The 57671-nt window shown below is 67.9% G+C and carries 49 protein-coding genes, 1 tRNA gene and 11 pseudogenes (2 of these 61 cut by a window edge); 54 read left to right on the top strand and 7 right to left on the bottom strand.

The features are described 5' to 3' along the window. Positions 1–940, top strand: the 3' portion of a protein-coding gene (galK, locus tag H3H54_RS14055; RefSeq protein WP_262424344.1) for a galactokinase. Its footprint begins 302 nt before the window's first position; only the last 940 of its 1242 coding nucleotides appear in the window; its start codon lies beyond the left edge, outside the window; it ends in the stop codon at positions 938–940. Between the two features lie 189 nt (positions 941–1129). Here galK and H3H54_RS14050 read toward each other — a convergent pair. After that, positions 1130–2166: pseudogene (locus H3H54_RS14050) on the bottom strand (adenosine deaminase). Then, the gene (locus tag H3H54_RS14045) at positions 2163–3260 is read right to left on the bottom strand and encodes a pyridoxal phosphate-dependent aminotransferase (protein WP_262424343.1); all 1098 of its coding nucleotides are present in this window, start codon (positions 3258–3260) and stop codon (positions 2163–2165) included. The pseudogene H3H54_RS14050 and the gene H3H54_RS14045 overlap by 4 nt, the downstream one beginning before the upstream one ends. Positions 3261–3648: 388 nt before the next feature. Between H3H54_RS14045 and H3H54_RS14040 the strand changes: the two genes are divergently transcribed. The 14 genes and pseudogenes from H3H54_RS14040 (at position 3649) to tuf (ending at position 22961) form a co-directional block, all read left to right on the top strand. Then, a tRNA-Trp gene (locus H3H54_RS14040) sits at positions 3649–3721 on the top strand. A gap of 63 nt (positions 3722–3784) precedes the next feature. After that, the gene (gene secE, locus H3H54_RS14035) at positions 3785–4051 is read left to right on the top strand and encodes a preprotein translocase subunit SecE (protein ID WP_262424342.1); all 267 of its coding nucleotides are present in this window, start codon (positions 3785–3787) and stop codon (positions 4049–4051) included. A gap of 76 nt (positions 4052–4127) precedes the next feature. Next, the gene (gene nusG / locus H3H54_RS14030) at positions 4128–5015 is read left to right on the top strand and encodes a transcription termination/antitermination protein NusG (RefSeq protein ID WP_262424341.1); all 888 of its coding nucleotides are present in this window, start codon (positions 4128–4130) and stop codon (positions 5013–5015) included. 183 nt (positions 5016–5198) lie between these two features. Next, positions 5199–5630: a 50S ribosomal protein L11 gene (gene rplK / locus H3H54_RS14025; protein WP_262424340.1), complete on the top strand. Its 432-nt coding sequence runs from the start codon at positions 5199–5201 to the stop codon at positions 5628–5630. A 5-nt stretch (positions 5631–5635) separates the two neighbouring features. Then, positions 5636–6355 (top strand): 50S ribosomal protein L1, encoded by a 720-nt coding sequence (gene rplA / locus H3H54_RS14020; RefSeq protein ID WP_262424339.1) that lies wholly within the window; start codon positions 5636–5638, stop codon positions 6353–6355. Between the two features lie 665 nt (positions 6356–7020). Next, positions 7021–7539: a 50S ribosomal protein L10 gene (gene rplJ, locus H3H54_RS14015; RefSeq protein ID WP_262424338.1), complete on the top strand. Its 519-nt coding sequence runs from the start codon at positions 7021–7023 to the stop codon at positions 7537–7539. A gap of 146 nt (positions 7540–7685) precedes the next feature. Continuing rightward, entirely contained in the window at positions 7686–8075 is a 390-nt protein-coding gene (gene rplL, locus H3H54_RS14010; RefSeq protein WP_262424337.1) for a 50S ribosomal protein L7/L12, read from the top strand. Positions 8076–8730: 655 nt separating this feature from the next. Continuing rightward, positions 8731–12219: a DNA-directed RNA polymerase subunit beta gene (gene rpoB, locus H3H54_RS14005; protein WP_262424336.1), complete on the top strand. Its 3489-nt coding sequence runs from the start codon at positions 8731–8733 to the stop codon at positions 12217–12219. A 113-nt stretch (positions 12220–12332) separates the two neighbouring features. After that, positions 12333–16217 (top strand): annotated as a pseudogene (locus H3H54_RS14000) (DNA-directed RNA polymerase subunit beta'). Between the two features lie 458 nt (positions 16218–16675). After that, positions 16676–17899 carry a resuscitation-promoting factor gene (locus H3H54_RS19075; protein ID WP_316249041.1) on the top strand — a complete coding sequence of 408 codons (1224 nt, stop codon included), beginning with the start codon at positions 16676–16678 and terminating at the stop codon, positions 17897–17899. Between the two features lie 659 nt (positions 17900–18558). Next, on the top strand, positions 18559–18933 hold the full coding sequence (rpsL, locus tag H3H54_RS13985) for a 30S ribosomal protein S12 (RefSeq protein WP_262424335.1): 375 nt from the start codon (positions 18559–18561) through the stop codon (positions 18931–18933). Then, a complete protein-coding gene (rpsG, locus tag H3H54_RS13980; RefSeq protein ID WP_262424334.1) occupies positions 18933–19403 on the top strand; it encodes a 30S ribosomal protein S7 in 471 nt (156 codons plus the stop codon). Before rpsL ends, rpsG begins: the two co-directional genes overlap by 1 nt. Before the next feature lie 91 nt (positions 19404–19494). After that, positions 19495–21641, top strand: a pseudogene (gene fusA, locus H3H54_RS13975) (elongation factor G). A 132-nt stretch (positions 21642–21773) separates the two neighbouring features. After that, positions 21774–22961, top strand: coding sequence for an elongation factor Tu (gene tuf / locus H3H54_RS13970; protein WP_262424333.1), 1188 nt, complete (start codon positions 21774–21776; stop codon positions 22959–22961). An 848-nt stretch (positions 22962–23809) separates the two neighbouring features. Here tuf and H3H54_RS19070 read toward each other — a convergent pair. After that, positions 23810–24034, bottom strand: a pseudogene (locus H3H54_RS19070) (general stress protein); the annotation flags it as partial. A gap of 188 nt (positions 24035–24222) precedes the next feature. Between H3H54_RS19070 and ngcE the strand changes: the two are divergent. The 15 genes from ngcE (at position 24223) to rpsQ (ending at position 33772) form a co-directional block, all read left to right on the top strand. Next, a complete protein-coding gene (gene ngcE, locus H3H54_RS13965; RefSeq protein WP_262424332.1) occupies positions 24223–25377 on the top strand; it encodes an N-acetylglucosamine/diacetylchitobiose ABC transporter substrate-binding protein in 1155 nt (384 codons plus the stop codon). After that, complete coding sequence (locus tag H3H54_RS13960) at positions 25323–25688, top strand: hypothetical protein (protein WP_262424331.1); 366 nt, start codon at positions 25323–25325, stop codon at positions 25686–25688. Before ngcE ends, H3H54_RS13960 begins: the two co-directional genes overlap by 55 nt. After that, positions 25685–26656 carry a carbohydrate ABC transporter permease gene (locus H3H54_RS13955; protein ID WP_262424330.1) on the top strand — a complete coding sequence of 324 codons (972 nt, stop codon included), beginning with the start codon at positions 25685–25687 and terminating at the stop codon, positions 26654–26656. Before H3H54_RS13960 ends, H3H54_RS13955 begins: the two co-directional genes overlap by 4 nt. Continuing rightward, the gene (locus tag H3H54_RS13950; protein ID WP_395962836.1) at positions 26653–27564 is read left to right on the top strand and encodes a carbohydrate ABC transporter permease; all 912 of its coding nucleotides are present in this window, start codon (positions 26653–26655) and stop codon (positions 27562–27564) included. The genes H3H54_RS13955 and H3H54_RS13950 overlap by 4 nt, the downstream gene beginning before the upstream one ends. A 521-nt stretch (positions 27565–28085) precedes the next feature. Next, the gene (gene rpsJ, locus H3H54_RS13945; RefSeq protein ID WP_087484116.1) at positions 28086–28394 is read left to right on the top strand and encodes a 30S ribosomal protein S10; all 309 of its coding nucleotides are present in this window, start codon (positions 28086–28088) and stop codon (positions 28392–28394) included. An 11-nt stretch (positions 28395–28405) separates the two neighbouring features. Continuing rightward, positions 28406–29086: a 50S ribosomal protein L3 gene (rplC, locus tag H3H54_RS13940; protein ID WP_262424329.1), complete on the top strand. Its 681-nt coding sequence runs from the start codon at positions 28406–28408 to the stop codon at positions 29084–29086. Positions 29087–29091: 5 nt separating this feature from the next. After that, on the top strand, positions 29092–30030 hold the full coding sequence (gene rplD / locus H3H54_RS13935) for a 50S ribosomal protein L4 (protein ID WP_262424328.1): 939 nt from the start codon (positions 29092–29094) through the stop codon (positions 30028–30030). Next, positions 30027–30329 (top strand): 50S ribosomal protein L23, encoded by a 303-nt coding sequence (rplW, locus tag H3H54_RS13930; RefSeq protein ID WP_316249039.1) that lies wholly within the window; start codon positions 30027–30029, stop codon positions 30327–30329. Before rplD ends, rplW begins: the two co-directional genes overlap by 4 nt. A gap of 46 nt (positions 30330–30375) precedes the next feature. After that, positions 30376–31212 (top strand): 50S ribosomal protein L2, encoded by an 837-nt coding sequence (rplB, locus tag H3H54_RS13925; RefSeq protein ID WP_262424327.1) that lies wholly within the window; start codon positions 30376–30378, stop codon positions 31210–31212. 18 nt (positions 31213–31230) lie between these two features. Continuing rightward, entirely contained in the window at positions 31231–31512 is a 282-nt protein-coding gene (gene rpsS, locus H3H54_RS13920; protein WP_015776373.1) for a 30S ribosomal protein S19, read from the top strand. A 52-nt stretch (positions 31513–31564) separates the two neighbouring features. Next, entirely contained in the window at positions 31565–31918 is a 354-nt protein-coding gene (gene rplV / locus H3H54_RS13915) for a 50S ribosomal protein L22 (RefSeq protein WP_262424326.1), read from the top strand. Positions 31919–31930: 12 nt separating this feature from the next. Continuing rightward, positions 31931–32767: a 30S ribosomal protein S3 gene (gene rpsC / locus H3H54_RS13910; protein WP_262424325.1), complete on the top strand. Its 837-nt coding sequence runs from the start codon at positions 31931–31933 to the stop codon at positions 32765–32767. Between the two features lie 5 nt (positions 32768–32772). After that, on the top strand, positions 32773–33192 hold the full coding sequence (gene rplP / locus H3H54_RS13905; RefSeq protein WP_262424324.1) for a 50S ribosomal protein L16: 420 nt from the start codon (positions 32773–32775) through the stop codon (positions 33190–33192). Further along, positions 33192–33425: a 50S ribosomal protein L29 gene (gene rpmC / locus H3H54_RS13900; protein WP_262424323.1), complete on the top strand. Its 234-nt coding sequence runs from the start codon at positions 33192–33194 to the stop codon at positions 33423–33425. Before rplP ends, rpmC begins: the two co-directional genes overlap by 1 nt. Positions 33426–33445: 20 nt before the next feature. Beyond that, positions 33446–33772 (top strand): 30S ribosomal protein S17, encoded by a 327-nt coding sequence (rpsQ, locus tag H3H54_RS13895; protein ID WP_262424322.1) that lies wholly within the window; start codon positions 33446–33448, stop codon positions 33770–33772. Between the two features lie 681 nt (positions 33773–34453). Here the strand turns inward: rpsQ and H3H54_RS13890 are convergent. Continuing rightward, positions 34454–34864: a hypothetical protein gene (locus H3H54_RS13890; RefSeq protein ID WP_262424321.1), complete on the bottom strand. Its 411-nt coding sequence runs from the start codon at positions 34862–34864 to the stop codon at positions 34454–34456. Between the two features lie 408 nt (positions 34865–35272). Between H3H54_RS13890 and rplN the strand changes: the two genes are divergently transcribed. The 22 genes and pseudogenes from rplN (at position 35273) to H3H54_RS13780 (ending at position 49412) form a co-directional block, all read left to right on the top strand. Next, positions 35273–35641, top strand: coding sequence for a 50S ribosomal protein L14 (gene rplN / locus H3H54_RS13885; protein ID WP_262424320.1), 369 nt, complete (start codon positions 35273–35275; stop codon positions 35639–35641). Position 35642: 1 nt separating this feature from the next. Further along, on the top strand, positions 35643–36029 hold the full coding sequence (rplX, locus tag H3H54_RS13880; protein ID WP_262424319.1) for a 50S ribosomal protein L24: 387 nt from the start codon (positions 35643–35645) through the stop codon (positions 36027–36029). 1 nt (position 36030) lies between these two features. Beyond that, complete coding sequence (rplE, locus tag H3H54_RS13875) at positions 36031–36600, top strand: 50S ribosomal protein L5 (RefSeq protein WP_262424318.1); 570 nt, start codon at positions 36031–36033, stop codon at positions 36598–36600. A gap of 1 nt (position 36601) precedes the next feature. After that, positions 36602–36787 (top strand): type Z 30S ribosomal protein S14, encoded by a 186-nt coding sequence (locus H3H54_RS13870; RefSeq protein WP_010550318.1) that lies wholly within the window; start codon positions 36602–36604, stop codon positions 36785–36787. 72 nt (positions 36788–36859) lie between these two features. Further along, positions 36860–37258, top strand: coding sequence for a 30S ribosomal protein S8 (gene rpsH, locus H3H54_RS13865; protein ID WP_262424317.1), 399 nt, complete (start codon positions 36860–36862; stop codon positions 37256–37258). A gap of 19 nt (positions 37259–37277) precedes the next feature. Beyond that, positions 37278–37819 (top strand): annotated as a pseudogene (gene rplF / locus H3H54_RS13860) (50S ribosomal protein L6). 2 nt (positions 37820–37821) lie between these two features. Next, a complete protein-coding gene (gene rplR, locus H3H54_RS13855) occupies positions 37822–38208 on the top strand; it encodes a 50S ribosomal protein L18 (RefSeq protein WP_262424316.1) in 387 nt (128 codons plus the stop codon). A 37-nt stretch (positions 38209–38245) separates the two neighbouring features. Next, positions 38246–38935, top strand: coding sequence for a 30S ribosomal protein S5 (gene rpsE / locus H3H54_RS13850; RefSeq protein ID WP_262424315.1), 690 nt, complete (start codon positions 38246–38248; stop codon positions 38933–38935). Further along, positions 38932–39114, top strand: coding sequence for a 50S ribosomal protein L30 (gene rpmD / locus H3H54_RS13845; protein ID WP_316249220.1), 183 nt, complete (start codon positions 38932–38934; stop codon positions 39112–39114). The genes rpsE and rpmD overlap by 4 nt, the downstream gene beginning before the upstream one ends. 1 nt (position 39115) lies before the next feature. Further along, positions 39116–39574, top strand: a complete 459-nt coding sequence (gene rplO / locus H3H54_RS13840) for a 50S ribosomal protein L15 (RefSeq protein ID WP_262424313.1) — start codon at positions 39116–39118, stop codon at positions 39572–39574. A gap of 153 nt (positions 39575–39727) precedes the next feature. Beyond that, a pseudogene (gene secY, locus H3H54_RS13835) lies at positions 39728–41031 on the top strand (preprotein translocase subunit SecY). Next, positions 41028–41627 carry an adenylate kinase gene (locus tag H3H54_RS13830; RefSeq protein WP_262424312.1) on the top strand — a complete coding sequence of 200 codons (600 nt, stop codon included), beginning with the start codon at positions 41028–41030 and terminating at the stop codon, positions 41625–41627. The pseudogene secY and the gene H3H54_RS13830 overlap by 4 nt, the downstream one beginning before the upstream one ends. Next, positions 41624–42471: pseudogene (gene map, locus H3H54_RS13825) on the top strand (type I methionyl aminopeptidase). The gene H3H54_RS13830 and the pseudogene map overlap by 4 nt, the downstream one beginning before the upstream one ends. A gap of 317 nt (positions 42472–42788) precedes the next feature. Further along, positions 42789–43010: a translation initiation factor IF-1 gene (infA, locus tag H3H54_RS13820; protein ID WP_015776354.1), complete on the top strand. Its 222-nt coding sequence runs from the start codon at positions 42789–42791 to the stop codon at positions 43008–43010. Positions 43011–43032: 22 nt separating this feature from the next. Beyond that, positions 43033–43146, top strand: coding sequence for a 50S ribosomal protein L36 (rpmJ, locus tag H3H54_RS13815; RefSeq protein ID WP_010532506.1), 114 nt, complete (start codon positions 43033–43035; stop codon positions 43144–43146). Between the two features lie 214 nt (positions 43147–43360). Continuing rightward, complete coding sequence (gene rpsM, locus H3H54_RS13810; RefSeq protein WP_262424311.1) at positions 43361–43735, top strand: 30S ribosomal protein S13; 375 nt, start codon at positions 43361–43363, stop codon at positions 43733–43735. Positions 43736–43839: 104 nt separating this feature from the next. Then, complete coding sequence (rpsK, locus tag H3H54_RS13805; RefSeq protein ID WP_262424310.1) at positions 43840–44244, top strand: 30S ribosomal protein S11; 405 nt, start codon at positions 43840–43842, stop codon at positions 44242–44244. A gap of 156 nt (positions 44245–44400) precedes the next feature. Further along, positions 44401–45396 carry a DNA-directed RNA polymerase subunit alpha gene (locus H3H54_RS13800; RefSeq protein WP_262424309.1) on the top strand — a complete coding sequence of 332 codons (996 nt, stop codon included), beginning with the start codon at positions 44401–44403 and terminating at the stop codon, positions 45394–45396. Positions 45397–45423: 27 nt separating this feature from the next. Beyond that, a pseudogene (rplQ, locus tag H3H54_RS13795) lies at positions 45424–45915 on the top strand (50S ribosomal protein L17). A gap of 416 nt (positions 45916–46331) precedes the next feature. After that, positions 46332–47516, top strand: a complete 1185-nt coding sequence (locus H3H54_RS13790; RefSeq protein WP_262424308.1) for an N-acetylmuramoyl-L-alanine amidase — start codon at positions 46332–46334, stop codon at positions 47514–47516. Then, positions 47468–48265 (top strand): S-layer homology domain-containing protein, encoded by a 798-nt coding sequence (locus tag H3H54_RS13785; protein ID WP_262424307.1) that lies wholly within the window; start codon positions 47468–47470, stop codon positions 48263–48265. Before H3H54_RS13790 ends, H3H54_RS13785 begins: the two co-directional genes overlap by 49 nt. A 100-nt stretch (positions 48266–48365) precedes the next feature. Next, positions 48366–49412 carry a polysaccharide pyruvyl transferase family protein gene (locus H3H54_RS13780; protein WP_262424306.1) on the top strand — a complete coding sequence of 349 codons (1047 nt, stop codon included), beginning with the start codon at positions 48366–48368 and terminating at the stop codon, positions 49410–49412. A gap of 168 nt (positions 49413–49580) precedes the next feature. On the opposite strand, the pseudogene purL reads toward H3H54_RS13780, so the two are convergent. From purL to H3H54_RS13765, 3 genes and pseudogenes are all read right to left on the bottom strand, one after another. Next, positions 49581–51916 (bottom strand): annotated as a pseudogene (gene purL / locus H3H54_RS13775) (phosphoribosylformylglycinamidine synthase subunit PurL). A 140-nt stretch (positions 51917–52056) separates the two neighbouring features. Then, positions 52057–54228 (bottom strand): annotated as a pseudogene (locus tag H3H54_RS13770) (acyl-CoA dehydrogenase). Further along, positions 54225–54872, bottom strand: coding sequence for a TetR/AcrR family transcriptional regulator (locus H3H54_RS13765; RefSeq protein WP_262424305.1), 648 nt, complete (start codon positions 54870–54872; stop codon positions 54225–54227). The pseudogene H3H54_RS13770 and the gene H3H54_RS13765 overlap by 4 nt, the downstream one beginning before the upstream one ends. Positions 54873–55039: 167 nt before the next feature. Between H3H54_RS13765 and H3H54_RS13760 the strand changes: the two are divergent. Next, a pseudogene (locus tag H3H54_RS13760) lies at positions 55040–56361 on the top strand (acetyl-CoA C-acetyltransferase). 56 nt (positions 56362–56417) lie between these two features. Continuing rightward, positions 56418–57671, top strand: the 5' portion of a protein-coding gene (locus H3H54_RS13755; protein ID WP_262424304.1) for a 3-oxoacyl-ACP reductase. The gene runs 87 nt beyond the window's last position; 1254 of the gene's 1341 nt are visible here — the first part of the coding sequence; its start codon is at positions 56418–56420; its stop codon lies beyond the right edge, outside the window.

Here is a 57671-nt window from a genome sequence, read left to right as displayed (position 1 = left end):
CACGCTCACGCCGGAGGCCGTCACCGGCTGGCCCGCCTATGTGGCGGGGGTGCTGTGGGCGCTGCGCTCCCGCATCTCCGGCGCCTCCACCCGCGGTATGGACATCATGATCGACGGCCAGGTGCCTCTGGGTGCCGGGCTCTCGAGCTCCGCGGCGCTCGAATGCGCCTCTGCGGAGGCGATCGAGGCGCTGCTGACGCTGAGCACCGAGCCGCTGGACCGCGTGCGTGCCGCGATCACCGCTGAGACCGACTTCGCCGGTGCCTCCACGGGCGGGCTGGACCAGTCCGCCTCGGTGCTCTCCCGCGAGGGCCATGCGCTGTTCCTGGACTGCCGGGACTTCTCCACCCGGCCGGTGCCGTGGGACCTCGCCTCCCAGGGCCTGGCGCTGCTGATCACGGACACCCGCGCCGAGCATTCCCATGTCGACGGGGAGTACACCGCGCGGCGCGCGGACAGCGAGCGCGCGGCCGAGGCGCTCGGCGTGCCGACGCTGCGGGACGCGGAGGCCGCGGACCCGGCCGCTCTCCAGACGCTGCTGTCGCGGATCGGGGACGAGGTGGTGCGTCGCCGTGCCCACCACGTGATCACCGAGATCCAGCGGGTCAAGGACTTCGACGCCCTGCTCGCCGCAGGCAGCGTCCGTGAGCACGTCGCCGAGCTGGGGGCCCTGCTGAACGCCTCGCACGATTCTCTGCGCGAGGACTACGAGGTCACGGTCCCGCACCTTGATGTGGCGGTCGACGCAGCCCGTGCGGCCGGCGCCCACGGTGCGCGGATGACCGGCGGCGGCTTCGGAGGGTCGACCATCGCCCTGGTCGAGGCCGACCAGGCCGAGCAGGTCGCCTCCGCGATCTCGACCGCCTTCGCCGAGCAGGGCTTCGAGGCACCGGTGTTCTTCCTCGCCCTGCCCTCGGAAGGCGCCGGACAGGACCGCTGAGGCGCGGACGAGGATCGTCGGGGAAGCGACGGACGAACGGCACCGTCCCCCGACGTCGTCGGCGGTCCCGCCGCCTGACGATCAGCTTTCGGTAGCCGGTGATCGGGAGCACCAGGGGCAGGGCCTCGAGGCTTCCCGGCTCCCCGGCGCTGGTCAGGTGGAACTGGTCGAAGGCGTGATCACTGGAGCCTAGAGCGCGGCCGGGGCGGAGGCGAGCCAGTCCCGCACACCGCCCAGCAGTCGCTCCTCACCTGCTCGGGCGCGGCCGAGATCCTGATGGAGGCGGCGGCGAGCTCCGCGAGCTCGGCGTCGTCGAAGCCGATCGCCCTCGCGGTCTCGTACTGGTCCAGGAGGCGGGAGCCGAACAGCAGCGGGTCGTCGGCGCCGAGGGCGATCTCCGCGCCCGCCTCGACCAGCCGCCGCAGCGGCACATCGACGGCGTTCTCCACCACCCCCAACGAGGCGTTGGAGGCCGGGCAGACCTCGAGGCCGATCCCGGCCTCGACGATCCGGTCCAGCAGCTCGGGATCCTCCGCTGCACGCACCCCGTGGCCCAGCCGGTGCGGATGCAGATGCTCCACCACGTCCCGGACATGGGAGGGGCCCAGCAGCTCGCCGCCGTGCGGCACCGACAGCAGCCCCGCCTCGCGCGCGATCCGGAAGGCCGGGCCGTACTCCGCGGTGATCCCTCGGCGTTCGTCGTTCGACAGCCCGAAACCGATCACCGGACCGGCATTGCGGGCCGCGAGCCGCGCGAGGGTGCGGGCATCCAGAGGATGGCGGGTGCGGGAGGCGGCGATGACGATCCCGATGCTCACACCCGTCTCCTGCTCCGAGCGCGCCGCCTGATCCAGCAGGATCTCGATCGCCGGGGTCAGGCCGCCCACGAAGGGCGCGTAGCTGGTGGGGTCCACCTGCAGCTCGAGCCGCCCCGAGCCCTCCGCGGCATCGTCCAGCGCCGCTTCGTGCAGGAGGCGGCGCATCGCCGTCTCGGAGTCGACGACGGCCCGCGCCGCGTCGTACTGGCGCTGGAAGCGGAACCAGCCACGACGGGTGGGCTCCACCTGCAGCGCGACGTCGTCGGTGAGGGAGCGGGGCAGGCGGATGCCTCGCTCCACCGCCAGGTCCAGGAGCGTCTGCTGGCGCATCGACCCCGTGAAGTGGAGGTGCAGGTGCGCCTTGGGCAGTGCCGCAAGATCGCGGACCGTGCCCTCCGCCCCGCTCATTCGGCCAGGAGCGCGGCCACCCGGTCGATGCCCTCGGTGATGTCGTCATCGGCAAGGGCATACGAGAAGCGCAGATGGCCGGGGGCGCCGAAGGCCTCACCGGGCACGGCGGCGACCTCCGCCTCCTCGAGGATCACCGTGGCCAGCTCGGTCGACGTGGTGACCTTCCGGCCCCGGATCTCCCGCCCGAGCGCCCCGGAGACATCCGGGAACACGTAGAACGCACCGGTGGGGGTGGGGACCGTGAACCCGGGCACCGCCGAGAGCTTCTCGACGATCAGGCGACGCCGCCGGTCGAAAGCCTCGCGCATCTTCTCGACGGGCTCGGTGGGACCGGACAGCGCGGCCAGTGCGGCGCGCTGCGCGATGTTGTTGACGTGGGACGTCAGATGCGACTGCAGGTTGCTGGCCGCCTTGATCACGTCGGCGGGGCCGACCATCCAGCCGACCCGCCAGCCGGTCATCGCGAAGGACTTCGCGACGCCGCCCAACAGGACTGTGGTCTCGGCCAGCTCCGGAACGGCCTTGAGCACCGAGGTGAACGGCATCCCGTCATAAGTGAGCGACTGGTAGATCTCGTCGGTCACCACCCAGAGGCCGTGATCGAGCGCCCAGCGGCCGATCTCGGTGATCTGCTCGGGGGTGAGCACCGCACCGGTGGGGTTCGAGGGCGAGCACAGCACCAGCACGCGGGTGCGCTCCGTGCGTGCGGCCTCGAGCTGGTCCACCGTGGGGATGTACCCCTGGTCGACGCCCGCGAGCACCGGCACCTCGACGGCGCCGGCCTGCCGGATCGCCTCCGGGTAGGTGGTCCAGTAGGGGGCCGGCAGCAGCACCTCGTCACCCGGATCCAGCAGCGTGGCGAAGGTCTGGAAGACGGCCTGCTTGCCGCCGTTGGTGACGAGCACCTGGGCCGGCTCGATGTCCAGGCCGGTGGTGCCGGTGAAGGCCTCGGCCAGCGCGGCGCGCAGCTCGGGCAGGCCACCGGTGGCGGAGTAGCGGTGCGTGCTCGGATCCTGCGCGGCCTCGATCGCGGCATCCACGATGTGCTGCGGCGTGGGGAAATCGGGCTCACCGGCGCCGAACCCGATCACCGGACGGCCAGCGGCTTTGAGAGCCTTGGCGGTCGCATCGACGGCGAGCGTCGCGGAGGGCTGGATCGCGCCGACCCTCTTCGAGATGCGGTCGCGCTGGGGGTGGGAGAGCTGGTCGCGGGGGTGCTGGAATCGTCGGTGGTCACAGACCTATCGTGGCAGAGCCGGGGAGAGCCGCCAGGACTCGCCCCTATGTGGACCCCGACGGGAGCACCTGCGCGCAGGCGCCGCTGAGCTTTCGCCCCCTTTGCAGCGTTCGCCATATGATGTGATCTGGTGCCAGCCGATTCGCACGAGGCCCCTGCGGCTTGTATGCTGATCGCTGGTCAGAACCGACGGGCTCCTCCGGGAGCTCGAGGATCTACCTCACGAGGCCTGGTCCTCGTGAAGGGCAGTGGCGCAATTGGTAGCGCAGCGGTCTCCAAAACCGCAGGTTGCAGGTTCGAGCCCTGTCTGCCCTGCCGGTCCGGTCGGGGTCATCCGGCCGGACGCGGATGACCTCGACGAGATCGGACAGCCCAGACGTGAACTCCAGCCAGAACGCCCCGTCGACGCCCACCGGTGCCGACGCCCAGGGCTCAGGGTCCAAGAACCCGTTCCTGGTCATCGGTCTGTTCATCCGCCAGGTCATCGCGGAGCTCCGGAAGGTGGTCACCCCGACCCGTCGGGAGCTGGTGCTGTACTCGATCACGGTCCTGCTGTTCGTCGTCTTCATGATCCTGCTGATCTTCGGCTTCGACTCCGTGTTCAGCTGGCTGTCCAGGATCGCCTTCACGGCCCCCGACGCGTGAGCCGCAGGCCGGCCCGCACCGCGCACCGCACCGTGACCGATCAGTCCCACGCCGCCAGGAAGGCAGATTCCCGCCGATGAGCGATCAGACCTCCACCCCCGAAGAGTCGTACGAGAACCTCGACGACTCCCTCTCCTTCTCCGCCTCCGCGGGGTCCGACGCCGCGCCCCAGGCCGCCGCCGAGACCACCGAGGTCGAGGAGCTCGCCGGTGCGACCACCGATGAGGCCGACGCAGACGCCGCGGTCGAGGACGCCGACGCGCCGGAGCCGGTCGAGGGTGACGAGGAGCCGGTCGACGCGGACGCTTCCGACGCTGACGCTGACGAGGAGCCCGCCTCCGAGGAGCCTGAGGAGGAGGACCCGCTCGTGCAGCTCAAGATGCACCTGCGCTCCTCGCTCGGCGAGTGGTACGTCATCCATTCCTACTCCGGTCACGAGAACCGCGTGAAGACGCAGCTCGCCACTCGTACCGAGACCCAGGACATGGAGGACTACATCTTCGAGGTCCAGGTCCCCATGGAGGACGCGACCGAGGTCAAGAACGGCCAGAAGAAGATCGTCCGCCGAGTGCGCGTCCCCGGATACGTCCTGGTGCGCATGGACCTGACCACGGAGTCCTGGCGAGTCGTGCGTGACACCCCGGGCGTGACCGGCTTCGTCGGCAACGCCACCGAGCCCACCCCGTTGACCTTCGACGAGATCTACTCGATGCTCGCGCCGTCGGTGGGCCTGCCGGAGAAGAAGCGCACCTCCGGCGGTGCGGCTGGCAAGTCCGCCGCCGCGCAGAAGATGCCCGACTTCCACATCGGCGAGTCCGTCACCGTCATGGACGGACCCTTCGAGACCATGCCGGCCAGCATCTCCGAGATCCACACCGAGTCCCAGAAGCTCCAGGTGCTGGTGTCCATCTTCGGTCGCGAGACCCCGGTCGAGCTCGGCTTCGACCAGGTCACCAAGATCTGAGCGGCGCACGGCAGCCGCCGTGCCAGTAAGACCAGGATCACTCCCGATCCCGGTCGACGCCGCCGCGACGTGCAGGTAACGTCGCACCCCGGACCTGTTCCCGCTTCTGTGCGGGCACGAGTCCAGCCGTGGGAGGAGTGCATGATGACCTCCGCCCGGACCACACCACAGTAAGGAAGAGCAATGGCTCCCAAGAAGAAGATCGCGAGCATCATCAAGCTCCAGATCCAGGCCGGCCAGGCCACGCCTGCGCCGCCCGTGGGTCCCGCGCTCGGCGCTGCCGGCGTGAACATGATGGAGTTCGTGAAGGCCTACAACGATCGCACCGCGGACATGCGCGGCAACATCGTCCCGGTCGAGATCACGGTCTACGAGGATCGCTCGTTCACCTTCATCACGAAGACCCCGCCGGCCGCTGAGCTCATCAAGAAGGCCGCTGGCCTTTCGAAGGGCTCCGCGACGCCGCACACGGACAAGGTCGGCAAGATCACCCAGGCACAGGTCCGCGAGATCGCGGAGACCAAGATGCCTGATCTGAACGCGAACGACATGGATGCCGCGGCGAAGATCGTCGCCGGCACCGCTCGTTCCATGGGCATCACGGTGGAGGGCTGACGACAATGGGATTCCGTAGCAAGGCTTACAAGAACGGCGCCGCGCTGATCGAAGAGGGTCGCGCCTACTCGCCGCTGGACGCACTGCGTCTGGCCCAGAAGTCCTCCCCGGCCAAGTTCGATGCCTCCGTCGAGGTCTCGATGCGCCTGGGTGTCGATCCCCGTAAGGCCGATCAGATGGTGCGCGGCACCGTCAATCTGCCCAACGGCACCGGCAAGACCGCCCGCGTCATCGTCTTCGCGACCGGTGCGCAGGCCGACGCCGCCCGTGAGGCCGGCGCCGACGAGGTCGGCGACGACGAGCTGATCGAGAAGGTCGCCGGCGGCTGGACCGACTTCGACGCGGCCGTGGCCACGCCGAACCTCATGGGCAAGGTGGGCAAGCTGGGCCGCGTGCTCGGCCCCCGCGGCCTCATGCCGAACCCCAAGACCGGCACCGTCACCATGGACGTGACCAAGGCCGTGTCCGACATCAAGGGCGGCAAGATCGAGTTCCGCACCGACCGTGCGGCGAACCTGCACTACCTGGTCGGCAAGGTCTCCTTCACCGATCAGCAGCTGATCGAGAACTACGTCGCCGCGCTCGATGAGATCCTGCGTCTGAAGCCGTCCTCCTCCAAGGGCCGCTACATCACCAAGATCACCGTGTCCACCACCATGGGCCCGGGCATCCCGGTCGACGTGAACCGCACCCGCCACCTCCTCGAGGACACCGACGAGGCCTGAGCCTCCCAGGTCACCTCTGAAGGTGCATACCGGCGCCCTGCTCACCATTCGGTGGGCGGGGCGCCGTTCTCGTGCGGTGCGTGCTGCCCTCCCCGGCCTTTTGGCTTGTGCCCTGCCCGGCGGCCTCGATCTGTGCCCTGCCCGGCCTCGGCCCGTGCCCTGCCCGGCCTCGACCCATGCCCGGCCGCGGCCCGCGCCCTGCCCGACCGGTTCGCGGGTAGCACGGCGCGTGGAAGGCAGCGGACACGCCGATCGAAAGCACCGATATCTCTCGGCTGCGGGGGATACCGGTGAACTCGACGGCACGGGGCGGCGTGTCACGCGGCGCGGTGTGCCGAGGCGGCGCTCCACGCTGCCGCCGGCCGCACGGAATGTGACGCACGACGCCGCCCTCGGCATGGCGCCGGTACCGTCCCCTGGTCTACTCTGGTGGAACCGAAGACCGCCGGTTGTCGCGCTCGACCCCGAGAGCGACCGAAGAAATCCCCTACGGGATGGCCTGCGCAGGTGAAGAAGCGACCCTCGCATGGTCGCGCTCGTCCGGCCCGCCGGTGCCCTCGTGGCAGAGCGTTCGTGCGATCGAGGCCTCGACACTTGCGTGTCGAGGCCTTTCCTGTTTCTCGGACTTCTTCACCCGGTGGCGAGAGACCTCTGGAAGGAGGGCCATGGCGAACCCCGAAAAGGTGGGCGCTGTCGCCGAGATCGCGGACCTGTTCCGTGCATCCGACGCTGCTGTCATCACCGAGTATCGCGGGCTCAGCGTGGAGGAGCTCAAGGAGCTCCGTCGCGCACTGGGCTCCGAGACGACCTACGCCGTGGTGAAGAACACGCTCACGGAGATCGCCGCCCGCGAGGCCGGCATCGACGCCTTCGATGGCACGCTCAGCGGTCCGACCGCTATCGCGTTCATCAAGGGTGAGCCGGTGGAGCCTGCGAAGGCTCTGCGTGACTTCGCCAAGACCCACGACAAGCTCGTGGTCAAGTCCGGCTACTTCGAGGGCAAGCTGCTCTCGGAACAGGACGTCCAGAAGCTCGCGGACCTCGAGTCCCGCGAGGTCCTGCTGGCCAAGGCCGCTGGCGCTATGAAGGCGTCGATGTCCAAGGCCGCCGCTACGTTCGCGGCACCGCTGTCGAAGGCAGCACGCACCGTGGACGCGCTGCGGGCAAAGCAGGAAGCCGCCTGAGCTCTCGAGCTCGCGGCTTTCGCACGCACAGCCTCAGCGCTGTCCCCGGATGCCCTGAGAAGGGCGACCGGATCGCATGACCAGGCGCGTGTGCGCCGCTCTACACCGCAGGGACGCAGGTCCCGCCTAAAGGAAGGAATGCCATCATGGCAAAGCTCAGCAAGGACGAGCTCATCGAAGCTTTCAAGGAGATGTCCCTCATCGAGCTCTCTGAGTTCGTGAAGGAGTTCGAAGAGGTCTTCGACGTCACCGCTGCCGCCCCCGTGGCCGTCGCCGCTGCCGGTGGCGCCGCCGCTGGTGCCGAGGCCGCCGAGGAGGAGGAGCAGACCGAGTTCGACGTCATCCTCGAGTCGGCCGGTTCCGCGAAGATCGCCGTCATCAAGGAGGTGCGCGGTCTGACCTCGCTCGGCCTGAAGGAGGCCAAGGCGCTCGTCGACGAGGCGCCCAAGGCTGTCCTCGAGGGTGTCAAGAAGGAAGACGCCGAGGCTGCCAAGGCCAAGCTCGAGGAGGCCGGCGCGACCGCTTCCGTCAAGTGATCTCCGGCGCCCGCCTCGGCGTGCGCCTCACCTGACGGCAGTCGCACTGCCTTCGAAGGGCCGTCCCGCATCTGCGGGGCGGCCCTTCGTCATGCCCTCTTCCCGCTGCCCAGCATGTTGTCGGGGGCGCCCGCGGAGCGCGCGATGAGGCGTGGTGACGTGGATCATCGTGGCGATGCTGGTGATGGTGGGAGTGTCGGCAGCTCTCGCGCAGGCTCCTCGGGCGCTGCGGTGGCGGGGGAGGGGCGGCGGCTCGCGCCCCGCCGCCACGAATCCGCTGAAATCGCCCCTGACGTGGCCCGACACTCCGGCCAGAGCCCTGCCTGCTTGACTCTGAGAGGATTTCCCTTCATCATTTTCGTCGTACGGAGCTGTTCCTGCCGCACGTGCCCGGTGTGCACACACCATCGGGCCGGTCGAGCCAGACGGGCAGGAAGCGACGTCAGAACCTCTGCGCCAGGCATATAGCGGCCGACGTGGATGGACCTGCCGTGTCACGGCACTTGCGTCCATCCGCGATTTTCTGTATGCTCGGTCCTTGCGCTGTGCGTCGCCCGTCGGTTCTGCCGCTCTGTCTCATCACATTGTCTGCTCCACCGCCTGACGGGCGTTCGCCGCGCCTGGGATTCCGTCATCGGCCTGTGGAAGGACCCCCTTGGCTGCCTCGAGCACCGATCGCACCACTGACATCGCAGTTCGCACTGCCTCACCCCGCGTCACCTTCGCGAAGCTCGGCGACCCGATAGAGGTCCCGGATCTGCTGAGTCTGCAGACCACCTCGTTCGATTGGTTGCTCGGCAACGACCGCTGGCAGGAGCGTGCCTCGGAGGCCGCCGCCGCCGGGCGGGAGGACGTTCCGCAGACCTCGGGTCTCGCGGACATCCTCGAGGAGATCTCCCCGATCGAGGACTTCGCCGGCAATATGTCGCTGTCCTTCCGGGATCACACCTTCGACGACCCGAAGTACACGGTCGACGAGTGCAAGGACAAGGACCTCACCTACGCCGCTCCGCTGTACGTCATCGCGGAGTTCATGAACAACGAGACCGGTGAGATCAAGACCCAGACGGTCTTCATGGGCGAGTTCCCGCTCATGACCGGCAAGGGCACCTTCATCATCAACGGCACCGAGCGTGTCGTCGTCTCGCAGCTCGTCCGCTCCCCGGGCGTGTACTTCGAGGAGTCCATCGACAAGACCAGCGACAAGCACATCTTCTCCGCGAAGATGATCCCGTCGCGTGGTGCCTGGCTCGAGTTCGAGATCGACAAGCGCGACCAGGTCGGCGTGCGCATCGACCGCAAGCGCAAGCAGTCCGTCACCACGCTGCTGCAGGCGCTGGGCCTGTCCCACTCGGACATCCTCGAGGAGTTCGGCGAGTTCGAATCGATGCGCTCCACCCTCGAGAAGGACCGCATCGCCTCCCAGGACGAGGCGCTCATCGACATCTACCGCAAGCAGCGTCCGGGCGAGCCGCCCACGCGCGATGCGGGCGAGGCGATGCTGAACAACCTCTACTTCAACTCCAAGCGCTACGACCTCGCGAAGGTCGGCCGCTACAAGATCGGCAAGAAGCTCGGCCTCGACGGCAGCCTCTCCGAGTCGACCCTGCGCCTGCAGGACATCGTCGCCACGATCAAGTACATCGTCGCCCTGCATGACGGCGTCAGCGAGTACACCAGCACCGACGGCAAGCCCGTCCGCGTGGAGACCGATGACATCGACCACTTCGGCAACCGTCGCATCCGTGCGGTCGGCGAGCTGATCCAGAACCAGGTTCGCACCGGCCTGTCCCGCATGGAGCGCGTCGTGCGCGAGCGGATGACGACCCAGGACGTCGAGGCGATCACGCCGCTGACCCTGATCAACATCCGTCCGGTCACCGCGGCGATCAAGGAGTTCTTCGGAACCTCTCAGCTGTCGCAGTTCATGGACCAGAACAACCCGCTGTCGGGCCTGACCCACAAGCGTCGCCTGTCGGCGCTGGGCCCGGGCGGCCTGTCTCGTGACCGCGCCGGCATGGAGGTCCGTGACGTCCACCCGTCGCACTACGGCCGCATGTGCCCGATCGAGACCCCTGAGGGTCCGAACATCGGTCTGATCGGCTCGCTGGCGACCTTCGCCCGCATCAACCCCTTCGGCTTCATCGAGACCCCGTACCGCAAGGTCCAGGACGGTCACGTCACCGACGAGGTCGTCTACCTCACCGCGGATGACGAGGATCGCCACATCATCGCGCAGGCCAACGCCAAGATCGATGAGAAGGGCCGCTTCCTGGAGGAAGAGGTCTTGGTGCGCCTCCCCGGAGGCGAGCCCGACCTGGTCGCCGTTGCGGACGTCGGCTACATGGACGTCTCCGCCCGGCAGATGGTCTCCGTCGCCACGGCGATGATCCCCTTCCTCGAGCACGATGACGCCAACCGTGCGCTCATGGGCTCGAACATGCAGCGCCAGGCCGTCCCGCTGCTCCGTTCCGAGATGCCGCTCGTCGGCACCGGCATGGAGCGTCGGGCCGCGGTCGACGCCGGCGATGTGATCGTCGCATCCAAGGGCGGCGTCATCGAGGAGCTCTCCGCGGACCTCGTCGTCGTGATGGCTGACGACGGCACCCGCCAGACCTACCCGATCGGGAAGTTCCAGCGCTCCAACGCCGGCAACTCCTACAACCAGCGCGTGCTGTTCGACGAGGGTGACCGCGTCGAGGCCGGCTCGATCCTGGCCGACGGTCCCTCGACCGATCAGGGCGAGCTCGCGATCGGCAAGAACCTCCTGGTCGCGTTCATGTCCTGGGAGGGCCACAACTACGAGGACGGCATCATCCTGTCCTCGCGGATGGTCCAGGACGACGTCCTCACCTCGATCCACATCGAGGAGCACGAGGTCGACGCACGCGACACCAAGCTCGGCAAGGAAGAGATCACCCGGGACATCCCGAACGTCGGCGACGACGTGCTGGCCGATCTCGACGAGCGCGGCATCATCCGCATCGGTGCCGAGGTCGAGCCGGGAGACATCCTGGTCGGCAAGGTCACCCCCAAGGGCGAGACCGAGCTGACCCCCGAGGAGCGCCTGCTGCGCGCCATCTTCGGCGAGAAGGCCCGCGAGGTGCGGGACACCTCGCTGCGCGTCCCGCACGGTGAGTCCGGAACGATCATCGGTGTCCAGGTCTTCAGCGACGAGGAGGATGGCGACATCCTCCCCACCGGCGTCAACGAGATGGTCCGCGTGTACGTGGCCCAGAAGCGCAAGATCGCCGATGGTGACAAGCTCGCCGGCCGCCACGGCAACAAGGGCGTCATCGCCAAGATCCTGCCGGTCGAGGACATGCCGTTCCTGGAGGACGGCACCCCGGTCGACATCATCCTGAACCCGATGGGCGTGCCCGGCCGAATGAACATCGGCCAGGTCATGGAGACCCACCTCGGCTGGGTCGCCAAGTCCGGCTGGGATCTGGATCCGACGGATGCCACCGCCGCTGATCTGCCCGAGGCAGCTCTGCACGGTGAGCCCGGCACCCCGGTCGCCGTCCCCGTCTTCGACGGCCTCACCGCTGACGAGGTCACCGGCCTGATCGCCAACCACCGCCCCAACCGGGACGGCGAGCGGATGGTCAAGGAGGACGGCAAGGCACGGCTGTTCGACGGCCGCTCCGGCGAGCCGTTCCCGGAGCCGGTCTCCGTGGGCTACATGTACCTGCTGAAGCTCCACCACCTGGTGGACGACAAGCTGCACGCCCGTTCCACGGGCCCGTACTCGATGATCACGCAGCAGCCGCTGGGCGGTAAGGCCCAGTTCGGCGGCCAGCGCTTCGGCGAGATGGAGGTCTGGGCCCTCGAGGCCTACGGCGCCGCCTACGCCCTGCAGGAGCTGCTGACCATCAAGTCCGATGACATCGCCGGCCGAGTGAAGGTCTACGAGGCGATCGTCAAGGGGGAGAACATCCCCGAGCCCGGCATCCCGGAGTCCTTCCGAGTGCTCCTCAAGGAGATGCAGTCGCTGTGCCTGAACGTCGAGGTCCTCTCGGCCGACGGCACGGCCCACGAGGTTCAGGAAGCCGATGAGGAGGTCTTCCGCGCGGCGGAGGAGCTCGGCATCGACCTGTCCCGCCGACCCCACGAGGGCGTCGGCTCCATCGAAGAGGTCTGAGGGGCGCGGGCTCGGGAGGCCGGGTCGCCGCGTGACGCGGCGACCGCCCCTGAGCCCCACCCTCGACCCCCGTTCCCTCAGACACCACTCTTCCGATCGAGAGAAGGACACCTGTGATCGACGTCAACACCTTTGACGAGCTGCGCATCGGCCTCGCTACGGCCGACGACATCCGCGGCTGGTCCCACGGCGAGGTCAAGAAGCCGGAGACCATCAACTACCGCACCCTGAAGCCCGAGATGGACGGCCTCTTCTGCGAGCGCATCTTCGGTCCCACCCGGGACTGGGAGTGCTACTGCGGAAAGTACAAGCGCGTCCGCTTCAAGGGCATCATCTGCGAGCGCTGCGGCGTGGAGGTCACCAAGTCCTCCGTGCGCCGTGAGCGCATGGGTCACGTGGAGCTCGCCGCTCCCGTCACCCACATCTGGTACTTCAAGGGAGTGCCGAGCCGCCTGGGCTACCTGCTGCTGGACTCGCGCCGAAGGATCTCGAGAAGATCATCTACTTCGCCGCGTACATGGTCACCGAGGTGGACGAGCAGGCCCGCCACGACGACATGCCGGACCTGCAGGCTCGCTTCGATCTCGAGGTCAAGGAGCTCCAGAACGAGCGTGACTCCGCGATCAACCAGCGCGCGCTGTCCGCCGAGAAGGATCTCGCCCAGCTCGAGGAGGAGGGTGCGAAGGCCGACGCGAAGCGCAAGGTCCGCGACTCCGGTGAGCGCGAGCAGGCCCAGATCCGCAAGAAGTACGACGCGGAGATCGACCGCATCACCCGTGTGTGGGAGCGCTTCAAGTCCCTCAAGGTCGCCGACCTCGAGGGTGACGAGCAGCTCTACCGCGCGATGAAGCTCCGCTACGGCACCTACTTCGATGGCGGTATGGGCGCCGAGGCGCTCCAGCGTCGCCTGCGCGACTTCGACCTCGAAGCCGAGTCCGTCCACCTGCGCGAGGTCATCGCCACCGGCAAGGGACAGAAGAAGGCCCGTGCGCTCAAGCGCCTCAAGGTCGTCTCCGCGTTCCTGACCACCACCAACTCGCCTGACGGCATGGTGCTGGACGCCGTCCCGGTGATCCCGCCGGACCTGCGTCCGATGGTGCAGCTGGACGGTGGCCGCTTCGCGACCTCCGACCTCAACGACCTGTACCGTCGCGTGATCAACCGCAACAACCGCCTCAAGCGGCTGCTGGATCTCGGTGCGCCCGAGATCATCGTGAACAACGAGAAGCGCATGCTGCAGGAGTCGGTCGACTCGCTGTTCGACAACGGCCGTCGCGGCCGTCCGGTCACCGGACCGGGCAACCGTCCGCTGAAGTCGCTGTCCGACATGCTCAAGGGCAAGCAGGGTCGTTTCCGTCAGAACCTGCTGGGCAAGCGCGTGGACTACTCCGCCCGCTCCGTCATCGTGAACGGCCCGCAGCTTCGTCTGCACCAGTGCGGTCTGCCCAAGGGCATGGCGCTGGAGCTGTTCAGCCCTTCGTCATGAAGCGCCTGGTCGAGCTCAGCCACGCTCAGAACGTCAAGGCCGCCAAGCGGATGGTCGAGCGTGCACGCCCCGAGGTGTGGGATGTCCTCGAAGAGGTCATCACCGAGCACCCGGTGCTGCTGAACCGTGCGCCGACGCTGCACCGTCTGGGCATCCAGGCCTTCGAGCCGCAGCTGGTGGAGGGCAAGGCCATCCACCTGCACCCGCTGGTCTGCGCCGCCTTCAACGCGGACTTCGACGGCGACCAGATGGCAGTTCACCTGCCGCTGTCGGCAGAGGCGCAGGCTGAGGCCCGCATCCTGATGCTGTCCAGCAACAACATCCTCAAGCCGTCCGACGGCCGCCCCGTGACCATGCCCGCCCAGGACATGATCATCGGCCTCTACCACCTCACCACGGTGCGCGAGGACGTCCCGGGCATCGGCCGGCAGTTCGCCTCCGAGGCCGAGGCCATCATGGCCTTCGACCGCGGCGAGCTGCACCTGAACGCCAAGGTGGACATCCGCTTCGAGGGCATCGTCCCGCCGAGCGACTGGGAGGCCCCGAGGGCTGGACCGAGGGCGACCCGATCATCCTCAGGACCACCCTGGGCTCCGTCCACTTCAACGAGACGCTGCCCGAGGACTTCCCGTTCGTGCAGGGCCAGGTCGGCAAGAAGCGTCTGGGCGAGATCGTCAACGCCCTGGCCGAGCGCTACGACAAGGGCCAGGTCGCCGCATCGCTGGACGCGCTGAAGGAGTACGGCTTCACCTGGTCGACCCGTTCGGGCGCATCCTTCGCCCTGTCGGACGTCGTGACCCCGCCGAACAAGGCGGAGATCATCGCGAAGTACGAGGTGAAGAACGCCCAGATCCAGGAGAACCGCGACCTGGGCCTGATCTCCGAGCACGAGCGCAACATGGAGCTCATCGACATCTGGACCGAGGCGACCAACGAGGTCGACCAGGCCATGCGAGAGAACTTCGAGTCGACCAACACCATCTACCGGATGGTGGACTCGGGCGCCCGAGGCAACTGGATGCAGGTCCGTCAGATCGCCGGTATGCGTGGTCTGGTGAACAACCCGAAGGGCGAGATCATCCCGCGCCCGATCCTCTCCAACTACAAGGAGGGGCTCTCGGTCCTGGAGTACTTCATCGCCTCGCACGGCTCCCGCAAGGGCCTGGCGGATACGGCGCTGAAGACCGCCCAGTCCGGTTACCTGACCCGTCGTCTGGTGGACGTCTCGCAGGATGTCATCGTCCGTGAGGACGACTGCGGCACCACCAAGGGCCTGGTCCTGCCGATCGCGGTCGAGGAGGCCGGCGAGCTGCGCACTCACGAGCACGCCGAGTCCACGGTGTACGGGCGCGTCCTGGCCACCGCGGCCATCGGTGCCGATGGCACCGAGGCGGCTCCGGCCGGCGCCGATCTCGGTGACGTGCGCATCGAGCAGCTGGTCGCTGCGGGTGTGCGCGAGGCGAAGATCCGCTCCGTGCTGACCTGTGACTCGGCTGTGGGTACCTGTGCCCAGTGCTACGGCAAGTCGCTCGCGACCGGCCAGCTGGTCGACATCGGCGAGGCCGTCGGCATCGTCGCGGCCCAGTCGATCGGTGAGCCCGGCACCCAGCTGACCATGCGTACCTTCCACTCCGGTGGTGTGGCCAGCGCCGATGGCGATATCACGCACGGTCTGCCGCGTGTGCAGGAGCTGTTCGAGGCCCGCACCCCGGCCGGCTTCGCGCCGATCTCCGAGTTCTCGGGTCGCGCCGAGATCGAGGAGAACGACAAGCAGCGCCGCATCACGGTCACGCCCGACGACGGCTCGGAGCCGGTCTCCTACACCGTCTCCAAGCGTGTGTCCCTGCTGATCGCTGATGGCGACCACGTCGAGGTCGGCCAGAAGATCACCCAGGGCTCGGTGGATCCGAAGCAGGTCCTGCGCATCCTCGGCCCGCGGGCCGTGCAGCAGCACCTGGTCGAAGAGGTGCAGAAGGTCTACATCAGCCAGGGTGTGGACATCCACGCCAAGCACATCGAGGTCATCGTGCGCCAGATGCTCCGTCGCGTGACGGTCATCGAGTCCGGTGATACCGGTCTTCTGCCCGGCGACTTCGCCGAGCGGGTGAAGTTCGAGCGGGAGAACCGTCGGGTGCTCTCCGAGGGCGGTCAGCCGGCCTCGGGTCGTCCGGAGCTGATGGGCATCACGAAGGCGTCGCTCGCGACGGAGTCGTGGCTGTCCGCGGCCTCCTTCCAGGAGACCACCCGCGTGCTCACCGAGGCCGCCCTGAACCGCAAGAGCGACCAGCTCATGGGGCTCAAGGAGAACGTCATCATCGGTAAGCTCATCCCGGCCGGCACGGGCCTGTCGCGGTTCCGCCACATCGCGGTCGAGCCCACCGAGGAGGCGAAGGCGCAGATGTACCAGGTGCCCGGTTACGACGAGCTGGACTTCTCCGGCTTCGGTCAGACCGGTGCGGTCAACCTGGATGACATCGACTACGCCGATCCGTTCCGCACGGACTTCCGGTGATCTGCCGCTGAGCAGACGCTGACAGCGGGAGCTCCGCCGCCCACGGGCGACGGGCGGAGCGACCACACGCCGCGGGGCGGTCCCACTTCGGTGGGGCCGCCCCGCGGCGTCGTCGTACCGGCACGAGGACTGCCCGCGGCGAGAGCCGGGACGAGCGCGAACTGTGGGCCACCTCGCCCGCAGGCCCCGCCCAGGCGGTCCCAGCGTGACCTGGCAGACGCCGAGGTTCACGAGAGGGTAAAGACCTCTTGGGTGCTTCCTCAAACTCTGGCCTCTGCCCTTACACAACGGCGCGAATCGGGAAAGCATGGCATCTGGCAGTTCCCGCGCGACCTTTTCTAGTGCGCCTCCCCGTGAGTGCGCGCGCGTGTCGGAGCTGCAGGCCTCGCCCCGCGGGGCCCGATGCTCAGGGAACGACACGATTCGCCGCATGCCCGCGGCAAGGAACAGGTGGAACAGTGAAGAAGAGCCCGTGGATCCTCGCGGCCGCAACCGTGTGCGTCGTCGCTGTCGGCGGTGGCGGCACCGCGTTCGCCATGTCGAACGAGGCGCAGATCAGCGTGTACGGCGAGGAGTCCTCGGTGCGCACCTTCTCGCAGCCCACCGTCGGTGACCTGCTCGCCGCCGAGGGCATCGAGGTCAAGGACACCGACCTGGTGAAGCCCGGTCTCGATGAGGCCGTCACCGACGGCATGGACATCCAGGTCGTCCAGCGCACCCCGGTCACCGTCACCATCGACGGCGTGGAGCAGGAGCTGCTGACCACCGGTGACACCGTCGCCGATGCTCTCGAGGAGACCGACTACGAGGCCGAGGGCGCCCGCATCACGCCGGAGCCCGAGGAGGCTCTCAGCGCCGCGAACGGTGAGGTCGAGATCGTCACCCGCAAGACGGTCACCTTCGCCGGTCAGTACGGCGAGGACACCTTCGAGGTCACCGCCCTGACGGTCGGCGAGGCCATGGAGAAGGTCCTCGGCAACATCGAGGACACCGACACCGCCGACGTCCCGCGCGACACCCTGCTCGAGGACGGCGTCACCCACACCGTCCAGCGCGTCCGCGAGGCGGAGCGCACCGAGACCGAGGAGATCCCGTTCGAGACGAAGACCGTCGAGGACGATGACCTGCTCGAGGGGACCACGAAGACCACGACCGAGGGCAAGGCCGGCTCCACGGAGAAGGTCATCGTCGAGACCACGGTCGACGGCGAGGTGACCGAGAGCGAGGTGATCTCGGAGGAGGTCGTCTCCGAGCCCACCGCGAAGGTCGTGGCGAAGGGCACCAAGGCTGCCCCGCAGCCGGAGCCGGAGGAGACCTCCTCGAACGAGCAGCGCTCCAGCGGCAGCAAGTCGAACCGCAGCTCGGATCGCAGCTCGTCGTCGTCCTCCTCTTCCTCGTCGGGCAACACCGGCGCTTCGGCCCCGTCCGCGCCCTCCGGTTCCGTCTGGGACCGTCTGGCCCAGTGCGAGTCCGGTGGCAACTGGTCCATCAACACCGGCAACGGCTACCACGGCGGACTGCAGTTCTCGAAGTCGACCTGGCTCGGCTACGGGGGCGGGAAGTACGCGCCGACCGCGAACCTCGCCACTCGCGAGCAGCAGATCGCCATCGCCAAGAAGACCCAGGCCTCGCAGGGCTGGGGCGCCTGGCCGTCCTGCACCTCGCAGCTCGGCATCCGCTGAGCAACCTGCTGACGCACTGACGTGCTGCTCCACCACGGGACCCCGGGCTTCGGCTTCGGGGTCCCGTCGTGGTGAGACGCGGACCGCGCGCGACGCAGGCGGCGCGTTCCAGGTCGATCCTGAGCCGGGAGCGCACCGTCCCGCACACGGAGCCGTCCGGCGGGGTCCTGATCGACGAAATAGCTTCAGAAGCGTGGCAGGCCGCTGACCTGGGGGAGCGCTGCTGGTATCCCGGGGCTTCACCGGGATGCAAGCTGCCGGTCACGTGGCGTCATGTGATCTGTGTCGGAACCCCGGAGAAGCTTTGACCGCATCGCGCGGATCTCAGTAGACTGCGTATGCGTCCGGAGTGCCCTCTGGTCGTGACCCGGGACTGATCCGTGGGCCCTCCGGGGCCGGCGGAGGATGTCCCCCGCGAGGAGCGGATCCTTGCGGTGTGCCCGAATGTGGGAACGGAGGCCATGCCCGGCCCCCTGCCCCTGGGCACCGATCACGGTCCTCCTGGACGCCCGGAAGGTGCCATCACCTGACGGGCGGGTCGAGTCGCCAAGTATCCCGGGCCATAGGGACGGCGCACACGGGTCGCCGGCCGCGCGAGCGGTCGAAGATGTTGATCCTTCGGTGCCAACAGCTCCGAGGGCTGACAAGGAAGAGAAGCTGTGCCCACTATTCAGCAGTTGGTGCGCAAGGGGAGGGACGCTCGATCGTCCTCCTCGAAGACGCCCGCGCTCCAGGGTTCGCCCCAGCGCCGCGGTGTCTGCACGCGCGTTTACACCCAGACCCCTAGGAAGCCGAACTCGGCGCTGCGCAAGATCGCACGCGTGAAGCTGTCGACCGGCGTCGAGGTCACCGCCTACATCCCCGGCGAGGGCCACAACCTCCAGGAGCACTCGATCGTGCTCGTTCGCGGCGGTCGTGTGAAGGACCTCCCCGGCGTGCGCTACAAGATCGTGCGCGGCGCTCTGGACACCCAGTCCGTCAAGGGCCGCCAGCAGGCGCGCTCCCTCTACGGCGCCAAGAAGGAGAAGAAGTAATGCCTCGTAAGGGCCCCGCTCCCAAGCGCCCGTTGGCCGTCGACCCCGTTTACGGCTCGCCGATGGTCACCCAGCTCATCAACAAGATCCTCCTCGACGGCAAGAAGACCGTCGCCGAGGGCATCGTCTACGGCGCCCTCGAGGGTGCCCGCGAGAAGAACGGCCAGGATCCGGTCGTCACCCTGAAGAAGGCTCTGGACAACATCCGTCCGAGCCTCGAGGTCCGCTCCCGCCGAGTCGGCGGCGCGACCTACCAGGTGCCGATCGAGGTCAAGCCCGGTCGTTCCACCACTCTTGCGCTGCGCTGGCTCGTCAGCTACTCCCGTGCCCGCCGCGAGAACAGCATGACCGAGCGTCTGATGAACGAGATCCTGGACGCCTCGAACGGCCTCGGCGCCGCTGTCAAGCGTCGCGAGGACACCCACAAGATGGCCGAGTCCAACCGGGCCTTCGCTCACTACCGCTGGTGAGTGCACGGTGGGGTTCGCCCTTCCGGGCGAACCCCACCTACTGTCCTTCGGCAGCTCCACCGGCATCCGTTCTCCAGAAAGGCACAAGCCCGTGGCACTTGAAGTGCTCAGCGACCTGAACAAGGTCCGCAATATCGGCATCATGGCTCACATCGATGCTGGCAAGACCACCACGACCGAGCGCATCCTCTTCTACACCGGCGTGAACTACAAGATGGGCGAGACCCACGACGGCGCCGGCACGATGGACTGGATGGAGCAGGAGAAGGAGCGCGGCATCACGATCACGTCGGCCGCGACGACCTGCTACTGGCACGACGCCCAGATCAACATCATCGACACCCCCGGTCACGTCGACTTCACCGTCGAGGTGGAGCGCTCGCTGCGCGTGCTCGACGGCGCTGTCGCAGTGTTCGACGGCAAGGAGGGCGTGGAGCCCCAGTCGGAGACCGTCTGGCGCCAGGCCGACAAGTACGAGGTCCCGCGCATCTGCTTCGTCAACAAGATGGACAAGCTCGGCGCCGACTTCTTCTTCACCGTGGGCACCATCACCGACCGCCTCGGCGCCAAGCCGCTGGTCATGCAGGTGCCGATCGGCGCGGAGAATGACTTCCGCGGCGTCGTCGACCTGGTCGAGATGAAGGCCTACGAGTGGCCGGACACGCTCGAAGAGGACATGCCGGCGATCAACTCGAAGAAGGGTGACCCCTCGCTCGGCCAGTGGCAGCGCGAGATCCCGATCCCCGAGGATCTGGCCGATGTCGTCGAGGAGTACCGCAGCAAGCTCGTCGAGGACGTCGCCGAGAGCTCCGAGGAGCTCATGGACGCCTACCTCGAAGAGGGCGACCTGACGCTCGATCAGCTCAAGGCCGGCATCCGCTCGATGACCGTCAACTCGGAGGCCTACCCGGTCTTCTGTGGCACCGCGTTCAAGAACAAGGGTATCCAGCCCGTGCTCAACGCTGTCATCGACTACCTGCCCTCGCCGCTCGACGTCCCCCGATGGTGGGCCACAAGCCGAACGACGAGTCGGTCGAGCTGACCCGCAAGCCTGACTGGGACGAGCCCTTCTCCGGCCTCGCCTTCAAGGTCGCAGCGCACCCGTTCTTCGGTTCGCTGACCTACGTGCGCGTCTACTCCGGCCAGGTGCACCAGGGCGTGCAGATCCTGAACGCCACCACCGGCAAGAAGGAGCGCGTCGGCAAGCTGTTCCAGATGCACTCCAACAAGGAGAACCCGGTGGAGGAGGCCTTCGCGGGCCACATCTACGCGTTCATCGGTCTGAAGGACACCACCACCGGTGACACCCTCACCGATCCGGCGAACCCGATCCAGCTCGAGTCCATGAGCTTCCCGGATCCGGTCATCTCGGTGGCGATCGAGCCCAAGACCAAGGGCGACCAGGAGAAGCTGGGTGTGGCCATCCAGAAGCTCGCCAAGGAGGATCCCACCTTCCAGGTCGAGCAGGACGAAGAGACCGGCCAGACCGTCATCAAGGGCATGGGCGAGCTGCACCTCGACATCCTCGTGGACCGCATGCGTCGCGAGTTCAACGTCGAGGCCAACATCGGCAAGCCGCAGGTGGCCTATCGCGAGACGATCAAGCGGACGGTGGAGAAGTTCGACTTCACCCACAAGAAGCAGACCGGTGGCTCCGGCCAGTTCGCGAAGGTCCAGCTCACCTTCGGCCCGCTGACCGACGCCGAGGAAGGCGTGTTCTACGAGTTCGAGAACAAGGTCACCGGTGGCCGCATCCCGCGCGAGTACATCCCGAGCGTGGACGCAGGCATCCAGGACGCCCTCCAGGGCGGCATCACCGCCGGCTACCCGGTCGTGAACGTGAAGGCCTCCCTGCTCGACGGCGCATTCCACGACGTCGACTCCTCGGAGATGGCCTTCAAGATCGCCGGCTCCATGGCGGCCAAGGAGGCCCTGCGCAAGGCGCAGCCGATCATCCTCGAGCCGCTCATGGACGTCGAGGTCCGTACTCCTGAGGAGTACATGGGAGATGTCATCGGCGACCTGAACTCCAGGCGAGGTCAGGTGCAGTCGATGGAGGACGCGAGCGGGGTCAAGATCGTCCGTGCTCTCGTCCCGCTGTCGGAGATGTTCGGCTACGTCGGCGACCTGCGGTCCAAGACCCAGGGTCGTGCGATGTACACGATGCAGTTCGACAGCTACGCGGAGGTCCCCGCCAGCATCGCTGAGGAGATCGTCGCGAAGACCCGGGGCGAGTGAGGAGTCGGGGGAAGCAGGTAGGCTCCTTCTCCTGTTTCCCCCACGCTCCCATCGGGGCTTCCGCCTCGTCGAGGCGGGATTCCGATCCCGATCCAGAAGTACCACGATTAGAAGTCCTAGGAGGACACCATCATGGCGAAGGCCAAGTTCGAGCGGACCAAGCCGCACGTCAACATCGGCACCATCGGTCACGTCGACCACGGCAAGACCACGCTGAGCGCTGCGATCTCGAAGGTCCTGTACGACAAGTTCCCCGAGCTCAACCAGGCGCGCGACTTCGACACGATCGATAACGCGCCCGAGGAGAAGCAGCGCGGCATCACGATCAACGTCTCGCACATCGAGTACGAGACCGACAAGCGTCACTACGCGCACGTCGACGCCCCCGGCCACGCCGACTACGTGAAGAACATGATCACCGGCGCCGCTCAGATGGACGGCGCGATCCTCGTGGTCGCCGCCACCGACGGCCCGATGGCTCAGACCCGTGAGCACGTGCTGCTCGCCAAGCAGGTCGGCGTTCCGTACCTGCTGGCAGCTCTCAACAAGTCCGACATGGTCGACGACGAGGAAATCCTCGAGCTCGTCGAGATGGAGGTCCGCGAGATGCTGGGCGCTCAGGGCTTCGATGAGGACGCACCGGTCATCCAGGTGTCCGCTCTCAAGGCGCTCGAGGGCGACGAGAAGTGGGTCAAGTCCATCGAGGAGCTCATGGACGCCGTCGACGAGTCGATCCCGGACCCGGTCCGCGACCTCGACCAGGCCTTCCTGATGCCGATCGAGGACGTCTTCACGATCCAGGGTCGTGGAACCGTCGTCACCGGCAAGGTCGACCGCGGCAAGCTGAACATCAACTCGGAGATCGAGATCGTCGGCATCCGTGAGCCGCAGAAGACGATCGTCACCGGCATCGAGATGTTCCACAAGCAGATGGACGAGGCATGGGCCGGCGAGAACTGCGGTCTGCTGCTGCGTGGCACCAAGCGTGAGGACGTCGAGCGTGGCCAGGTCGTCGTGAAGCCGGGTTCGATCACCCCGCACACCGAGTTCGAGGCGCAGGTCTACATCCTGTCCAAGGACGAGGGCGGCCGTCACAACCCGTTCTACTCGAACTACCGTCCGCAGTTCTACTTCCGGACCACCGACGTCACCGGCGTCATCACGCTGCCCGAGGGCACCGAGATGGTCATGCCCGGCGACAACACCGAGATGTCGGTCGAGCTGATCCAGCCGATCGCCATGGAGGAGGGCCTCGGCTTCGCCATCCGTGAGGGTGGCCGCACCGTGGGCTCCGGCCGCGTCACCAAGATCACCAAGTGATCTGAGCGGGGAGACCCCGCTGACGTGAGGCTCTCGCACTGCGGGCGCTGAACAGCAGAAGGGCCCCGTACCGGGTTGACCGGTACGGGGCCCTTTCGCAGCTGTGGGGAGCGGTGCGCGACCCCGGACATCGGATGGCCCCCGCATCGCACGCTCAGCGCGTCGATGCGGGGGCCATCCCATGAGCCCGCCGCGGTGTCAGCCTGTCGGCCGGTCGTCCTGGGATGCAGGCCGGTGGTCGCGCTCGTCTTCCTCCGCGATGGGCGGGCGCTGCGCAGCTCCGGCAGACGGGCCGGGGGCTCCGTAGGACCCGTAGGCGGGTGGCTCGGACGGCGTGGAGCGTGCAGGGCTGCTCTCGTGCAGCGGCGCACCGGCCGGCTTGCCGAAGCTGGGGCGCTGAGCTCGAGCCTGGTCCGGCGAGAGACTGCTGCTCGGTGCGGGCTGGCCATAGCTGGGCCGACCGGGAGCCGTCGGGGCGGGAACACCGGGCTGCGGCGACGGTGCTCCGAACTGCTGACCGCGGCTCGCCTGCGGGGCGGGGAGTGCCCGGGCATCGCTCCGGTCTCAGGCCCGACGGTGGGGACGGGGCCGGCACCCGAGTCTGCGAGGATCTGGCGCGCCTGGGCGGCGTGCTTGTGCTCGACCAGGAGCTCGTACTGCATCGGGATGGTCGACGTCATGGAGGTGAAGTCCCGCTTGCCCCCTGTCATCGCGTACCCGATCACGGTCCAGACGGTGAAGAACACCATGCCCATGAGGATGCTCGTCACCACGATCATGAAGTTCCCCGGGTTGATCAGCAGCAGGATCAGGCCGAGGAAGAGACCCATCCACAGGCCCGACAGCACGCCCTGTCCGATCACGCGCGGCCAGGTCTTGCGCCCGGTGACCCGCTCCATCAGCTTCAGGTCCGTGCCGACGATCAGAGTGCTCTGGACAGGGAAGTGGTTGTCCGCCAGGGTGTCCACGACGGACTGGACCTCCTGGTAGGTGTTGTACACCCCGAGGGAACGCGGATACTCCAGGTCGTACAGGCGCGCTGTCAGCGGCGACGCGGAGCGAGGTGACTGCATGGGCTGGCTCATGGAGCCCACGGTAGAGCAGTCATGAGGGAAGTTGCTGGGTCTCACCCGCATGGGACCAGGATGTTGCAGATAACGATTGGAGACGCGCCCCCTAAAAATGACGTGACTTGCAACACTGAAGGGCTAGTGTCCAGTACAGCACTCGTATTCAAAGACGAACAACGAATGAGGAGACCATGGACGCACAGCGCGATCCCCTGCTCGAAACTCCACTGGACAAGATGGGCGCTTCCCGGCGCCGCTTCCTCTCGCTCGCGTCCCTCGGCACCGGTGCCGTGGCTCTGAGCGCCTGCGCCACCGGCGGCGGTGACGGTGGTGACGACGGAAGTGACAGCGGTGGCGGCGCCGTCGCAGAGGGCGGCGGCGACGTCAGCGAGGACAACCCCTTCGGCGTCGAGGCTGACTCGACGGTTGATGTGGTGATCTTCAACGGCGGCTACGGCGACCAGTACGCGAAGGATGCCGGGACGAAGTTCGAGGAGCTCTATCCCGACGCGACGGCCGATGTGACCTCGACTGTGAACATCCAGCCCGATCTCCAGCCGCGCTTCATCGGCGGTGATCCGCCGGACCTGTTCGACAACTCCGGCGCGCAGTCCATGAACGCCAGCGCTCTGATCTCCGAAGGCAGCCTTGCAGATCTCGGCGCTCTGATCGAGGCCCCCTCGCTCGACGGTGGCACCATCAGCGATTCCCTGCTGCCCGGAGTCCTCGTGCCGGGCACCTACTCCGGCAAGCTGTACGCGCTGAACTACATGTACACCGTGTTCGCCCTGTGGTACTCGGCCAAGCAGTTCGAGGACAACGGTTGGGCAGCCCCCGCCACCTGGGACGACGTCATGACCATCGCCGAGGAGGCCAAGGGCCAGGATCTGGCCATGTTCGCCTGGGGTGGCCAGAACGCCGCCGACTACTACCACGAGCTTGCCCTGTCGATGGCGATCAAGGAAGGCGGCACGGACGTCGCCAAGGCACTCGACCGCCTCGAGGAGGGCGCGTACGAGCAGGCCACCGTGGTCGATGCTTTCGCCGCGATCGAGGAGGCCGTCAAGGAGGGCTACTTCCTCGCCGGCGGCGCGGGCATCAAGCACACCGAGGCGCAGACGGAGTGGGTGACCGGCAAGGCGGTCATGTACCCCTCAGGGTCCTGGATCGAGAACGAGCAGCGCAGCACCACGCCCGAGGACTACGCCATGACCGGCGCAGCGACCCCGATGCTCACGGACGGTGCGGCGATGGGGAGGCTGCCATCCACGGCGCGGCCGGAGAGCCGTTCATGGTCCCCAGCAAGGCGGCCAACGGAGCCGGTGGTCTCGAGTTCCTGCGCGTGATGCTGTCCAAGGAGCAGTGCGAGAACTTCTCCAAGCTCACCTCGTCGATGACGATCGTCAAGGACACCATCCCCGAGGACGGCTTCGGCTCGACGGGCCTGGCCTCGGTCAGCTCCATGATCGATGCCGCCGGGGAGGACGTCTTCACGTTCAACTTCACCGACTGGTACGGCATGGGCGATGACTTCAAGCCCTTGTGGGCCGAGTTCCTCAACGGCGACATCACTGCAGATGAGGCGCGCGAGCGGTCGCAGGCAGCGATCGACAAGGTTCGCGAGGACGACAGCATCGAGAAGTTCGACGTCGAATGATGGCGGTAGTCCCCACCACCGCACCCCCGGAGAGCGTCCCGCGCTCCCGGGGGCGGCGGGCCCGTATCACTCCCGCCCGAGTGCTGTTCTTCGCGCTCTTCCTCGGCCTGCCGATGCTGATCTACGTCGTGTTCGTGGTCTCGCCGTTCGTGCAGGCGTTCTACTACTCCCTGACCGACTGGCGCGGCCTGGCCAGGGCGCCGCAGTTCATCGGGCTGGACAACTACATCACGCTGTTCCACGACGACGTGTTCCGTCGCGCACTGCGCAACAACATGATCTTCATGATCGTGCTGCCCACCGTGACCATCACCCTCGCCTTCATCCTTGCCATCCTGGTGACTGTGGGCGGGGACAGCCGCGGCACGATCCGCGGCATCCGCGGCGCGACGATCTTCCGGGTTGTCAGCTTCTTCCCCTACGTCATCCCTGCGGTGGTCGTCGGGATCCTCTTCGCGTTCATCTACTCGCCCAACGGCGGGCTCCTGAACGGGCTGCTGAACCTGGTGGGGCTGGACATCCACATCGCGTGGCTGGGTGATCGACGCTTCGCGCTGGCAGCGATTGTGGCTGCCGTGGTGTGGAGCCTGGTGGGCTTCTACATGGTCCTGTTCGTCGCGGCGATCAAGTCGATCCCCTCCGAGGTGGTCGAGGCGGCTCGCATCGACGGCGCTGGCCGGTTCCGGCTCTCCGTGGCGGTGATCCTGCCGATGGTGCGGGAGAACGTCTCCACCGCGGCGGTGTACATGGGGATCATGGCGCTCGACATGTTCGTGTACATCAACGTCATGACCCCGAACGGCGGGCTCGGCAAGAGCACCGAAGTGGTCTCGAGATATCTGTACCAGACAGCATTCAGTGACTCCCGCTTCGGTCTCGCCTCGGCGATGGGCGTGGTGATGGCGCTGATCACGATGCTGATGGCCGTCATCGTCCTGTTCGGCACCCGGCAGAAGGGGGAGCGATGAGCGTCGATCTCGAGGAGCCACGGTCCGTCCCGGCCCGCTCCGCCAGCACGCCCGTCAAGCCGCGCCGGCGCCGGATGGCTCCGAGGGACCGCGTGTTCACCGTGGTCGCTCAGACCATCCTCTCGCTGTGGGCACTGGTCGTGCTGCTGCCGCTGCTGTGGACAGTCTTCAGCTCGTTCAAGAGCTCTGGCGGGATCCTGTCCTCCCCATTCGCCATGCCGGAGGAATGGAACTTCGACAACTTCGTCACCGCGTGGACGGAAGCCGGCATCGGCCGGTTCTTCGGCAACACCGTGCTGGTGGTGGGTGCCGCGCTGGTCCTGGTCATGCTGCTCGGGGCGATGTGCGCCTATGTACTGGCCCGGTACGAATTCCCGGGCCGACAGGTGCTGTACTACGGCCTGATCGCCGGGCTCACGTTCCCGCTGTTCCTCGCCGTGGTGCCGCTGTTCTTCATCATGGAGTCGCTGTACATCCGGGGCACGTATATCGGCCTCATCCTGGCCTACGTGGGCTTCGCGCTCCCGTTCACGGTCTTCTTCCTCTACGCCTTCTTCCGGCAGCTGCCCGAGGAGATCGCGGAGGCGGCGGCGATCGATGGCGCAGGGGACTTCCGGACCTTCTTCCAGGTGATGCTGCCGATGGCGGGCCCCGGCATGGCCAGCGTGACGATCTTCAACTTCCTGGGTCTGTGGAATCAGTTCCTGATCCCGATCGTGCTGAACACTGATCGGGACAAGTACGTCCTTGCCCAAGGGCTCGCGAACATGCAGGCACAGCAGGGGTACGACTCGGACTGGGGAGCGATGTTCGCCTCCGTGACGATCACGATCGTCCCGGTGCTGATCGTCTACCTGATCTTCCAGCGCCAGCTGCAGGGCGGGATCGGACCAGGCACGGACAAGTGACACCTCATCCTGTGCGGTGAGGGTGCGCGGTGAGTGTGCGTGCGAAGAGAGCACGTGCAGTGAGAGCATGGAGAGGTCCGGACGCACGCGCCCGGGCCCTTCATGCGTGGGACCACTGCTGCGGCGCGTGGTGCGGCCGCGTGGCTGTGGCGGCGGGCGTGGTGACGCGCCGGCGAACCGGGCCCGTGCGAGGCGGTTCTGTGATCGGCCGCACCCGCCCCTCCCTTGTGTGGGGAGTCCGCTGTCTGGCAGACTGTTCAAGTTGTCTGCGCGGGCCGACATGCCCGGTTCCGTTCTCCGAGGGTGAACCTCGGCGAATGATCACCGGATGAGGCCCGTCCCGAGGATGCGAACCTTGCCCATGGCATCGATCGCGCATCGAAAGAGGGATTCGACGCAGCTGCAGCCGGCTCACGGCGGTTCATGCTGGGCTCATATGCCCTGCACAGGCCGACACGCCCGTCCTCGGGTACCGGGAGCGGGTTGCATCCATGCCAGACGAAGAAGAGAGACAGGACGCCATGGCGGGACAGAAGATCCGCATCCGGCTCAAGTCGTACGACCACGAGGTGATCGACACTTCCGCGCGCAAGATCGTGGATACGGTCACCAGCGCTGGTGCGACGGTCGTGGGCCCGGTGCCGCTGCCGACGGAGAAGAACGTGTTCTGTGTGATCCGTTCTCCCCACAAGTACAAGGACTCCCGTGAGCACTTCGAGATGCGCACGCACAAGCGACTGATCGACATCGTCGATCCCACGCCCAAGGCTGTGGACTCGCTCATGCGCCTCGACCTGCCCGCGGATGTCAACATCGAGATCAAGCTCTGAGGGTGGTGGAGATGAGCAACGAACTGACCGGCCAGAAGGCCCGTCCGGTGTCCGGCGTGCTCGGCACCAAGCTCGGCATGACCCAGGTCTGGGACGAGAACGGCAAGCTCGTCCCCGTGACCGTCGTGCAGACCGGTGCGAACGTCGTCACCCAGATCCGGTCCATCGAGGCCGACGGCTACGACGCCGTGCAGATCGCCTACGGGCAGATCGACCCCCGCAAGGTGTCGGCGCCGCTCAAGGGCCACTTCGAGAAGGCCGGCGTGACCCCGCGCCGTCACCTCGTCGAGCTGCGCACCGTTGACGCCGCTGACTACACCCTCGGCCAGGAGCTCGACGCCTCGGTGTTCGAGTCCGGCCAGAAGGTCGACGTCGTCGGCACTTCCAAGGGCAAGGGCACCGCGGGCGTCATGAAGCGTCACGGCTTCGGCGGCGCGGGAGCGTCTCACGGCCAGCACCGGAACCACCGCAAGCCCGGTTCCATCGGTGGCGCCTCCACCCCCGGTCGCGTGTTCAAGGGTCAGCGCATGGCTGGCCGCATGGGCGGCGACCGCACTAGTGTCCAGAACCTGACCGTTCACGCGGTCGACGTCGAGAAGGGCCTGGTGCTCGTCAAGGGTGCCGTTCCCGGCCCCAAGGGCGGCCTCGTGCTCGTCCGCTCGGCTGTCAAGAGCCCCGCGAAGGAGGCCTGAGCCCGATGGCAGCGAACCTCACTGTCGACGTGCTCGATCCGGCCGGCAAGAAGTCCGGCTCCGTCGAGCTGCCTGCGTCGATCTTTGACGTGCAGACCAACGTGCCCCTGATCCACCAGGTGGTCGTCGCCCAGCAGGCGGCAGGCCGCCAGGGCACCCACAAGACCAAGACCCGCGCCGAGGTGCGTGGCGGCGGCAAGAAGCCCTGGAAGCAGAAGGGCACCGGTCGTGCCCGTCAGGGCTCCCTCCGCGCCCCGCAGTTCGCCGGCGGCGGTGTCGTCCACGGTCCCGTCCCGCGTGACTACAGCCAGCGCACCCCGAAGAAGATGAAGGCCGCCGCCCTGCGCGGTGCCCTCTCCGACCGGGCCCGCAACGGCCGTGTCCACGTCGTCTCCTCGCTGCTCGAGGGCGACGTCGCATCCACCAAGGCCGTCCGCCAGACCCTGGCGAACATCTCCGACCGTCGCCACCTGCTGGTGGTCGTGCGTCGTGATGACGACCTGGGCGCGCTGAGCTCGCGCAACCTGCCGACCACCCACGTCCTGTACGCGGACCAGGTGAACACCTACGACGTCATGCTCGCCGACGACGTGGTCTTCACCGCTGCTGCGCTCGAGGACTTCGTGGCCCAGGCAACCCTGACCCTGCCCACCTCGGACTTCGCTGCTGCGAAGGCTGCGCCGGCATCCGCCGCCGCTGCCCCGGCCGCTGCGAAGGAAGCGCCTTTCGGCGAGGGATCGGCGGCCCCCACGGCCGACGGCTCCGCTCCTGAGGGCTTCACGATCAAGGGCAACCAGGGCTCGATGAAGTTCCACACCCCGGACTCCCCGTGGTACGGCCGTACCAAGGCCGAGGCCTGGTTCGCGACTGAGGAGGCCGCCAAGGCCGCCGGATTCGTGAACGCGGTCAAGGAGTCCACCCCGGCTGAGGAGGAGTCGAAGTGACCTCGCTGAACAAGGATCCGCGCGACGTCCTGCTGGCCCCGGTGGTCTCCGAGAAGAGCTACGGGCTGATGGACGAGGGCAAGTACACCTTCCTGGTGGCTGCCGACGCCAACAAGACCGAGATCAAGATCGCCGTCGAGAAGGTCTTCGACGTCAAGGTCTCCTCGGTGAACACGATCAACCGTCAGGGCAAGTCGCGCCGCACGCGCTTCGGGACCGGCAAGCGCAAGGACACCAAGCGCGCCGTGATCACCCTGACTGACGGAGCCATCGACATCTTCGGAGGGTCGGTCGCCTGAGGCGGCCGATATCCGAGGAGCCGAAGAGAGTCTGAGGGAAACCCACATGGCAATTCGTAAGAGCAAGCCGACCACGCCCGGTCGTCGTGGCTCGAGTGGCGCCGACTTCGTCGAGGTCACCCGGTCCACGCCGGAGAAGTCGCTGGTGCGTCCGCTGTCCAAGTCCGGCGGTCGTAACAGCAACGGTCGTATCACCTCCCGTCACCGGGGCGGCGGCCACAAGCGGGCCTACCGCGTGATCGACTTCCGCCGTCACGACAAGGACGGCATCAACGCGAAGGTCGCTCACATCGAGTACGACCCGAACCGCACCGCGCGCATCGCGCTGCTGCACTACCTGGACGGCGAGAAGCGTTACATCCTCGCGCCGGCCAAGCTGCGGCAGGGCGACTGGATCGAGAACGGTCCGGGCGCGGACATCAAGCCCGGCAACAACCTGCCGCTGCGCAACATCCCCCTGGGCACCGTTGTGCACGCGATCGAGCTGCGCCCCGGTGGCGGAGCGAAGATCGCACGCAGCGCTGGCGCTTCCGTCCAGCTGGTCGCGAAGGAAGGCCCCTATGCGCAGCTGCGCATGCCCTCCGGCGAGATCCGCAACGTCGACGCCCGCTGCCGCGCCACCATCGGCGAGGTCGGCAATGCCGAGCAGTCGAACATCAACTGGGGCAAGGCCGGCCGCATGCGCTGGAAGGGTGAGCGTCCGCGCGTCCGTGGCGTGGTCATGAACCCTGTCGACCACCCTCACGGTGGTGGCGAGGGCCGCACCTCCGGTGGCCGTCACCCGGTGTCGCCCTGGGGTCAGCTCGAGGGTCGCACCCGCCGCCCCGGCAAGGAGAGCGACAAGCTCATTGTGCGCCGCCGTCGGTCCGGCAAGAAGCGCTGATAGGGAGAACCAGGAACTATGCCTCGCAGTATCGCCAAGGGCCCCTTCGTGGACGACCACCTTCAGAAGAAGGTGGATGTCCAGAACGAGAAGGGCACCAAGAACCTCATCAAGACCTGGTCGCGTCGTTCGGTCATCACCCCGGACTTCCTCGGCCACACCTTCGCAGTGCACGACGGCCGCAAGCACGTCTCGGTGTTCGTCACCGAGTCGATGGTCGGTCACAAGCTCGGCGAGTTCGCTCCCACGCGGACTTTCAAGGGCCACGAGAAGGACGACAGAAAGGGCCGTCGTCGCTGACCTCGGTCAGTGCGGCAGCACGTCCCGACATCCAGAAGAAAGCAGGACAGCAATGGAAGCCAAGGCGCAGGTGCGGCATCTCCGCATGTCGCCCATGAAGGCTCGCCGCGTTGTGGACCTGATTCGTGGCAAGAGCACGGCCGAGGCCCTGGACATTCTGCGGTTCGCTCCGCAGTCCGCCAGTGAGCCCGTCCTCAAGCTCGTCGAGTCCGCGATCGCCAACGCGCGGGTGAAGGCAGATCAGGCAGGGGAGCGCTTCGATGAGCGCGAACTCGCCGTCTCTGCCGCATTCGTCGATGAGGGTCCGACCATGAAGCGGTTCCAGCCGCGTGCACAGGGTCGAGCCTTCCAGATCAAGAAGCGCACCAGCCACGTCACCGTGGTGGTCGCTCCCGTGAACAAGTAAGGAGCCGTACGTATGGGTCAGAAGATCAATCCCAACGGGTTCCGACTCGGGATCACCACGGAGCACACGAGCCGGTGGTTCGCTGATTCCTCCAAGGAGGGTCAGCGCTACCGCGACTACGTGAAGGAAGACGTCGCGATCCGCAACCTCATGTCCAAGGGCATGGAGCGGGCCGGCATCTCCAAGGTCGAGATCGAGCGCACCCGAGACCGTGTCCGCGTGGACCTCCACACCGCCCGCCCGGGCATCGTCATCGGGCGTCGTGGCGCGGAGGCCGAGCGGCTGCGCGGTGAGCTCGAGAAGCTCACCGGCAAGCAGATCCAGCTGAACATCCTCGAGGTCAAGAACCCCGAGGCCGATTCTCAGCTGGTCGCTCAGGGCATCGCCGAGCAGCTCGCCGCCCGCGTCTCCTTCCGCCGTGCGATGCGTAAGGGCATGCAGTCCGCGCAGCGCGCCGGTGCGAAGGGCATCCGAGTGGCCGTCTCCGGTCGCCTCGGCGGCGCCGAGATGAGCCGTAACGAGTTCTACCGCGAGGGCCGCGTGCCGCTGCACACCCTCCGCGCGAACATCGACTACGGCTTCTACGAGGCCCGCACCGCCTTCGGCCGCATCGGCGTGAAGGTCTGGATCTACAAGGGCGACGTCACCGCCAAGGAGCTCGCGGCTCAGCAGGCCGCCTCGCAGGGTCCCCGCTCCGGCGGACGTGGCGCCCCGCGTGCCGAGCGTCCGCGCGGCCGTCGCAACGAGCGCAACGCGACTGCGCGTCGTGGTGGGGAGCAGGCTCCGGCCGCTCCCGCCGCCGGCGAGCAGAGTGCAGCGCCCGCACAGCAGCCCGGAACGGAGGCCTGAGCGAAATGCTGATCCCTCGCAGGACCAAGCACCGCAAGCAGTACCGCCCGCACCGCACCGGCATGGCCAAGGGTGGCACCGACCTGGCATTCGGCGACTACGGCATCCAGGCTCTCGAGCCCGCCTACGTCACCAACCGTCAGATCGAGGCCGCACGTATCGCCATGACGCGCTACATGAAGCGTGGCGGCAAGGTGTTCATCAACATCTACCCCGATCGTCCGCTCACGAAGAAGCCTGCCGAGGTCCGCATGGGCTCCGGTAAGGGTTCCGTCGAGTGGTGGATCGCCAACATCAAGCCGGGACGAGTCATGTTCGAGATCGCCGGCGTCGAGGAGGAGGTGGCTCGCGAGGCACTCCGCCTGGCGCAGCACAAGCTCCCCATGAAGAGCCGCATCCTGAGCCGAGAGAGTGGTGACATCTGATGGCAGCGACCAAGCTCACCGCCGATGAACTCGACAAGCTGGACGACGCGAAGCTGGCTGAGGAGCTGGCGAAGGGCAAGGACGAGCTGTTCAAGCTCCGTTTCCAGTCCGCGACCGGTCAGCTCGAGAACTCCGCCCGTCTGCGGTCCGTCAAGAAGGACATCGCACGGATCTACACGATCCTGCGCGAGCGCGAGCTGGGCATCCGTCAGGCGCCCGGCGCCGCCGAGTGACCGCGAAGCGAGGAACAGAGATGACTGACAACACCAAGGCCGAGACCCCGGCTGTCGAGGAGCTCGACAAGGAAGGCGCGCACGCGTCCTCCAGCGAGCGCCCCTACCGCAAGACCCTCCGCGGGTTCGTGGTCTCCGACAAGATGGACAAGACCGTCGTGATCGAGGTTGAAGAGCGTGTCAAGCACACGCGCTACGGCAAGGTCACGACCAAGACGAGCCGCTTCAAGGCTCATGACGAGGAGAACGCTGCCGGTACCGGCGACCGTGTCCTCGTCATGGAGACCCGTCCGACCTCCGCCACCAAGCGGTGGCGTCTGGTCGAGATCCTCGAGCGCGCCAAGTGATCGGGCGGTCCCAGTGACCGCACCGCTTGCCTGAGAAGGGCCGGTCCTCCCCACGGGGAGGGCCGGCCCTTCTGCTGTCCCGGGTCGCGGGAGCGGGACCGGGAGCGGGACCGGATGCGGGACCGGGAGCGGGAGCGGGACCAGAGTCACGGAGTTCAGTCGCGCTCAGGCATCGCGGACACCTTGCCGGGCTACCCCGGACCGGGCCCCGCGGCCACCTCGCGCGGCTGCCGGACATGGCCCCGCCACGGTGTGGGGCCATGCGGTACCGCCTCGCCACGCCGGTGCAGTTCATCGAGAACACCGATCTCCCCGTTTACGGCAGGGTTCGGTGTTGTCGGGCGGCGTGTCCCAGCAGCAGTGGGGGACGGATGGCCGGCGCGGGCGTGTGGCCGTGGAGAGCGGGCCTGTCGGCAGCTCGTGTTTCGTCCTGTGTTGGCCCGGTGTTGGTCGGGTGAGTCAGGCACGTCGTCGTAGCGGGCTGGTCGGATGCGCCAGACACGCCGTCGTAGCGCGCCGAGAACACCGATAGCTTCCATATCTGGAAGGTTTCGGTGTTCTCGGGCGGCGTGTCCCAGCTCGGCGCGTCCCAGTTCGACATGTCCCAGTTCGGCGTGGCCCGGCAGTGGGGGACGGACCAGCGGCGCGGGCGCGTTCCCGGGAGGTGCGCCCCCACGAAGCTCAGCTCTCGGTGAGGTGGATGAGCAGCGCGCCGGCGAGGGCCTCTTCCGCGCGGGGTGCCGGCACCTCGCGGTCGGAGCCCTCTGCGGTCCGGACCGTGACCGCGAAGCTGCCGTCCTCCATCCGTCGCAGCGCCCGGAAGGTTTCGCCGAGCGCGGCGCGCAGCTGGTCCTCGCGGGGGATCCACACCACCTCGTGCTGCTCCACGGAGTCCAGAGCCCATTCCGTGGTGCCGTTGAAGCGCAGCACAGGATGGCCGCTGCGGCCCTGGGCCCGCTCCACGACCATGGAGGAGAGCATGAAGATCTCCTCGCGCAGCTGTTCGTTGTCGATCGCGAAGCGATCCCCGTCGGCCGGCTCCCAGGAGAGACCCTGGTCCCGGAGGCGTCGTGCGATATCGATGTCGATCATGGCCCGAACCTACTCGCCCGGGAGCTTGGGAGAGCAAGCCCACATGCCGCAGTCTGCCCTGAAGGGGTGACAGCCGTGTGCGGGGAAGCGTAGTCTTGAGCGGTTGCCGGAGGACTGTGCGCCCACACCCGTGTGGAGTCGGAGCCCAGAAGTCCGCGACTGGATCCGGTACCACCAGATCCGTCCTCGTCGGAGACCTCGCACATGAGGCGAACGCCCAGCGTTCACCACGCCAGTGCCTGAGTCCGGCCGGGGGCTCTTCGGTGCCCGGGGCTCGTCGGCGGTGACGCCCCGTGTCGGTTTTCCGGCCGGAGCGCTGCCGGGCATTGGTCCATATTCCGTTCCGCAAGGCTCGGTCCGCCCGCCCCCGCGGGTGGGAAGAGAACCGGTGAGACGATAGGAGAACGAGTGATTCAGCAGGAGTCGCGACTGAAGATCGCCGACAACACGGGTGCCAAGGAGATTCTCTGCATCCGTGTTCTCGGTGGCTCCGGTCGCCGTTACGCCAGCATCGGGGACACCATCGTGGCGACCGTCAAGGACGCCATCCCCGGTGGCAACGTCAAGAAGGGCGACATCGTCAAGGCGGTCATCGTCCGTACGTCCAAGGAAGTCCGTCGTGTTGACGGCTCCTACATCCGCTTCGACGAGAACGCAGCGGTCATCCTGAAGACCGACGGCGAGCCGCGCGGTACCCGCATCTTCGGCCCCGTCGGGCGCGAGCTGCGGGACAAGCGCTTCATGAAGATCGTCTCGCTGGCACCGGAGGTGGTGTGACATGGCAAAGATGAAGATCAAGAAGGGCGACCTCGTCCAGGTGATCAGCGGTCGCACCAGCGACGGCGACAAGGCCGCCGCGCGCGGCCTCGAGTCCGGTGACAAGGGCAAGCAGGGCCGCGTCCTGCAGGTGTTCCCCGATACCCAGCGTGTGCTGGTCGAGGGCATCAACCGCCGTACCCACCACGTCAAGCCCAACCAGGCTGGCGGCGCGGGCGGCATCGAGCAGCGCGAGGCCACGATCCACGTGTCCAACGTGGCCCTGGTCGACCCGGAGGACAACAAGCCGACCAAGATCGGTTACCGCGTCGAGACCCTCGAGCTCGAGAACGGCCGCACCAAGCAGGTGCGCGTCCGCTTCGCCAAGCGCTCCGGGAAGGACATCTGAGATGAGCGAGACCGCCACCCAGGCGCTCACCCCGCGTCTGAAGACCAAGTACAACGAGACCATCAAGTCTCAGCTGACCGAGCAGTTCGGCTACGAGAACGTGATGCTCGTGCCCGGCGTGACCAAGATCGTCGTGAACATGGGCGTCGGCGACGCCGCACGCGACTCGAAGGTCATCGACGGCGCGATCCGCGACCTCGCGGATATCACCGGCCAGAAGCCCCAGGTCACCAAGGCCCGCAAGTCCATCGCACAGTTCAAGCTGCGCGAGGGCATGCCGATCGGTGCGCACGTCACCCTGCGCAACGCCCGGATGTGGGAGTTCCTGGACCGTCTGCTGTCCACGGCGCTGCCCCGCATCCGTGACTTCCGCGGTCTGTCCCCGAAGCACTTCGACGGCAACGGGAACTACACCTTCGGTCTCACGGAGCAGGTCATGTTCCACGAGATCGACCAGGACAAGATCGATCGCGTCCGCGGTATGGACATCACGGTCGTGACCACCGCGAAGACCGACGACGAGGGACGCGCGCTGCTCAAGCTGCTCGGCTTCCCCTTCAAGGAGAACTGATATGGCAAAGACAGCCCTGATCAAGAAGTCGGAGCGCAAGCCCAAGTTCGCCGTGCGCGCCTACACCCGGTGCCAGCGCTGCGGTCGCCCGCATTCCGTGTACCGCAAGTTCGGTCTCTGCCGTGTCTGCCTTCGCGAGATGGCTCACCGCGGAGAGCTCCCCGGCGTCACCAAGAGCAGCTGGTAAGGACTACCGCCAGAGGTCCCTCGTCGCATTCATCGCGGCAGAGGGAAACCAGGTGAGGAAGAAGCAACAGACATGACCATGACCGACCCGATCGCGGACATGCTGACACGGATCAGGAACGCCTCTGGGGCGTACCACGAATCCGCGTCCATGCCGTATTCGAAGTTGAAGGCCCGCATCGCGGACATCCTGAAGGCTGAGGGCTACATCCTCGGTTGGACCGAGGAAGAGGCCGAGGTGGGCAGCAAGCTCGTCCTCGAGCTCAAGTACTCGGACAGCCGTGATCGCGCCATCTCCGGGATCCGCCGTATCTCGAAGCCCGGCCTGCGTGTGTACGCGAAGTCCACCAATCTGCCCAAGGTCCTCGGCGGACTGGGCGTGGCGATCCTGTCCACGTCCTCCGGCCTTCTGACCGACAAGCAGGCTGCCAAGAAGGGTGTGGGTGGGGAAGTCCTCGCCTACATCTGGTGAGCGGGAGAGGAGAACAGCTATGTCCCGCATCGGACTCCGACCGGTAGCAGTACCGGCAGCAGTGCAGAACGTCACCATCGAAGGCCGCACCGTCACGGTGACCGGCCCCAAGGGGGAGCTCACCCATGTGGTGCCCGAGCCCCTGACCGTCGAGCGCGGCGAGGACGGCACGATCGTCGTGCGCCGCCCCGACGAAGAGCGCGAGACGAAGGCCCTCCACGGCCTGACCCGCACGCTCGTCAACAACATCGTCCTCGGTGTCACCGAGGGCTTCACCAAGAAGCTGGAGATCGTGGGGACGGGCTACCGCGTCACCGCGAAGGGCACGGACCTCGAGTTCGCCCTCGGCTTCTCCCACCCCGTCGTGGTGAAGGCGCCCCAGGGCATCACCTTCACCGTGGACTCGCCGACCAAGCTCTCGGTCAGCGGCAACTCCAAGCAGCAGGTGGGCGAGGTCGCGGCGAACATCCGCAAGCTCCGCAAGCCCGAGCCCTACAAGGGCAGGGTGTGCGCTACGCCGACGAGGTCGTGCTCCGCAAGGCCGGAAAGGCTGGTAAGTGATCATGGGTTACGCACTCAAGCACTCCAAGGGCAACCGCGGCAGCAAGCTGCGCATGCGCGGCCGTCGCCATCTGCGTGTCCGCCGCCGTGTCGTCGGCACCGCCCAGCGTCCCCGTCTGGTGGTCACCCGCTCGGCGCGCCACGTCTTCGTCCAGGTCGTCGACGACGCCCTCGGCAAGACCCTCGCGTCGGCCTCGACCATGGAAGCCGACCTGCGCGGCACCGAGGCAGCGAAGACCGATAAGGCCCGCACCGTCGGGACCCTCGTCGGCGAGCGTGCCAAGGCTGCCGGGATCGACTCCGTCGTGTTCGACCGCGGCGGCAACAAGTACCACGGCCGCGTGGCCGCCGTCGCTGACGGCGCCCGCGAGGCTGGCCTGGCGCTGTGATCGCCGCCCGGACACAGGACGAGAAGAGGATCTGAATATGGCTGCACAGCAGCGTAGCAACGGTCCCGCGGCCTCCGGCCGTGGGAACGACAACACGAACACCAGCAACGACCGGGGCGCCCGCCAGGGCGGCAACGATCGCGGTGGGCGTCAGGGTGGCCGCGGCCGCGGACAGGAAGCTGAGAAGTCGGCGTTCCTCGAGCGCGTCGTGAGCATCAACCGAGTCTCGAAGGTCGTCAAGGGCGGCCGTCGTTTCTCCTTCACCGCCCTCGTGGTGGTGGGTGACGGCGACGGCACCGTCGGCGTCGGCTACGGCAAGGCCAAGGAGGTGCCCGCGGCGATCGCCAAGGGCGTCGAGGAGGCGAAGAAGAACTTCTTCCGCGTCCCTCGTATCCAGGGCACCGTCGTGCACCCGGTCCAGGGTGAGGATGCAGCGGGCGTCGTCCTGCTGCGCCCGGCCGCCCCGGGCACCGGTGTGATCGCCGGCGGTCCGGTCCGCGCCGTGCTCGAGTGCGCGGGAGTGCATGACGTGCTCTCCAAGTCGCTCGGCTCGACCAATGCCATCAACATCGTGCGGGCGACCGTCGATGCGCTCAAGCAGCTCGAAGAGCCGGAGGCCGTGGCAGCACGTCGTGGCCTCCCGGTCGAGCACGTCGCCCCGGCCCCGCTTCTGCGGGCACAGGCCGCGGGTCGTGCAGCTGCTCGTGCGCAGAAGGTGGGTGCCTGATGCAGATCAAGGTGACCCAGGTCCGTTCGGACATCGGCGGCTCCCAGAGCCAGCGAGCCACCCTGCGCGGCCTCGGCCTCAAGCGCATCGGTGACACCGTGGTGAAGGAAGACCGCCCTGAGATCCGCGGCATGATCCGCACTGTCACCCATCTGGTGACGTTCGAAGAGGTGGACTGACATGACTGATTCCAACCAGAGCCCTCTGAAGCTCCACGACCTGCGCCCCGCGCCCGGGTCGAAGACCGCACGCACCCGCGTCGGCCGTGGTGAGGCTTCCAAGGGCAAGACGGCCGGTCGCGGCACCAAGGGCACCAAGGCCCGCAACACGGTGCGTATCGGCTTCGAGGGCGGGCAGATGCCGCTGCACATGCGGCTGCCGAAGCTTCGCGGCTTCACCAACCCGTTCCGCGTCGAGTTCCAGCCCGTGAACCTGGCGACCCTGCAGGAGCTGTTCCCCGAGGGCGGCACTGTCACGGTCGAGGATCTCGTGGCCAAGGGCGCTGTGCGCAAGAACCAGCCCGTCAAGGTGCTGGGCGCCGGTGAGCTGAGCGTCAAGCTCGACATCACCGCCCAGAAGTTCTCCGCCTCGGCGGAGCAGAAGATCGCGGCGGCTGGCGGGTCCGTCACCACCGCGTGAGTCTCTTTGACGGGGCACCGTGGCACAGAATAATCTGTGCCGCGGTGCCCTGTCGTCATACCGGGGCCGGTCCTATGGCCGCGCGCATCCCGCGGCACTGGGACGGACCGTGACAACCTTGGTCCCGTCCCCGGACCTCCAGGAGGGAAACAGGTGAACTCGTTCGTGCGCGCGCTGCGCACCCCGAGCTGAGGGCGAAGATCTTCTTCACGCTCGGTCTGATCGCGGTCTATCGCCTCGGCGTCTTCATTCCCACCCCGGGATTCGACGCCACCAACGTGACGATCTGCGCCGATCAGGCCTCCTCGGGTGCCGGCTCCAACGTGATGGGCATGATCAACATGTTCTCCGGCGGTGCTCTGCTGCAGCTCTCTATCTTCGCCCTGGGCGTCATGCCCTACATCACCGCATCGATCATCGTGCAGCTTCTGCGCGTGGTGATCCCGCGGTTCGAGGCCCTCCACAAGGAGGGGGCATCGGGCACCGCGAAGCTCACCCAGTACACCCGGTACCTGACCATCGGTCTGGGCGTCCTCCAGTCCACCACCATCATCACGCTGGTGCGCTCCGGGAACTTCTTCGTCGGCTGCAACCTCGAGCTGGTCCCCGATCAGTCGATCCCGACCCTGCTGTCCATGGTCATGACCATGACCGTCGGCACCGTGCTGATCATGTTCCTGGGCGAGATGATCACCGAGCGCGGCATCGGCAACGGCATGTCGCTGATGATCTTCACGTCGATCGCCTCCTCGTTCCCGGGATCCTTCTCCCAGGTCTGGCAGCTGCAGGGCTGGCTCACCTTCTCCCTGGTCATCCTGGTCGCGCTGGTCGTGATGGTGGGCATGGTGTTCGTCGAGCAGTCCCAGCGCCGCATCCCGGTGCAGTACGCCAAGCGGATGGTGGGCCGCCGCATGTACGGAGGCACCTCGACCTACATCCCGGTGAAGGTCAACCAGTCCGGCGTCATCCCGGTCATCTTCGCCTCCTCCATCCTCGCGCTGCCGCAGATGGCGTCGTCCTTCGGCGACCCCGAGGCGTCCTGGGTGCAGTGGGTGAACAGCAACCTGGTGCTCGGCATGTCGTTCTCCTGGGTCTACGCCGTCGTCTACGTGACCCTGATCGTCTTCTTCGCCTTCTTCTACACCTCGATCACCTTCAACGCGGAGGAGATCGCCGACAACATGAAGAAGTACGGGGGCTTCGTCCCCAACGTGCGCGCGGGCAGGCCCACGGAGCGCTACCTGCGCTACGTGATCAATCGAATCCAGTCCGCCGGCGCCGTCTACCTCGCGGTGATCTGCCTGATCCCGCTGTTCGCGCTCGCCTACCTCGGAACTTCGCAGGACTTCCCGCTCGGCGGCGTCTCCCTGCTGATCATCATCGGCGTCGGCCTCGACACCGTGAAGCAGATCGACGCGAAGCTCCAGCAGCACCACTACGAAGGGATCCTCCGGTGACCAACACCTCCGACGCCTCCGCCCAGGCCCGACGCCTCCTGATCGTGGGCCCGCCCGGCGCGGGCAAGGGCACCCAGGCCGTGCGCCTCGCCGAGGAGCTGTCCATCCCGGCGATCTCGACCGGAGATATCTTCCGCGCCAACGTCTCGGGAGAGACCGAGCTCGGCATCCTCGCGAAGTCCTACATGGACAAGGGCGAGTACGTCCCGGACTCCGTCACCAATGACATGGTCCGCTCCCGCCTCGCCGAGGACGATGCCGAGGACGGCTTCCTCCTGGACGGGTACCCACGCACCCTCGACCAGGTCGAGGCCCTCGACGGCATGCTCACCGAGCTCGACTCCTCCCTCGACGCCGTGCTCCTGCTTGTGGTGGAGACCGAGGAGGTCGTGGGCCGTCTGGTCGAACGCGGCAAGGAGCAGGGCCGCAGCGACGACACCGAGGAGACCATCCGTCGTCGCCTCGAGGTCTACGCCGAGCAGACTGCCCCGCTGATCGACGTCTACGAGAAGCGTGACCTCGTGCGCAGGGTCGATGGCATGGCCTCGATCGACGAGGTCACCACCTCGCTGCGCGAGGCGCTCACCGACCGATGAGCCTCCTGCCGGAGCGAGTGGAGCTCAAGACCCCCGAGCAGATCCTGGTGATGCGCCGCAGCGGCAAGCTGCTTCATCAGGTCCACGACATGCTCGCAGAGCACATCCGGCCCGGCATCACCACCAACGAGCTGGACACCCTCGCCCACGACATGATCCGTGACGAGGGCGCCACTCCGAACTTCCTGGGCTATCAGGGGTACCCGGCGACGCTGTGCATCAGCGTCAACGACGTGGTGGTGCACGGGATCCCCGACGACCGCCCGCTCGAGGACGGGGACATCGTCTCCATCGACGGCGGGCTGATCATCGAGGGCTGGCACTCCGATGCCGCCCGCACCCACATCGTGGGCACGCCCCGTTCGGCCGCCGACGAGGACCTGGTCCGCATCACCCGCGACGCGCTGTGGGCCGGCATCGCCGCGCTCGCCACCGCGGACCGGGTGGGGCAGATCGGCGCCGCCATCGAGGACCATGTCACCGAGGTCGCGGGGAGAGCCTCTCCCACCTCGAGGGCTTCGGCGGGCACGGCATCGGCACCGCCATGCACCAGGCGCCCGACGTCATGAACTACCGCACCCGCTCGCGCGGTCCGAAAATCCGCGCCGGCATGTGCCTGGCGATCGAGCCGATGCTCATCCAGGGCCCCGGCACCTGGGAGCTCGAGGACGACGACTGGACGGTGCGCGCCACCGCCGGCGGTCGAGCCGCCCACGTCGAGCATTCCGTGGCCGTCACAGAGCAGGGGCTGCTGGTGCTCACCGAGGGTGACGGCGGCGCCGCCGAGCTCGCGAAGCGCGGCATCATCGCCGCCCCGGACCCTCTGGCCGGCGGTACGGCCTGAGCCCACGCTCGGGTCCACGACTGCGCAGATGTGACGTGATCGGGGTCATTGCGATACCCCTCGCCGGATCCCGGGGGCGCGTGTAGGCTGATCCATCGGGTGTGCTCCGTGCGCGTCGTCCTCATCGCAGGTCGTGCAGTCCCGTCGTGCCGATCGATCGGGCGGCTCTGCCGTCTCGATCAGCGAGGCCGACGACTCGCGCAGGCCGCACCCTCTTCGACCACCGTACCGTCGTCCGACGGTCGGTGAGCACAGCCTGAGTAATCAGGAACGCGGAACTCGGACCCGGCGTGCCGGTGGCGAGAGATTGGGGAGGCATGGCGAAGAAGGACGGCGTGATCGAGGTCGAGGGTCGAGTTGCGGAGGCGCTCGCGAATGCGCGTTTCCGGGTCGAGCTCGACAACGGGCACATTGTGCTCGCGCACATCTCCGGGAAGATGCGCCAGCACTACATCCGTATCCTTCCCGAGGACCGAGTGGTCGTCGAGCTGAGCCCCTACGACCTCGACCGTGGCCGCATCGTGTACCGCTACAAGTGATCGTCCCGGGAGAAGGAAAGCAATGAAGGTCAAGCCGAGCGTCAAGCCGATCTGTGACAACTGCAAGGTGATCCGTCGCCACTCACGCGTCATGGTGATCTGCTCGAATCCCCGTCACAAGCAGCGCCAGGGCTGAGCGGAGCATTCCGCCCGTCCCGGCATCTGCCGTGACCGCCGCCTCGAGCGGCACGCCCCACAGGGGCAGCCCGCACCGCGGGCACCACACAAAAGAAGAGACGACTCCGCCGGCGCGAGCCGGACACCCGCAGCGCGGAGGCTGCGGCGTCCAGGGAACAGACCCGTGGGCGAGGAGTTGGATCAGGCCTCCGAGACAGTAGGAGAATCTGCACATGGCACGTCTGGTGGGAGTCGACCTTCCGCGCGAAAAGCGCCTTGAAGTCGCCCTGACGTACATCTTCGGCATGGGTCGCACCCGTGCCCTGGAGACCCTGGCCGCTACCGGCGTCTCCGGTGACACGCGCGTGCGCGAGGTCAGCGACGAGGAGCTCGTCAAGCTCCGCGATCACATCGAGGCGAACTACATGGTCGAGGGTGACCTGCGCCGTGAGGTGGCCGCTGATATCCGCCGCAAGGTCGAGATCGGCAGCTACCAGGGACTGCGCCACCGCCGCGGCCTCCCGGTCCACGGCCAGCGCACCAAGACCAACGCGCGCACCCGCAAGGGCCCCAAGCGCACGGTCGCCGGCAAGAAGAAGACCCGCTGATCCACGGCACCCGCCGTCGGACCGCGGACGTCTTCGGACCCGTAGTCACTTCGCGCCGCTGAGGGATCCGGCGCACCCCATACTCACCAGAGGAGTTCTGCCGCATGGCAACCAAGACCCAGCAGACCGCTGCGCGCAAGCCGCGTCGCAAGGACAAGAAGAACGTCGTCAACGGTCAGGCGCACATCAAGAGCACGTTCAACAACACGATCGTGTCCATCACGGACCCGAACGGCGCCATCATCTCCTGGGCCTCCGCCGGCCAGGTCGGCTTCAAGGGCTCGCGCAAGTCGACCCCGTACGCCGCGCAGATGGCCGCCGAGGCCGCCGCTCGCCGCGCCCAGGAGCACGGCATGAAGAAGGTCGACGTCTTCGTGAAGGGCCCGGGCTCCGGCCGCGAGACCGCGATCCGCTCGCTCACCGCGACCGGCCTCGAGGTCGGCTCGATCCAGGACGTCACCCCGCAGCCGCACAACGGCACCCGCCCGGCCAAGCGCCGCCGCGTCTGACCTCATCGGTCGGGGCAGAGGCTGATCCCTCCGCCCCGGCCGAACCGTGCCGGGCGGCTCCGATGCCGCCCCGGCACCCCTGGACACCACTCACCTTCTAGGCCCACCGCCCCCTTCTGAGCGTCATATGGCGGACGTTCGCTGAAAGGATCCACAGTGCTCATTGCACAGCGCCCCACGCTGACCGAAGAGGTCGTGTCGGACAACCGCTCCCGGTTCGTCATCGAGCCGCTCGAGCCGGGCTTCGGCTACACCCTCGGCAACTCCCTGCGCCGCACCCTGCTGTCCTCCATCCCCGGCGCTGCGGTCACCTCGATCCGCATCGACGGCGTGCTGCACGAGTTCAGCACGGTCCCCGGCGTCAAGGAGGACATCACCGAGGTCATCCTCAACATCAAGAACCTCGTCGTCTCCTCGGAGAACGACGAGCCCGTCGTGATGTACCTGCGTCGTGAGGAAGCCGGTCGCGTCACCGCCGCCGACATCACCCCGCCCGCCGGTGTGGAGATCCACAATCCCGACCTCCACATCGCGACCCTGAACGAGAAGGGCCGGCTGGAGATCGAGCTGATCGTCGAGCGTGGCCGCGGCTACGTCTCCGCCGCTCAGAACAAGGGCATCGACGGCGAGATCGGCCGTGTCCCGGTCGACTCGATCTACTCGCCGGTGCTCAAGGTGACCTACAAGGTCGAGGCGACCCGTGTCGAGCAGCGCACCGACTTCGACAAGCTCATCGTCGACGTCGAGACCAAGCCCGCCATCTCCCCGCGTGACGCGGTGGCCTCGGCAGGCAAGACCCTGGTCGAGCTGTTCGGTCTGGCCCACGAGCTGAACCAGGAGGCGGAGGGCATCGAGATCGGCCCCTCGCCCACTGATCAGGCCCTGGCTGCCGATCTGGCGCTGCCGATCAACGACCTCAACCTCACGGTGCGGTCGTACAACTGCCTGATGCGCGAGGGTGTCCACACCGTCGGCGAGCTGACTGCCCGTTCCGAGGCCGATCTGCTCGACATCCGCAACTTCGGCCAGAAGTCCATCGACGAGGTCAAGGCGAAGCTCGCCGATCTCGGTCTGTCGCTGAAGGATTCCCCGGCCGGTTTCGACCCGTCGGCCCTGGATTCCTACTCCGACGGCTTCGGCGACCAGTACTGACCTTTATCTTTCACTAGGAGAACGACCATGCCTACCCCCACCAAGGGTGCGCGCCTCGGCGGATCCCCGCGCACGAGCGGATGATCCTCTCGGGTCTCGCCACCGAGCTGTTCCGCCACAAGGCGATCACCACCACCGAGACCAAGGCCAAGCGCCTCCGCCCCCACGCGGAGCGTCTCATCACCCAGGCGAAGAAGGGCGATCTCGCCTCGTCGTCGCGTGATGGAGACCATCCGCGACAAGGGCGTCGTCTACTCGCTGTTCGAGGAGATCGCCCCGACCTTCGCCGAGCGTCCCGGCGGCTACACCCGCATCACCAAGGTGGCTCCCCGCAAGGGCGACAACGCCCCCATGGCGGTCATCGAGCTGGTCACCGAGGAGTACTCGGCCAAGCAGGCCGTGGTGAAGGAGGCTGAGGGCGCCGCCAAGAACGACGCCAAGGCCGCTGACACCGCTGCTGCCGAGGACACCGCTCCGGTGGAGCCCGCCGAGGGCACCGAGGACGAGTCCAAGGCCTGAGCCAGGACAGCACCGCACAGGGCGGGCCGACGGGAGAGATCCCGACGGCCTGCCCTTCTGCATGCCCGGGCCCGTCTCCACGCTGGTGAGAGACGAGCATCTCCTGGCTTTGTCCGATCGTGACCCTGGCGCGATCTCCCCCTTGCGCTCCGTGCATTACCGTGATCGGTGGATGCCACCGGCGAAGGAGCCCTCCGGCCCGCTCAGCGAGCCCTCCGGGCGCCCAGGCTGCGGCATCCAACCCGCCCCTTCTCGTCCTCGGAGCTGTTCACCATGTCAAAGCGGTCCCTTCCCCCGCCACCGACGCCCACGGCCCCGCGCCCCTTTCTCGGCGCGGTCTGCTCGCTGCCACCGCAGCGCTCCCTGTCGGAGCGGCTGTCCTCGCCAGCGCTCCGGCGGCACTGGCCGATCCCACGGTGACCGGCGGCGAGACCCGGATCGTCGACGTCCCGCTGGCAGATGCGGCCCTGATCGATGTGGACGGGGCCCAGGCCCGTGACCTGACCGACCAGCCCGCCACCATGGTCGGAGTGACCTGGTCGAATGAGATCGATGCGCCGGAGGTCCACGCGCGCGGCCTCGCCGAGGACGGCGAATGGACCGACTGGTTCCTGCTGGAGACTGCGGAGAACCCGGAGACGGGAGAGGACGCTGCCGGCACGGAAGCCTCCTGGCTCGGGATCGTGTCCGCGCTGCAGATCCGCGCCGAGCTAGACGGCGCCGATGTCACCGAGGATCTCGTGGCGCACGTGGTCACCACCTCGCCCGCTCCTGCAGATGAGCAGGCATCCCAGCTCTCCGGCCCCGACGCGACGGTCTCCCAGGGCGCTCAGCTCCGCACGATGGCCGCTCCCGCCGCGGCGACCATGAGCAACCCGGCCACTCCGACGCTGGGCCCTGGCACGCCCGCGTACGTCTCACGAACCGCATGGGGCGCAGACGAGTCGAAAGTGCGGGGCACCAGCGCGGTCGACCAGCTGAAGGCCGTGGTCATCCACCACACCGCCGGGAGCAACAGCTATACCTCGGCGCAGTCCGCGCAGCTCGTGCGAGGCATCCTGGACTATCACACCCGGACGCTGGGCTGGGCGGACATCGGCTACAACGTGCTGGTCTCCAAGTACGGGCAGATCTTCGAGGGCCGCAGCGGCGGCCTGCACCGCAACATCACCGGTGCTCACGCCTACGGCTTCAACTCGGGATCCTTCGGCATCTCGGTGATGGGCCATCACTCGTCGACCGCCGTGCCCCGCGCTGCCAGGGTCGCGGTCGCGCAGCTCGTGGGCTGGAAGCTCCTGAGCACGTTCCAGACGAGCGTGTCGGCGAAGTCCTCCTGGACTCCGGGGTCGGGCACCCTGTTCACCCCGGGGAAGACGGTCTCCCTGGCGAAGATGCTCGGTCACCGTGATGTCAACAGTACCGAGTGCCCCGGAAACAGGCTCTACAACGAGTTCGGCTCCATCCGCGGTGAAGCGCAGGGATTCATGGACGGGGGCTGGAAGGAGCATCTCTGGGCTTTCGAGGGCGCCGGGGAGCGTCGAAGATGGGGACGGTGGTCAAGAGCGCCCACCGCACCGGCAAGTACACGGCAACGGTGCTGACGAAGGGCCTCGTGCTCCAGGAGAGCGGGGCAGCCGCCGGATATGTCACCCCGTTCGCGAAGCAGTGGACGCATTCCTGGGGGAGGCCCTCCCGGAACGCATCGAAGGACGGCGACCGCCAGATCCAGCCCTTCCAGAACGGCGCCGCAGCCCTCGAGGGCGGAAAGACCCGTTTCGTCACACCGGCGTTCCGTGACGTCGCCCCATCCAGGGTGTTCTTCCTCGAGATCCAGGACCTCTTCGCCGCGAACGTGACCAAGGGCTGGGGCTCCGGGAGCAGCCGCACCTTCCAGCCCAACAGCAACAACCTGCGCGACGCGATGATCGTGTTCATCTATCGCGCGATGGGCGCGCCGACCTACACGGCCCCGCGCACCTCTCCGTTCCGTGACGTCGCCCCGAGCTTCGTCTTCTACAAGGAGCTGTGCTGGGCGTTCGAGCAGGGCATCGCCCGTGGATGGGGCAGCGGCACGAACCGGACCTTCCGACCGCTCGAGCCCGTGAAGCGGGACGCCGTCGCAGCATTCCTCTACCGTGCAGCGGGGGAACCGGCAGCGAAAGCCTCCGGGGCCGACCGGTTCGTCGATGTCCCGCGAAGCCACATCTTCGCCAAGGAGATCGGCTGGCTGGCGACGACGGGGATCAGCCGCGGCTGGGATGACGGCACGTTCCGTCCGAACGCTTACATCAAGCGAGACCAGATGGCGACCTTCGTGATGCGCTGGATGAAGCACACCGGACGGGCCTGAGATGTTCGGATTCCGCCGGCGCAGACCGGTTGCCGCAGCGTCTCCCGCCCCGGCGCCCCCGTTCCGGGGCCCCGCGCGTGCTCCGCTCTACCTGGTCTCCATGGCCTCCTACCCGAACTACGGGGATGAGCTGATCGCGCGCCGATGGCTCGAGCACCTGGCCCGTCACCTACCCGAGGACGAGGTGTGGCTGGACTGCCGACATCCCGGGACCGCGTCCGCGCTGTTCGGGGGCATCCATCCCCGGCTGCGCGTCACCGATGCGGTGTTCCGGACGGTCGAGGACTCCCTGCGAGGATCCCGCCGCAGCGTCGAGGACATCGTCACCGGGCTGGGCACCCCGCTGTACGACGCCCCGCTGCTGGCACTGCGCGAAGCACAGAGCCTGCACCTGCTGGGAGGCGGCTTCATCAACGCGGTCTGGCCGGAGAACGACCTCATCATCCGCACGCTGCGTGCGACGGCTCAGATCAGCGGTGCCCCGCTGATCGCGACCGGTCAGGGCCTGGCGCCGTTCGGCCAGGAGCGGCTCCAGGGCTTCGACCATGTCAGCGTGCGCGATGCCGAGAGCGCAGAACGGCTCGGACTTGCCCGCGGAGTCGATGACGCCTACCTCGTCGAGCAGGAACCTGAGCGCGACCGCACCGGCCCACCGGAGCTGGTGCTGTGCGTGCAGTCCGACGCGGTCGACGCCGGTGCCTTCGAGCGGCTGCTCGGCTACGTGCGCAGGACGGTCGAGGCGTCGGGGATCCCGCGCGAGCGCGTCCGGTACGTCGAGGCGCTGCCGGGCGGTGACTACGCCGGATACGACCGTCTGCGAGACCTGGTGGCCGAGGACGGCTTCGTCCCGTTCACCGAGCTCTGGCGCGGGGATTTCGAACCGGCGGCGCAGCAGCGGTGGATCACCACGCGATTCCACCATCACCTGGTCGCCTCGCTCCACGGGGCACGCGGGATCGCCCTGACCGCGAAGTCAGGGTACTACGACGTCAAGCATCGCTCGCTCGTGGAGGGCGGGACCGGGTGGAGCATCGAGGACGGGACCGGGGAGGTCCATGATCTCGACCAGCTGACGGAGCCGGCCTCCTTCGCCGCCGCGGTCGCGGCGAAAGTCACCGAGGCACATCTGCTCTATCGCGGCGCCTGAGCTCACGGCCCCCGACGGACGACGAGCCCGCCGAGCTGATGCTCGGCGGGCTCGTCGCGATGTGGGGGAGGGAGGAGCTCAGGCGGAGCTGCTGTCGTCGGCCCAGGCGTTGTGGAGCAGCGGGTCCCGTGGGGTCAGCCCGTGGAGGTCCCGCCGCACCGTGCCTCGTCAGCCGAAGTAGCGAGGCAGCGTGCCCTCGCGCAGCTCCCGCAGCTCGCCCACGGTGAAGCCGCCCACGCCCTCGATCTCGAGGGTGCTGCCCCCGGTGGTGCCCAAGCGCAGCACGGGCACGCCGTGCTCTGCCGCGAGGGCGATGAGCCGCTCCTCCTGCTCGGCGGGGACCGCGACCAGCGCACGGGCCTGCGACTCGGAGAACAGGGCGGTGGCGAGATCCACGCCGTCGCGCTCCGTCAGAGCGGAGAGCTCGACCTGGGCGCCGGAGCCGAAGCGGGTCACCGATTCCACCAGAGCCTGGGCCAGGCCGCCCTCGGAGAGGTCGTGCGCGGAGGAGCCCAGCCCCTCCTCGGCAGAGGTGATCAGCACCTTCGCCAGTGCGCGCTCGGCCTCGAGATCGACCCGGGGCGGCAGACCGCCCAGGTGCTGATGCACGACGTCGGCCCAGGCGGAGCCGGAGAGCTCCTCGCGGGTGCTGCCCAGCAGCAGCACCGACTGGCCCTCGCCCTGCCACCCGGAGGGGACGCGACGGGCGACGTCCTCGAACACGCCGAGCACACCGACCACCGGGGTGGGGTGGATCGCGGAGTCGATCAGGCCGGGCTCACCGGTGGAGTTGTACAGGGAGACGTTGCCGCCGGTGACCGGGACCTCGAGGGTCTCGCAGGCCTCGGCCAGGCCGCCGATCGCCTCGACCAGCTGCCACATGGGGCCCGGATCCTCGGGCGAGCCGAAGTTCAGGCAGTCCGTGATCGCCAGCGGCACCGCGCCGGCGGTGGCCACGTTGCGGTAGGCCTCGGACAGCGCCAGCTGGGCACCGGTGCGCGGATCGAGCTTGGTGTAGCGGCCGTTGGCGTCGGTCGCGATCGCGATGCCGCGGCCGGTGGTCTCGTCGATACGGAGCACACCGGCATCATCGGGCATCGCGAGCGCGGTGTTGCCACCCACGTAGCGGTCGAACTGATCGGTGACCCAGCCCTTGGAGGCGAGGTTGGGGGAGGCGATCAGGGTGCGGATCGTCGCGGCGATCTCCTCCGCGGTCTCCGGGCGGGGAGGGCCTCCGCGGCGTCGGCCTGCAGGGCGTCCTGCCACTGCGGGCGCGCGTACGGGCGGTCGTAGACCGGGCTGTCGATCGCGACGGTGGCCGGATCGACGTCGACGATGCGGTGCCCGTGGTGGTCGATCGTGAGGCGGCCGTCACCGGTGACCTCGCCGATCACAGCGGTCTCGACGTCCCAGCGGGCGGCGATCGCCTCGAACTCCGCGAGCTTCTCCGGCCGCACGACGGCCATCATCCGCTCCTGCGACTCGCTCATGAGGATCTCGCCGGCGTTCAGGGTGGGATCGCGCAGCAGCACCTCCTCGAGGTGGATGTGCATGCCGGAGCCGCCATTGGCGGCGAGCTCGCTGGTGGCGCAGGAGATGCCGGCCGCGCCGAGGTCCTGGATCCCGGCGACGGTGCCCGCGGAGAACAGCTCGAGGCAGCACTCGATGAGCACCTTCTCCATGAAGGGGTCGCCCACCTGGACGCTCGGGCGCTTGACGGGGCCGCCCTCATCGAAGGTCTCCGAGGCGAGGATGGAGGCGCCGCCGATGCCGTCGCCGCCGGTGCGCGCACCGAAGAGCACCACCTTGTTGCCAGGCCCGGTGGCGGAGGCGAGGTGGATGTCCTCATGGCGCATCACGCCCACCGCGAGCGCATTGACCAGCGGGTTGGTCTGGTAGGCGGCGTCGAAGACGGTCTCGCCGCCGATGTTCGGCAGGCCCAGCGAGTTGCCGTAGCCGCCCACACCGGAGACCACGCCATGCACCACACGTGCGGTGTCCGGATGGTCGATCGCGCCGAAGCGCAGCTGGTCCATCACGGCGACGGGTCGCGCGCCCATGGAGATGATGTCGCGCACGATGCCGCCGACGCCGGTGGCCGCGCCCTGGTAGGGCTCCACGTACGAGGGGTGGTTGTGGGACTCGACCTTGAAGGTGACCGCCCAGCCGTCGCCGATGTCGACCACACCGGCGTTCTCTCCCATGCCCACCAGCAGCTTCTCGCGCATCTTCTCGGTGGTGTGCTTCCCGAAGGTGCTCAGATGCTTCTTGGAGGACTTGTAGGAGCAGTGCTCGGACCACATCACCGAGTACATCGCGAGCTCGGCGTTGGTGGGGCGGCGGCCCAGGATCTCGCGAATGTTCGCGTACTCGTCGTCCTTGAGCCCGAGCTCCGCGTACGGCTGCGCCTGCTCGGGGGTGGAGGCGGCATGCTCGACCGTGTCGACATCCCCGGACGGGTGAGGCCGGCCGTGTGGGGTGGAGGGGGCGAGGTCAGCGGTCATCGCGGTGTCGGTTCCGTTCGTCACGAGGGCTGGGGTGCCGAGCGGCCGGGAGGCCGGGCACGGTTCCCACAGTCTACGATCGCCGCGCATAGCGGGGCGGCCCGGGCGCGTGCTGAGACCCCGGGCCGCCCCGCTGACGATCAGCGGGCGCCGCCGCTGGCTGCCGAGGCGGCTCGACGCGCCTTCTTCGCCTGGTCACGGAGGGTCTTCTCGCTCACCGGAGCGGTGCTGCTGGCCCGCTGGGCGCGGAAGTACGCGGCCGCCTCGTCCTGCCGCTCCTGCTCGCCGCCGAGCGCGATCGGCGCCCGGACATGGCCGGGGCGCACGTCGAAGGCGGCGACGAGATCGAGCACGTGCGGGCGCAGACGCCACAGCAGGCGGCGCAGGTCGTTGTCGATCTGGCGGCCGCGCTGGGTGGAGATCATCCCGCTCAGCAGGAACCAGGCCAGGTCGTCGTTGATGGCGGTGAGCCCGAACAGGTCCCGCACGTCGGTGAGGACGGCCCGGGAGCCCTCGTCCGTCAGCGCCTCGATCCCTGCGGTGAAGGCGCGCCAGCGGACCAGATCGGCGTGGGCGCGGGCGGCGTCGAGCATCTCCACCTGATGCTTGTTGACCTCAGCGGCGGCATCGGCGGGGCTCATCTTCGCCGCCCCACGCAGGGAGAGGGCGACCTCCTCGACCTTGATCCGGGCACGGTCGGCGAGCATCTCCTCCTGGAACTCCGTCTGGCGCATGGAGTCGAAGGCGCGTCGGGAGTTGCCGCGGTCAGCGACGCTCTGGCCGAGGCGTGCCCAGGGGTGTGCCGTTTGGCGAGCACCTCCGCGCGCTGCGCGATGAAGCGGCCGATCCCGGCCCGGTCCACGCTGCTCAGCTCGGAGGTGTAATCGGAGAGCAGGCGCTTGGCGACCAGCTGCAGCAGGACGGTGTTGTCGCCTTCGAAGGTGGCGTAGACATCGAGGTCCTGGTGGAGCCCCACCAGCTGGTTCTCCGCCATGAAGCCGGCACCGCCACAGGCCTCGCGGCACTCCTGGAGGGTGTCCAGCGCGAGCCGGGTCGAGGTGGGCTTGAGGGTCGCGGCGAGCGTCTCGAGGTCCTCGCGGGACTCCGGGTCGTCGGCCCGGCCGGAGAAGACGTCGTCGAACGCCTGCAGCAGCTGCTCGTGCGCGAAGGCTCCAGCGTAGGTCGCGGCGAGCTTCGGCAGCAGGCGGTGCAGGTGCGCCTGGTAGTCCATCAGCACCGTCTCCTGGGTGGGATCGGCGGCGCTGAACTGGCGGCGCTGGGTCGCGTAGGTGATCGCGATGTGCAGCGCGAGCTGGCTGGCGCGGATCGCGGAGCCGTCGAGCGAGACCCGCCCCTGCACGAGGGTGCCGAGCATGGTGAAGAAACGGCGGCCGGGGGACTCGATGGGGGAGGTGTAGGTGCCGTCGGGGGCGACGTCGCCGTACCGGTTCAGGAGGTTCGTGCGGGGGATGCGCACGTGGTCGAAGGCCAGGCGGCCGTTGTCGATGCCGTTCAGCCCGCCCTTCTCCCCGTCGTCCTCGCTCGAGACGCCGGGCAGCAGTTCGCCGTCGGCGTCCCGCACCGGGACGTAGAAGCAGTGCACGCCGTGGTCCACGCCGTTCGTGATCAGTCGAGCGAACAGGGTCGCCGACCTGGCGTGGATCGCGGCGTTGCCCAGGAAGTCCTTCCAGGCGGCGCGGAAGGGGTGTGGATCACCCATTCCCCATCGTCGCCGCCGTCCGGATCGTAGGTGGCGGTGGTCGCGAGGGACTGCACGTCGGAGCCGTGGCCGATCTCGGTCATCGCGAAGGCGCCGGGGTGGTCAGGTCCATCGCGTCGGGCACCCAGGCGTGCTGCTGCTCCTCGTTGCCCAGCTGGATGATCGCGGACGTGTACAGACCCCACTGGACTCCGGCCTTGATCTGCAGCGAGGGGTCGGCGACGACCAGCTCCTCGAAGGAGGCCACGTTGCCGCCGTTGTCGTTGGGGCCGCCGAGGTGCTCGGGCAGCATCAGGTGGGAGACGTCCTCCTCGGCGAGGAGCTGGAGCTGGGAGTAGACGCGCTCCCGGTGCTCGGCCACGGAGGCATCGATCGGTCGGTGCAGCTCCGGCCGGGCGGCACGCTCGCGCGCCGTGCGGCGGGCTGCGGCCCACTTGCCCATCAGTGCTTCGGAGGTCTGTGCGACGTCGAGGCGGGGGCTGTCGCCATGCGGGACCGGGATGGGTCCGGTGGGGTTGGCGGTGCTGGTCTCGTCGGAGACCTCCGCCTTGGTGGAGGGTGCGGAGGGTGCGGTGCGGGAATCGGTGGTCATGCGTGCAGTCCCTTCATGAGCCAGGTGACCAGGTGGGTCACGAGCTGATCGGAGGTGAGTGGGGTGGAGCGCTGAGCGGAACCGTGGGGATCGCTCGTGTCGTCGGCGCTCTCGTGGTCGGTCATCCAGATGTCGACGGCCCGTTCGACGAAGCCCACGGCACCGTGGGCCCAGACCTGCGGAGCGGGGATCTCGGCGGGCAGGAAGGTCGCGACCAGGCGGGACACCGAGGACAGGAAATGGTTCAGCCCGTCGCTGGGCCGGGTGACGAAGCGGTAGACGCCGGGGGAGCGCTGCGCGGTCTCGACGTAGGCGCGGATCATGGCGTGGATCCGTTCGTCGGGCTCGGGCTCGCGGCCCACCCGGGCCTCGAGGGCGCGCATCTCGTCCAGCAGCTTCGAGTGCATCGTGGAAAGGATGCTGCGTCCCAGCGCACGCTGCAGCTTCGCCTTGTCCTCGAAGTAGCGGTAGACGATGGATTTGGAGGTGCCGGAAGCCGCGGCGATGTCCTCCATCGTCACGTCGGGGCCCTGCTCATGGATGAGGTGCCGGGCCACATCGAGCAGCTCGGCACGTCTCTCCTCCCGGTGGCGGGCCCAGCGGGCCGATCGGCCGTCCACGGGGGCTTGCGTCGTCGCATTCACGGAACCTAGGGTATCAAGTACCGGCGGTTCTATGTAAAGTGTTGCGGAGAAGATCCTCCGGAGAGCTCCGGCGGGAGCGAGAGCGGACCGGCTGCCCGGGGCTCTCGCGGCCCATGATCACCACGAACCATCGCAGTGACCACAGTGACCACGAAGAGGTGCACCAAGTGACCCGACCCGACTTCCCGCGCGACGCCCTGATCCTCGGCGGCAACAGGATCCCGTTCGCCCGCTCCGGCGGGCCCTATGCCGGCATCTCCAACCAGGATCTGCTGACCGCCGCGCTCGAGGGCCTCGTGGCCCGCTACGGGTTGCAGGGCGAGAAGCTCGGCGAGATCGCCGGCGGCGCCGTGCTCAAGCTCGCCGGGGACCTCAACCTCACCCGTGAGAGCGCCCTGGGCACGCCCCTGGACCCGCGCACCCCGGCGATCGACATGTCCAAGGCCTGCGCCACCAGCCTCGAGACAGTCATCCACGTGTCGAACCGGATCCAGCTGGGCCAGATCGACTCGGGCATCGCCTGCGGCGTCGACTCCGCCTCGGACTCCCCGATCGAGGTCACCCCGCGCCTGCGCCGCATCCTCCATCGCGCCTTCGCCGCGAAGACCGCGATGCAGCGCGTCCAGGCGTTCAGCGCGATCCGCCCGGCGGACCTCGCCCCGGTCCCGCCCCGCAACGGCGAGCCCCGCACCGGGCTGTCCATGGGGAGCACCAGGCGCTGACCACCGCCCAGTGGGGAATCACCCGCGAGGCCCAGGACGAGCTCGCCCTCGCCTCCCATAAGAACCTCGCTGCCGCCTACGACGCCGGATTCTTCGACGACCTCGTCACCGGCTACCGCGGTCTCTCGCGCGACCAGAACCTGCGCGCCGACTCCACGCTCGAGAAGCTCGGCTCCCTCAAGCCCGTCTTCGGTGCGAAGTCCCCGCAGGTCGCCGAGCCCAGCATGACCGCCGGCAACTCGACGCCGCTCTCCGACGGCGCCTCCTCGGTGCTGATGGGCAGCGCCGAGTGGGCCGCCGAGCGCGGCCTCACCCCGCTCGCGCGGGTGGTCGACGCCCGCAGCGCCGCCGTCGACTATGTACACGGAGACGAAGGCCTGCTGATGGCCCCTGCCTACGCCGTGCCCGAGCTGCTGGACGCCAACGGTCTGGCTCTCCAGGACCTCGACTTCTACGAGATCCACGAGGCCTTCGCCTCGACCGTGCTGAGCACTCTGAAGGCATGGGAGTCCGAGGAGTTCTGCCGCGAGCGGCTGGGCCGCGGCGGGGCGCTCGGAGCGATCGACCGCGACAAGCTCAACGTCGCCGGCTCCTCGCTCGCGGCGGGCCACCCCTTCGCAGCCACCGGCGGGCGTCTTGTCGCGACCCTCGCCAAGCTCCTGCACGAGCGGGCCGAGGAGACCGGCCGTGTCCAGCGCGGGCTGATCTCGGTGTGCGCCGCAGCCGGTCAGGGCACCGTCGTGCTGCTCGAGTCCGTCACCGACTGAGCCCTGTGTGACCCGATCCGCCGCACCGCGCCCGCAGTCCTGAACCGGAGGTTCCCATGACCGATGCCTACACCCGCTTCATCCGTTCCGCTCCCGGCGGTGCCCTCGCCAAGCAGCTGGGCCTGCCCCGTCCCGCGAAGCTCCCGCGCCGCGAGGATCGGCCGGAGCCCGTGCTCGGCCCCGTCGTGGTGCTGGGCGAGAGCGCGGGCGCTGACGAGATCGCGCGTCTGCTGCTGAACTGGGGCGCCGACGTGCGCCGCCGCTTCGAGGAGCTGCGGAAGGTCGGCTCCGTGGTCGTGGTGGCCGACGAGGTCGGCTCCCCGGCCGATCTCAGCCCGCTCGTGCTCCCGCTGGCCGGCGCGATGCGCAGCCTCGCCCCAGGAGCCAGGGTGGTCACCCTCTCCAGGCCCGCTCGCGGCGAGGACCCGGCACGGGACGCCGCCCGCGGCGGGGTCGAGGGCTTCCTGCGCTCCCTCGCCCACGAGATGCGCGGCGGCGCGACCGCCAACGGCATCCTGGTCGAGGACGGCGTGGGCCTGGACGCCCCAGGCGTGATCGGGGCGCTGCGCTTCTTCCTCTCCGCTCGCAGCGCCTTCGTCACCGGTCAGTTCCTCACCGTCTCCTCCGGTGCCGGCAGCAGCACCGAGAACGCGTTGCTTCCGCTCGCGGGCCGCACCGCGCTGGTCACCGGTGCCGCTCGCGGCATCGGCGCGGCGATCGCTCGCACCCTCGCCGCCGACGGCGCGAGGCTCGTGGTGCTCGACGTCCCGGGAGCGGGCACCGAGCTGGCGCGACTGGCCAATGAGCTGCGGGCGGTGCCGATCCAGCTGGACGTCACCTCGGAGGGTGCAGGCAAGCGACTGGTCGCCTTCCTGCGGGAACGCGGGCTGACCCTCGACGTGCTGGTCCTCAACGCCGGCATCACCCGCGACAAGCTGCTGGCCAACATGACGGCCGACCGCTGGGATCCCGTGCTCGCGGTCAACATCACCAGCCAGATCACCCTCACCGAGGCGCTGATCGCCGCCGAGGATGTCCTCGGCGAGCAGCCGCGGGTAGTGTCCCTGGCCTCCACCAGCGGCATCGCCGGCAACCGTGGTCAGACGAACTACGCCGCCTCGAAGGCCGGGGTGATCACCTTCGTGGACGCGCTCGCCGGAAAGCTCGAGCCCCTAGCAGGCACCGCCAACGCGGTCGCCCCCGGGTTCATCGAGACCGAGATGACCGCCAAGATGCCGGCCCTCACCCGCGAGGTGGCCCGCCGGGTCAACTCGCTCCAACAGGGCGGGCTCCCGGTGGACGTCGCCGAG

The sequence above is a fragment of the Brachybacterium sp. Z12 genome (assembly GCF_014400405.1).
GTDB lineage: Bacteria > Actinomycetota > Actinomycetes > Actinomycetales > Dermabacteraceae > Brachybacterium.
This window is presented reverse-complemented; position numbering and strand designations above follow the sequence as displayed.

Excerpts from the sequence above, each read along its gene's own strand:
- H3H54_RS13780 (WP_262424306.1), top strand. The coding sequence starts at position 48,366 with ATGGCCTCCTACCCGAACTACGGGGATGAGCTGATCGCGCGCCGATGG.
- rplL (WP_262424337.1), top strand. The coding sequence starts at position 7,686 with ATGGCAAAGCTCAGCAAGGACGAGCTCATCGAAGCTTTCAAGGAGATG.
- rpsE (WP_262424315.1), top strand. The coding sequence starts at position 38,246 with ATGGCTGCACAGCAGCGTAGCAACGGTCCCGCGGCCTCCGGCCGTGGG.
- rpsK (WP_262424310.1), top strand. The coding sequence starts at position 43,840 with ATGGCAACCAAGACCCAGCAGACCGCTGCGCGCAAGCCGCGTCGCAAG.
- tuf (WP_262424333.1), top strand. The coding sequence starts at position 21,774 with ATGGCGAAGGCCAAGTTCGAGCGGACCAAGCCGCACGTCAACATCGGC.
- H3H54_RS13960 (WP_262424331.1), top strand. The coding sequence starts at position 25,323 with ATGGTCCCCAGCAAGGCGGCCAACGGAGCCGGTGGTCTCGAGTTCCTG.
- rplV (WP_262424326.1), top strand. The coding sequence starts at position 31,565 with ATGGAAGCCAAGGCGCAGGTGCGGCATCTCCGCATGTCGCCCATGAAG.
- rpsG (WP_262424334.1), top strand. The coding sequence starts at position 18,933 with ATGCCTCGTAAGGGCCCCGCTCCCAAGCGCCCGTTGGCCGTCGACCCC.
- rplJ (WP_262424338.1), top strand. The coding sequence starts at position 7,021 with ATGGCGAACCCCGAAAAGGTGGGCGCTGTCGCCGAGATCGCGGACCTG.
- rpsQ (WP_262424322.1), top strand. The coding sequence starts at position 33,446 with ATGACTGACAACACCAAGGCCGAGACCCCGGCTGTCGAGGAGCTCGAC.
- rplD (WP_262424328.1), top strand. The coding sequence starts at position 29,092 with ATGGCAGCGAACCTCACTGTCGACGTGCTCGATCCGGCCGGCAAGAAG.
- rpsH (WP_262424317.1), top strand. The coding sequence starts at position 36,860 with ATGACCATGACCGACCCGATCGCGGACATGCTGACACGGATCAGGAAC.
- nusG (WP_262424341.1), top strand. The coding sequence starts at position 4,128 with ATGAGCGATCAGACCTCCACCCCCGAAGAGTCGTACGAGAACCTCGAC.
- rplA (WP_262424339.1), top strand. The coding sequence starts at position 5,636 with ATGGGATTCCGTAGCAAGGCTTACAAGAACGGCGCCGCGCTGATCGAA.
- rpsJ (WP_087484116.1), top strand. The coding sequence starts at position 28,086 with ATGGCGGGACAGAAGATCCGCATCCGGCTCAAGTCGTACGACCACGAG.
- rplR (WP_262424316.1), top strand. The coding sequence starts at position 37,822 with ATGGGTTACGCACTCAAGCACTCCAAGGGCAACCGCGGCAGCAAGCTG.
- infA (WP_015776354.1), top strand. The coding sequence starts at position 42,789 with ATGGCGAAGAAGGACGGCGTGATCGAGGTCGAGGGTCGAGTTGCGGAG.
- rplX (WP_262424319.1), top strand. The coding sequence starts at position 35,643 with ATGGCAAAGATGAAGATCAAGAAGGGCGACCTCGTCCAGGTGATCAGC.
- rplK (WP_262424340.1), top strand. The coding sequence starts at position 5,199 with ATGGCTCCCAAGAAGAAGATCGCGAGCATCATCAAGCTCCAGATCCAG.
- rpsM (WP_262424311.1), top strand. The coding sequence starts at position 43,361 with ATGGCACGTCTGGTGGGAGTCGACCTTCCGCGCGAAAAGCGCCTTGAA.
- ngcE (WP_262424332.1), top strand. The coding sequence starts at position 24,223 with ATGGACGCACAGCGCGATCCCCTGCTCGAAACTCCACTGGACAAGATG.
- H3H54_RS13870 (WP_010550318.1), top strand. The coding sequence starts at position 36,602 with ATGGCAAAGACAGCCCTGATCAAGAAGTCGGAGCGCAAGCCCAAGTTC.
- rplP (WP_262424324.1), top strand. The coding sequence starts at position 32,773 with ATGCTGATCCCTCGCAGGACCAAGCACCGCAAGCAGTACCGCCCGCAC.
- rpmC (WP_262424323.1), top strand. The coding sequence starts at position 33,192 with ATGGCAGCGACCAAGCTCACCGCCGATGAACTCGACAAGCTGGACGAC.
- rpsC (WP_262424325.1), top strand. The coding sequence starts at position 31,931 with ATGGGTCAGAAGATCAATCCCAACGGGTTCCGACTCGGGATCACCACG.
- rplC (WP_262424329.1), top strand. The coding sequence starts at position 28,406 with ATGAGCAACGAACTGACCGGCCAGAAGGCCCGTCCGGTGTCCGGCGTG.
- rplE (WP_262424318.1), top strand. The coding sequence starts at position 36,031 with ATGAGCGAGACCGCCACCCAGGCGCTCACCCCGCGTCTGAAGACCAAG.
- rpmJ (WP_010532506.1), top strand. The coding sequence starts at position 43,033 with ATGAAGGTCAAGCCGAGCGTCAAGCCGATCTGTGACAACTGCAAGGTG.
- H3H54_RS13955 (WP_262424330.1), top strand. The coding sequence starts at position 25,685 with ATGATGGCGGTAGTCCCCACCACCGCACCCCCGGAGAGCGTCCCGCGC.
- rplO (WP_262424313.1), top strand. The coding sequence starts at position 39,116 with ATGACTGATTCCAACCAGAGCCCTCTGAAGCTCCACGACCTGCGCCCC.
- rpsS (WP_015776373.1), top strand. The coding sequence starts at position 31,231 with ATGCCTCGCAGTATCGCCAAGGGCCCCTTCGTGGACGACCACCTTCAG.
- H3H54_RS13890 (WP_262424321.1), bottom strand. The coding sequence starts at position 34,864 with ATGATCGACATCGATATCGCACGACGCCTCCGGGACCAGGGTCTCTCC.
- rplB (WP_262424327.1), top strand. The coding sequence starts at position 30,376 with ATGGCAATTCGTAAGAGCAAGCCGACCACGCCCGGTCGTCGTGGCTCG.
- H3H54_RS13950 (WP_395962836.1), top strand. The coding sequence starts at position 26,653 with ATGAGCGTCGATCTCGAGGAGCCACGGTCCGTCCCGGCCCGCTCCGCC.